Origin of the sequence: Mesorhizobium sp. M7A.F.Ca.MR.148.00.0.0, assembly GCF_003997735.1 — a bacterium.
Lineage (GTDB): Bacteria > Pseudomonadota > Alphaproteobacteria > Rhizobiales > Rhizobiaceae > Mesorhizobium.
Genome location: NZ_RZTB01000033.1, coordinates 1 through 52,954 on the forward strand (window position 1 = coordinate 1; position 52,954 = coordinate 52,954).

Annotated in this window: 52 protein-coding genes and 2 pseudogenes; 34 read left to right on the plus strand and 20 right to left on the minus strand. The window is 63.6% G+C overall.

What is annotated here, in order from left to right; genetic code table 11:
- The 8 genes from EOB49_RS15130 to EOB49_RS15165 all read right to left on the minus strand — a co-directional run.
- Positions 1–1,141, minus strand: a 1,141-nt coding sequence (locus EOB49_RS15130; RefSeq protein ID WP_127381427.1) for a substrate-binding protein, incomplete at its 3' end; no start/stop codon positions are given.
- 82 nt (positions 1,142–1,223) lie between these two features.
- Positions 1,224–1,925, minus strand: a complete 702-nt coding sequence (locus tag EOB49_RS15135; protein WP_127381428.1) for an ABC transporter ATP-binding protein — start codon at positions 1,923–1,925, stop codon at positions 1,224–1,226.
- Between the two features lie 2 nt (positions 1,926–1,927).
- On the minus strand, positions 1,928–2,632 hold the full coding sequence (locus tag EOB49_RS15140) for an ATP-binding cassette domain-containing protein (RefSeq protein WP_127320914.1): 705 nt from the start codon (positions 2,630–2,632) through the stop codon (positions 1,928–1,930).
- Positions 2,629–3,615: a branched-chain amino acid ABC transporter permease gene (locus EOB49_RS15145; protein WP_127381429.1), complete on the minus strand. Its 987-nt coding sequence runs from the start codon at positions 3,613–3,615 to the stop codon at positions 2,629–2,631. Before EOB49_RS15145 ends, EOB49_RS15140 begins: the two co-directional genes overlap by 4 nt.
- A complete protein-coding gene (locus EOB49_RS15150) occupies positions 3,612–4,469 on the minus strand; it encodes a branched-chain amino acid ABC transporter permease (RefSeq protein WP_127381430.1) in 858 nt (285 codons plus the stop codon). The genes EOB49_RS15145 and EOB49_RS15150 overlap by 4 nt, the downstream gene beginning before the upstream one ends.
- A 4-nt stretch (positions 4,470–4,473) precedes the next feature.
- Positions 4,474–5,595, minus strand: coding sequence for a class II histone deacetylase (locus EOB49_RS15155; protein WP_127381431.1), 1,122 nt, complete (start codon positions 5,593–5,595; stop codon positions 4,474–4,476).
- Positions 5,596–5,679: 84 nt separating this feature from the next.
- On the minus strand, positions 5,680–8,406 hold the full coding sequence (locus EOB49_RS15160; protein WP_127381432.1) for a LuxR C-terminal-related transcriptional regulator: 2,727 nt from the start codon (positions 8,404–8,406) through the stop codon (positions 5,680–5,682).
- Positions 8,407–9,105 (minus strand): GNAT family N-acetyltransferase, encoded by a 699-nt coding sequence (locus EOB49_RS15165; protein ID WP_127381433.1) that lies wholly within the window; start codon positions 9,103–9,105, stop codon positions 8,407–8,409.
- A 169-nt stretch (positions 9,106–9,274) separates the two neighbouring features.
- On the opposite strand from EOB49_RS15165, the gene EOB49_RS15170 reads away from it, so the two are divergent.
- Genes EOB49_RS15170 through EOB49_RS15185 form a run of 4 tightly spaced genes read left to right on the plus strand, consistent with a single transcriptional unit; the run spans position 9,275 to position 13,609 of the window.
- On the plus strand, positions 9,275–10,570 hold the full coding sequence (locus EOB49_RS15170) for an ArgE/DapE family deacylase (protein ID WP_164762537.1): 1,296 nt from the start codon (positions 9,275–9,277) through the stop codon (positions 10,568–10,570).
- A complete protein-coding gene (locus tag EOB49_RS15175) occupies positions 10,567–11,625 on the plus strand; it encodes a phosphotransferase (protein WP_127381434.1) in 1,059 nt (352 codons plus the stop codon). The genes EOB49_RS15170 and EOB49_RS15175 overlap by 4 nt, the downstream gene beginning before the upstream one ends.
- The gene (locus tag EOB49_RS15180; RefSeq protein ID WP_164781685.1) at positions 11,626–12,936 is read left to right on the plus strand and encodes an aspartate aminotransferase family protein; all 1,311 of its coding nucleotides are present in this window, start codon (positions 11,626–11,628) and stop codon (positions 12,934–12,936) included.
- A gap of 16 nt (positions 12,937–12,952) precedes the next feature.
- Positions 12,953–13,609 carry a GntR family transcriptional regulator gene (locus EOB49_RS15185; RefSeq protein WP_127381436.1) on the plus strand — a complete coding sequence of 219 codons (657 nt, stop codon included), beginning with the start codon at positions 12,953–12,955 and terminating at the stop codon, positions 13,607–13,609.
- An 8-nt stretch (positions 13,610–13,617) separates the two neighbouring features.
- Here the strand turns inward: EOB49_RS15185 and EOB49_RS15190 are convergent, their stop codons facing one another.
- Genes EOB49_RS15190 through EOB49_RS15210 form a run of 5 tightly spaced genes read right to left on the minus strand, consistent with a single transcriptional unit; the run spans position 13,618 to position 18,347 of the window.
- Positions 13,618–14,922 (minus strand): FAD-dependent oxidoreductase, encoded by a 1,305-nt coding sequence (locus tag EOB49_RS15190; RefSeq protein ID WP_127381437.1) that lies wholly within the window; start codon positions 14,920–14,922, stop codon positions 13,618–13,620.
- Positions 14,919–15,899, minus strand: a complete 981-nt coding sequence (locus EOB49_RS15195) for a branched-chain amino acid ABC transporter permease (RefSeq protein WP_127381438.1) — start codon at positions 15,897–15,899, stop codon at positions 14,919–14,921. Before EOB49_RS15195 ends, EOB49_RS15190 begins: the two co-directional genes overlap by 4 nt.
- A complete protein-coding gene (locus EOB49_RS15200; RefSeq protein WP_127381439.1) occupies positions 15,899–16,807 on the minus strand; it encodes a branched-chain amino acid ABC transporter permease in 909 nt (302 codons plus the stop codon). Before EOB49_RS15200 ends, EOB49_RS15195 begins: the two co-directional genes overlap by 1 nt.
- Entirely contained in the window at positions 16,804–17,553 is a 750-nt protein-coding gene (locus tag EOB49_RS15205; protein WP_127381440.1) for an ABC transporter ATP-binding protein, read from the minus strand. The genes EOB49_RS15200 and EOB49_RS15205 overlap by 4 nt, the downstream gene beginning before the upstream one ends.
- Positions 17,550–18,347: an ABC transporter ATP-binding protein gene (locus tag EOB49_RS15210; RefSeq protein WP_127381441.1), complete on the minus strand. Its 798-nt coding sequence runs from the start codon at positions 18,345–18,347 to the stop codon at positions 17,550–17,552. The genes EOB49_RS15205 and EOB49_RS15210 overlap by 4 nt, the downstream gene beginning before the upstream one ends.
- A gap of 126 nt (positions 18,348–18,473) precedes the next feature.
- On the opposite strand from EOB49_RS15210, the gene EOB49_RS15215 reads away from it, so the two are divergent.
- The 7 genes and pseudogenes from EOB49_RS15215 to EOB49_RS15245 form a co-directional block, all read left to right on the plus strand.
- Positions 18,474–19,208 carry a GntR family transcriptional regulator gene (locus EOB49_RS15215; protein ID WP_127270675.1) on the plus strand — a complete coding sequence of 245 codons (735 nt, stop codon included), beginning with the start codon at positions 18,474–18,476 and terminating at the stop codon, positions 19,206–19,208.
- Positions 19,205–19,687, plus strand: coding sequence for a DUF3830 family protein (locus tag EOB49_RS15220; RefSeq protein ID WP_127381442.1), 483 nt, complete (start codon positions 19,205–19,207; stop codon positions 19,685–19,687). Before EOB49_RS15215 ends, EOB49_RS15220 begins: the two co-directional genes overlap by 4 nt.
- The gene (locus tag EOB49_RS15225; RefSeq protein ID WP_127270671.1) at positions 19,688–20,041 is read left to right on the plus strand and encodes a TIGR04076 family protein; all 354 of its coding nucleotides are present in this window, start codon (positions 19,688–19,690) and stop codon (positions 20,039–20,041) included.
- The gene (locus tag EOB49_RS15230) at positions 20,038–21,093 is read left to right on the plus strand and encodes an aldo/keto reductase (protein WP_127381443.1); all 1,056 of its coding nucleotides are present in this window, start codon (positions 20,038–20,040) and stop codon (positions 21,091–21,093) included. The genes EOB49_RS15225 and EOB49_RS15230 overlap by 4 nt, the downstream gene beginning before the upstream one ends.
- Entirely contained in the window at positions 21,090–21,518 is a 429-nt protein-coding gene (locus EOB49_RS15235; RefSeq protein ID WP_127381444.1) for a DUF4440 domain-containing protein, read from the plus strand. The genes EOB49_RS15230 and EOB49_RS15235 overlap by 4 nt, the downstream gene beginning before the upstream one ends.
- A gap of 48 nt (positions 21,519–21,566) precedes the next feature.
- Entirely contained in the window at positions 21,567–22,826 is a 1,260-nt protein-coding gene (locus EOB49_RS15240) for an ABC transporter substrate-binding protein (protein WP_127327037.1), read from the plus strand.
- A 117-nt stretch (positions 22,827–22,943) separates the two neighbouring features.
- Positions 22,944–23,117, plus strand: a pseudogene (locus EOB49_RS15245) (FAD-linked oxidase C-terminal domain-containing protein); the annotation flags it as partial.
- A gap of 22 nt (positions 23,118–23,139) precedes the next feature.
- Here the strand turns inward: EOB49_RS15245 and pcaQ are convergent.
- Positions 23,140–24,057 (minus strand): pca operon transcription factor PcaQ, encoded by a 918-nt coding sequence (gene pcaQ / locus EOB49_RS15250; RefSeq protein WP_127266585.1) that lies wholly within the window; start codon positions 24,055–24,057, stop codon positions 23,140–23,142.
- A 92-nt stretch (positions 24,058–24,149) separates the two neighbouring features.
- Here pcaQ and pcaD point away from each other — a divergent pair, with 92 nt between their 5' ends.
- Genes pcaD through pobA form a run of 6 tightly spaced genes read left to right on the plus strand, consistent with a single transcriptional unit; the run spans position 24,150 to position 28,962 of the window.
- Positions 24,150–24,959, plus strand: a complete 810-nt coding sequence (pcaD, locus tag EOB49_RS15255) for a 3-oxoadipate enol-lactonase (RefSeq protein ID WP_127381445.1) — start codon at positions 24,150–24,152, stop codon at positions 24,957–24,959.
- Positions 24,952–25,359 (plus strand): 4-carboxymuconolactone decarboxylase, encoded by a 408-nt coding sequence (pcaC, locus tag EOB49_RS15260; RefSeq protein ID WP_127318459.1) that lies wholly within the window; start codon positions 24,952–24,954, stop codon positions 25,357–25,359. Before pcaD ends, pcaC begins: the two co-directional genes overlap by 8 nt.
- Complete coding sequence (gene pcaH / locus EOB49_RS15265; RefSeq protein WP_127318461.1) at positions 25,349–26,104, plus strand: protocatechuate 3,4-dioxygenase subunit beta; 756 nt, start codon at positions 25,349–25,351, stop codon at positions 26,102–26,104. Before pcaC ends, pcaH begins: the two co-directional genes overlap by 11 nt.
- Positions 26,104–26,718 (plus strand): protocatechuate 3,4-dioxygenase subunit alpha, encoded by a 615-nt coding sequence (gene pcaG, locus EOB49_RS15270; protein ID WP_127381446.1) that lies wholly within the window; start codon positions 26,104–26,106, stop codon positions 26,716–26,718. Before pcaH ends, pcaG begins: the two co-directional genes overlap by 1 nt.
- A gap of 19 nt (positions 26,719–26,737) precedes the next feature.
- Positions 26,738–27,790, plus strand: coding sequence for a 3-carboxy-cis,cis-muconate cycloisomerase (locus tag EOB49_RS15275; RefSeq protein ID WP_127381447.1), 1,053 nt, complete (start codon positions 26,738–26,740; stop codon positions 27,788–27,790).
- Positions 27,790–28,962, plus strand: coding sequence for a 4-hydroxybenzoate 3-monooxygenase (pobA, locus tag EOB49_RS15280; RefSeq protein WP_127381448.1), 1,173 nt, complete (start codon positions 27,790–27,792; stop codon positions 28,960–28,962). The genes EOB49_RS15275 and pobA overlap by 1 nt, the downstream gene beginning before the upstream one ends.
- 10 nt (positions 28,963–28,972) lie before the next feature.
- Here pobA and EOB49_RS15285 read toward each other — a convergent pair whose 3' ends face one another.
- Positions 28,973–29,443: an NUDIX domain-containing protein gene (locus EOB49_RS15285; protein WP_127381449.1), complete on the minus strand. Its 471-nt coding sequence runs from the start codon at positions 29,441–29,443 to the stop codon at positions 28,973–28,975.
- A 173-nt stretch (positions 29,444–29,616) separates the two neighbouring features.
- Between EOB49_RS15285 and EOB49_RS15290 the strand changes: the two genes are divergently transcribed.
- A complete protein-coding gene (locus EOB49_RS15290; protein WP_127381450.1) occupies positions 29,617–30,150 on the plus strand; it encodes a sterol desaturase family protein in 534 nt (177 codons plus the stop codon).
- A gap of 26 nt (positions 30,151–30,176) precedes the next feature.
- On the opposite strand, the gene rsgA is transcribed toward EOB49_RS15290, so the two are convergent.
- Positions 30,177–31,187 carry a ribosome small subunit-dependent GTPase A gene (rsgA, locus tag EOB49_RS15295; protein ID WP_164781686.1) on the minus strand — a complete coding sequence of 337 codons (1,011 nt, stop codon included), beginning with the start codon at positions 31,185–31,187 and terminating at the stop codon, positions 30,177–30,179.
- A gap of 415 nt (positions 31,188–31,602) precedes the next feature.
- Between rsgA and EOB49_RS15300 the strand changes: the two genes are divergently transcribed.
- Positions 31,603–32,637 carry a LacI family DNA-binding transcriptional regulator gene (locus EOB49_RS15300; protein WP_127381451.1) on the plus strand — a complete coding sequence of 345 codons (1,035 nt, stop codon included), beginning with the start codon at positions 31,603–31,605 and terminating at the stop codon, positions 32,635–32,637.
- 10 nt (positions 32,638–32,647) lie between these two features.
- On the opposite strand, the gene EOB49_RS15305 is transcribed toward EOB49_RS15300, so the two are convergent.
- The 3 genes from EOB49_RS15305 to EOB49_RS15315 all read right to left on the minus strand — a co-directional run bounded on the left by EOB49_RS15305 (position 32,648) and on the right by EOB49_RS15315 (position 35,780).
- Positions 32,648–33,592 carry an alpha/beta hydrolase gene (locus tag EOB49_RS15305; protein ID WP_127381452.1) on the minus strand — a complete coding sequence of 315 codons (945 nt, stop codon included), beginning with the start codon at positions 33,590–33,592 and terminating at the stop codon, positions 32,648–32,650.
- A 10-nt stretch (positions 33,593–33,602) separates the two neighbouring features.
- Entirely contained in the window at positions 33,603–34,751 is a 1,149-nt protein-coding gene (locus tag EOB49_RS15310; RefSeq protein WP_127381453.1) for a Gfo/Idh/MocA family oxidoreductase, read from the minus strand.
- Positions 34,752–35,018: 267 nt separating this feature from the next.
- Positions 35,019–35,780 carry a DeoR/GlpR family DNA-binding transcription regulator gene (locus tag EOB49_RS15315; protein WP_127291316.1) on the minus strand — a complete coding sequence of 254 codons (762 nt, stop codon included), beginning with the start codon at positions 35,778–35,780 and terminating at the stop codon, positions 35,019–35,021.
- A gap of 161 nt (positions 35,781–35,941) precedes the next feature.
- On the opposite strand from EOB49_RS15315, the gene EOB49_RS15320 reads away from it, so the two are divergent.
- The 12 genes from EOB49_RS15320 to EOB49_RS15375 all read left to right on the plus strand — a co-directional run bounded on the left by EOB49_RS15320 (position 35,942) and on the right by EOB49_RS15375 (position 47,536).
- Positions 35,942–36,742, plus strand: coding sequence for a class I fructose-bisphosphate aldolase (locus EOB49_RS15320; RefSeq protein ID WP_127381454.1), 801 nt, complete (start codon positions 35,942–35,944; stop codon positions 36,740–36,742).
- Between the two features lie 3 nt (positions 36,743–36,745).
- Complete coding sequence (locus EOB49_RS15325) at positions 36,746–37,696, plus strand: PfkB family carbohydrate kinase (RefSeq protein WP_127381455.1); 951 nt, start codon at positions 36,746–36,748, stop codon at positions 37,694–37,696.
- 88 nt (positions 37,697–37,784) lie between these two features.
- Positions 37,785–38,930, plus strand: coding sequence for an ABC transporter ATP-binding protein (locus EOB49_RS15330; protein ID WP_127319222.1), 1,146 nt, complete (start codon positions 37,785–37,787; stop codon positions 38,928–38,930).
- A gap of 108 nt (positions 38,931–39,038) precedes the next feature.
- The gene (locus tag EOB49_RS15335) at positions 39,039–40,286 is read left to right on the plus strand and encodes a sugar ABC transporter substrate-binding protein (RefSeq protein ID WP_127381456.1); all 1,248 of its coding nucleotides are present in this window, start codon (positions 39,039–39,041) and stop codon (positions 40,284–40,286) included.
- 137 nt (positions 40,287–40,423) lie between these two features.
- Positions 40,424–41,320 carry a sugar ABC transporter permease gene (locus EOB49_RS15340; RefSeq protein WP_023808791.1) on the plus strand — a complete coding sequence of 299 codons (897 nt, stop codon included), beginning with the start codon at positions 40,424–40,426 and terminating at the stop codon, positions 41,318–41,320.
- Positions 41,321–41,325: 5 nt separating this feature from the next.
- Complete coding sequence (locus EOB49_RS15345) at positions 41,326–42,168, plus strand: carbohydrate ABC transporter permease (protein WP_127266567.1); 843 nt, start codon at positions 41,326–41,328, stop codon at positions 42,166–42,168.
- Between the two features lie 63 nt (positions 42,169–42,231).
- A complete protein-coding gene (locus EOB49_RS15350) occupies positions 42,232–43,053 on the plus strand; it encodes a sugar phosphate isomerase/epimerase (RefSeq protein ID WP_127327052.1) in 822 nt (273 codons plus the stop codon).
- A gap of 11 nt (positions 43,054–43,064) precedes the next feature.
- Entirely contained in the window at positions 43,065–44,141 is a 1,077-nt protein-coding gene (locus EOB49_RS15355; RefSeq protein ID WP_127381457.1) for a Gfo/Idh/MocA family oxidoreductase, read from the plus strand.
- Entirely contained in the window at positions 44,141–44,959 is an 819-nt protein-coding gene (locus EOB49_RS15360; protein WP_127381458.1) for a sugar phosphate isomerase/epimerase, read from the plus strand. The genes EOB49_RS15355 and EOB49_RS15360 overlap by 1 nt, the downstream gene beginning before the upstream one ends.
- A complete protein-coding gene (locus tag EOB49_RS15365; RefSeq protein ID WP_127381459.1) occupies positions 44,959–45,792 on the plus strand; it encodes an alpha/beta hydrolase in 834 nt (277 codons plus the stop codon). The genes EOB49_RS15360 and EOB49_RS15365 overlap by 1 nt, the downstream gene beginning before the upstream one ends.
- Complete coding sequence (locus tag EOB49_RS15370) at positions 45,789–46,511, plus strand: ribulose-phosphate 3-epimerase (protein ID WP_127381460.1); 723 nt, start codon at positions 45,789–45,791, stop codon at positions 46,509–46,511. The genes EOB49_RS15365 and EOB49_RS15370 overlap by 4 nt, the downstream gene beginning before the upstream one ends.
- Complete coding sequence (locus EOB49_RS15375; protein WP_127381461.1) at positions 46,508–47,536, plus strand: ROK family protein; 1,029 nt, start codon at positions 46,508–46,510, stop codon at positions 47,534–47,536. The genes EOB49_RS15370 and EOB49_RS15375 overlap by 4 nt, the downstream gene beginning before the upstream one ends.
- Before the next feature lie 69 nt (positions 47,537–47,605).
- On the opposite strand, the gene EOB49_RS15380 is transcribed toward EOB49_RS15375, so the two are convergent.
- Positions 47,606–48,934 carry a dicarboxylate/amino acid:cation symporter gene (locus EOB49_RS15380; RefSeq protein ID WP_127327056.1) on the minus strand — a complete coding sequence of 443 codons (1,329 nt, stop codon included), beginning with the start codon at positions 48,932–48,934 and terminating at the stop codon, positions 47,606–47,608.
- Positions 48,935–49,255: 321 nt separating this feature from the next.
- Between EOB49_RS15380 and EOB49_RS15385 the strand changes: the two genes are divergently transcribed.
- The 3 genes and pseudogenes from EOB49_RS15385 to EOB49_RS37675 form a co-directional block, all read left to right on the plus strand.
- Positions 49,256–51,076: a sensor histidine kinase gene (locus EOB49_RS15385; protein ID WP_127381462.1), complete on the plus strand. Its 1,821-nt coding sequence runs from the start codon at positions 49,256–49,258 to the stop codon at positions 51,074–51,076.
- The gene (locus EOB49_RS15390; protein WP_127381463.1) at positions 51,073–52,443 is read left to right on the plus strand and encodes a sigma-54 dependent transcriptional regulator; all 1,371 of its coding nucleotides are present in this window, start codon (positions 51,073–51,075) and stop codon (positions 52,441–52,443) included. Before EOB49_RS15385 ends, EOB49_RS15390 begins: the two co-directional genes overlap by 4 nt.
- Before the next feature lie 357 nt (positions 52,444–52,800).
- Positions 52,801–52,954: pseudogene (locus tag EOB49_RS37675) on the plus strand (GNAT family N-acetyltransferase); the annotation flags it as partial.

Below are 52,954 nucleotides of genomic sequence, written 5' to 3' on the forward strand. Positions count from 1 at the left end.
CGATGGTGCCGAAGTCCTTAGCGATCTCGTAGCCGATGCCGTCGGCCGCCGCCTTGCCTACATAGGAATGGCACAGCGTGTGGTTGTTGGTGGCGTCGACACGGATCTTGCCTTGCGGTGCGTCGAACTCGATCGACGGCAGCGCGGCCAGCACATCATCGTCCTTCAACGATCCAGCCTTCTCGGCGGCCAGCGCATAGAGATGCAGGCCGTTGTAGCCGGCCTCGCCGATGCCGTTGACCATCTTCTCCTGACCGAATTTCTCGCGGAAGCTCGAGATGAACTTCTTGTTGACCGGGTTGTCCAGCGCCATCCAGTAGGGTTGCGGTGCATAGGTGCCGGCCGCCACGCCGGGCGGCAGCGCGTCCTTGTTGAAGACCTCGTCGAGCGGGGCGATCAGCGGCTGCTTGATGTCGAAGCTGCGATACTGCTTGAGCTGGGTGACGGCGTCGTTGCCGACCACCATCGACCAGACGACATCGGGCTTCAGTGACTTGATCTTCTGGAAGGCCGGGCCGAAATCGGTGGTGCCGAACGGATAGTAGTCGGCGCCGATGATCTTGCCGCCGGCCTTCTCATAGGCCGCCGTGATCGCCTCGGTCATCTTCTGCGGCCAGGCATAGTCCGAAGCCATGACATAGATCGTCTTGCCGAGGTTCTCGGCCACCCACGGCATCATCGGGTCGACCTGCTGCATCGGGATCGGGCCGGTGGCGACGAAGTAGCGGTTGCATTCGCCGCCTTCGAAATTGGTCGGGTAGAAGAACAGCTTCTTGGCCTTCGAGGTGACCGACAGCGTGGCGCTGCGCTCGGGCGAAATGATCGTGCCCATGATCACGTCGACCTTGTCTTCGTTGATGAGCTTGCGCGCCTTGTCGATGGAGCCCTTGGTCGTGGTCTGGTTGTCCTCGATGATGAGCTCGACCTGGCGTCCGCCAATGCCGTTGGCGGCGTTGAGCTCGGCAGCGGCGAGCTTGTAGCAATTGAGCAGCGTCTCGCCGAGGATCGCCTGCAGCCCGGTGATCGGGATCGACAGGCCGACCTTGACGGTGTCGGCGGCGCGCAGGATCGACGGCGCGCCGACGATGGCGAAGGCGGCCGCGGCGCCGCCGGATTTCAAGACAGTTCTTCTGCTTATCATTGTTGTGTTCCCTTCCAGTCCCAGGCGCGCCCCATGCACGCCTTACAAGTCAACAAGCTCCCAGGCGCGCTTCAGGCGCGCTCTATAGGGCCAACAGATCCTTCAGCAGGGTCTCGTCGGCGAAGGTCTCAGGCGCACCTTCGTGGACGATCCTGCCCTTCTCCATCACCAGGCAGCGGTCCGATGCCTTGAGAACGAGATCTAGATTCTGCTCGACAAGAATGATCGCGATGCCGCGCTCGCGGGCGATGCGCGGCACCAGTTCGGCGATCGACTGCACGATGTTCGGCTGGATGCCTTCCGAGGGTTCGTCGAGCAGCAGCACCGACGGCAGGCCGCATAGCGCGCGACCGATCGCCAGCATTTGCTGCTGGCCGCCCGAAAGCGTGCCGGCAACCTGCGCTTCGCGCTCCCGCAGGATCGGAAAATAGCCGAAGATGTCGTCCGGAATGCCGCCATCGCCACGCTCCTTGGCGGCGCGGGTGCCGACCTCCAGGTTTTGCCGCACCGTCAGCTGGTTGAAGATCCCGCGCCCCTGCGGCACATGCGCGATGCCTGCGCGCGCGCGGCGGAAAGCCGGAGCGTTGGTGAGATCCTTGTCTCCGAGAACCACCGCCCCGCCGCTTGCCCGCAAGCCGCCGGAGATGACGCGCAGCAGCGTCGTCTTGCCTGCGCCGTTACGGCCGAGCAAGCCCACGACTTCGCCCGGCGCGACGCTGAGGTCGATGCCGTTCAGCACGGGGAGCAGACCGTAGCCGGCCGACACCGCCATTGTTCGCAGCATGATCAGCGCCTCCCCAGATAAACATCGCGGACCATCTCGTCGGACTCGATGTCATGGAAAGGACCGCTGCGCAGCCGGCGTCCCTGATGCAGCACCAACGTCTCGCAGTTCAGCGCCCGCACGAAGCGGATGTCGTGCTCGACGGCAACGATCGAGAACTCGCCCTTGAGGCGCAGCAGCATCTGCGCCGTCGCCAGCGTCTCCTGCGGCGTCATGCCGGCAGTGGGTTCATCGAGCAACAGCAGGCGCGGCTCTATGGCCAACGCCATCCCGATCTCCAGCCATTGCTTCTGGCCATGCGCGAGCTCGCCGGCCAGCGTGGCGGCACGGTTACCGAGCGCGACCAGTTCCAAGAGTTCACCAACCGGGCGCACTGGCGAAGGCGCGCCCCAGCGCGCGACCTTCAGATTGTCCTCCACCGAGAGGTTCGGGAAGACCGAGGGAATCTGGAATTTGCGGGCGATGCCGAGCCGGGCGATGCGATGCAGCGGCAATCCGGCGATGTCATGGCCGAGGAAGCGCACGCTGCCGCTGGTCGGACGCAGCGTGCCGGTCAGCACGTTGAGGAAAGTGCTCTTGCCAGCGCCGTTCGGCCCGATGATGCAGCAAAGCTCCTTGTCTCGTACGGTGAGGTTCAGAGCCTCCAGCGCCTGCAGTCCGCCAAAGCGGATACCGACATTTTCAGCCTGCAGCAGGATGTCGCTCATTGCGCGCGCCTCCTGCCCTTGAACAGGCCTTTCAGCCGCGCGTAGATCGACAGGATGCCATCCGGCAGGACGAAGACGATGATGACGAAGACACAGCCGAGCAGAAGGGGCCACAGGCTCGGGTTGAAGCTGCTGATCGTCTGCTGCGCGCGCTGAATGAAGATGGCGCCCAGTACTGGCCCAAGCAGCGTGCCGCGTCCGCCGACCGCCACCCAGACGATGACTTCCGTCGACAGAAGCAGCCCGGACAGATCGGGTGCCACCAGCCCGGCCATACAGACATAGAGGGCGCCGGCAAGGCCGGCGATCGCCGCCGACAGGACGAAAGTGACAAGCAGCCGCAATGGCGCATTGTGGCCGAGCGCGGCCGCCCGGATTTCATTGTCTTGAATGGCGGTCAGCACCGTGCCCCAGCGGCCACGGCTGATCGACCAGAGCGCCAGCACCGTCATGGCGACGATGGCCGAGACGAAGATGTAGCTGGGCAGATCCTGGCTGAGATCGACGTGCAGCCCGCCAAGATCGAACTCGATCGGCGGGATGCCGATCAGGCCGCTGTCGCCGCCGGTAACCGAGCTCCAGGAGACCGCGGCCTGCTGGCAGATGACGCCCATGGCCAGCGTGACGATGGTGAAATAGCTGCCACGGATGCCGCCGAAGAACAGGAAGTAGCCGATGATGGCGGCGACGAAGGCCGCACCCGCCACCGCACCCATGATGCCGAGTAAGCTTCCAAAGGGGATGGCATCATTGAGTGTGACCAGCGCCATGATGTAGCCGCCGATGCCGAAAAAGGCGGCGTGGCCGAAACACAGGATTCCGGTGCGGCCCCAGAAGAAGTCGAGGCTCGCCGCGAAAAGGCCGAAGATGAGCGCGTCGCGGATCACCGTCAGCTGATAGCCGCCGGCAAAGAACGGATAGATGATCGCGAGCGCCACGCAGGCGGCGAAGATCAGCAGCCAGTTGCGATCACGGGCGATCATCGCGACGCTCCGTTCAACAGACCGTTGGGCCGCAGACGGACAGCGACGATGGCAGCCAGCAGCACGATCGCCTGCGCCAGCGACGGCGAGATCTGATAATTGAGGATGCTGGTCAGCCCGCCGACGAAGACGCTGCCGGCGACAAGGCCGCCAATCGAGCCGACGCCACCGACGATGACGACGAAGAAGGCGTTGGCGAGATAGTTCACCCCCATCTGCGGCAGCACGATCGCCAGTGGCGCGACCAGTCCGCCGGCAAGCCCGGCGATGGCCGCGCCGAAGGTGAAGGCAATGGCGTAGGTACGCCGCGTGTTGATGCCGACGCCCTCGGCCATCTCGCGGTTCTGGATGACGGTTCGGATATCGAGGCCGAAGGGCGTCCGGCTGATCAGCAGGATGACGCCGAGCAAGGTCAGCATGGCGATGCCGATCAGGATCAGCCGGTAGGCCGGATAGACGGTGAAGACGAGATCGAGCGTGCCCTCGATCGGCGGCGTCACCGGCTTGGCGCCGAGGCCGAAGGTCAGTTCCAGCCCTTGCTGCAGGATCAGGCTGACGCCCCAGGTGGCGAGCACGGTCGAGACAGGCCTGGAATAGAGATGGCGGATGATGGCGAATTCGAGGATACAGCCGACCACCGCGCCGGCGATGGGCGCGGCGGCCAGGCCCAGCCAGAACGAGCCGCCCATGCTCTGGACGAAATAGACCGCGAAAGCACCGACGGTGACGAACTCGCCATGCGCCAAATTGGTCACGTTCATCAGCCCGAAGCTGATCGCCAGCCCGAGCCCGACCAGCATCAGGATGCTGATCAGCGTCAGCGCGTTGAGCAGCGTGGTGATGAGAAAATCCATCGCGTCAGGCCGCGCTTGCGAGACGTTGGCGCAGGCCGGCGAGCAGCCCCTCTGCGGCATCGAGCGCAGCAGCCTGGTGTGGCTGCAGATCCTGCCCAGCCCACTCGTCGATATGGTCCGACAGCGGATCGACCACTTCGGTACGGTGATTGGCCAGCGTCTCGATGACGGCATGGCCGCAGAACGGCACATAACCTTCGGAGTAGCCGCCCTCATGGGTCATGATCAGACGCCCTTGCGAGGTCTCGGCGGCCAGCGCCACCATGCGCGCGGCGAGCCGCCTGAAGCATTCGCTGTTGAGCATCATGCGGCCGAGCGGATCAAAGCCTGACGCATCGAAGCCGGAAGCGACGATGACGAGGTCCGGTCTGTAGGCGCGCAGCGCAGGTGCGATGACGCGGTCGAAAGCCGCTTCATAGGCGCCGGTGCCGCTGCCCCCCGGCAGAGGTATGTTCATGTTGTAGCCTTTGCCGGCATCTTTCCCGTTGTCGGCCAGCGCACCGCGCCCGGTCGGGTAGAGATTGTCCTGATGCACGGAAATGGTCAGCACCGACGGGTCGGAATAGAACACCGTCTCGGTGCCGTTGCCGTGATGCACATCCCAGTCGACTATCGCCGCGCGCCCGAGCAGACCTTCATGCTGCAGCCGGCGCACGGAGACGCCGATGTTGGAGAACAGGCAGTTGCCCATCGCCTGGTCGGGTTCGGCATGGTGCCCCGGCGGCCGCGCCAACGCGTAGGCATTGTCGACGCGGCCGGTCAGCACCGCGCGCATGGCGGCATAGGTGGTGCCGGCAGACAGCAGCGCGATGTCGAAACTGTTGAGGCCGATCGGCGCCTGCGGCCCGGCGAAGCCGGATCCGCGCTCGCTCAGCATGCGGATATCGTCGACATGGCGTTGCGTGTGCACGCGCAGCAGGTCCTCGATCGAGACTGGCTCTGGGATGATCGGCACCAGATGACGCGACAGGCCACTGACCTGGATGAGGTTGTTCAGCCGACGCTTCGAGCCGGGCGATTCCAGATGGCGGCCGGGTTCCACGAAACGGCCGGGCGGCATCATGTCGGCGCTGGGGCCGGTGTCGTGCCACATCAGCTGTTCGTGAAAAACGTAGCCTGTCGCCATCCGCAGCGTCCTCCGAAAACCAGGTGACGCTAGCAGGCTGACGATCATGTGGCCCGACCCGAAAGAGGGGTTGTGCCCGTTATTCTATACCCCTCCTTTCGGAGGGGGATGGGCGCCTGCTGACCCTTGCGCGGCGCGCACCGCCTGCACCCGGTTGGATACCGCAAGCTTGCCGAAAATGTTCTTCAGGTGCCATTTCACCGTGGTTTCGCTCACCGACAGCGCCAAGGCGATATCTCGATTGGACATGCCCTCAGTGAGATAGCGCAGCAGTTCGGCCTCGCGCTGGGTGAGCTGTTCCTTCTCAGCGGCTGGTGCGGCCAGCTTGCGAGTCGCGACAGGCATTGTCTGCGCGGCGTCGATGATGCGCGTGGCATAGGCTGACAGTGCTGGATCGGTCTTTGCCTGGGCCGCACGCAGCCGCATCAACCCGTCGATAACAGGCCTTCCCTCGTCGACGAAGGAACGGATGAAGCCTGACGGCTGGGCAAGACGAAGTGCTTCGAGAAGATAACGGTCCGCCACGCGTTGGTCATGGGTGGCGCTGACTGCCTTGGCGCGCAGGATCAGCGCGAGGATATGGCGGCGCATGCGCCCGCTGCTTTTCGTTCGCACCAACAATTCGTCGAAAATTCGGGCGGCCGCGGCATAGGATTTCTCGGCCGTCAGCAGGCGGCCTTCGGCGAAGAACTCGAACTCGTTGGCTGTGGTGATGGCCATCGAAGCCTCGGTCCCTTCGCCGCGATGCTCGGTCAGCAGCGCGCGCGCCTCGACATTGCGGTTCTGGTCGAGCAGCACACGTATGCGGTCATGCACGATCATCGATGCCAGGCGGCGATAGACGGTGCCGCGCACACGTTGATAGATGCGCTCAAGCATATCCAGTGCCGCTTCGGTGCGGCCGGTCAGCTGCAGCACGCGGGCATAGGTCGGCACGCTGGCCAAGGGATAGACGATCACCGCAGCGCCTTCGATCTGCGGTCCGAGATTCTCGACCAGCGTCAACGCCTCGCCCGACGCATTGGTCTCGTAGGCGAGTTCGGCAAGCAGCGTTCCGGCTAGGGCTTCGGCATAGGAGTTTGCACCGATCCGCGCCCTGGCCTCGATGATGGCGTTGCGCAGCAGCCGCTCTGCGGCGGGCAGGCGGCCCGCCGAACGCTCGATCACGGCCATGTAGCAATTGGCGATGGTGACGCCGAGCAGGCTGCCGCTTCGCGCGTGCGCCCGTCGTGCCGCGTCGATGGCGGCGCGGGCACCTTCGAGGTCGCCCAGCGCATAGAGGTTGTAGCCTATGACGTTGGCGGTCGCGCCCTCCATGAACCAGGCATCGGGCGCGATGACGCGCAGGGCCGCAAGGGCTGTGTCGCGCGCCTGATCGAACTGCTCCAGCGTGCTGTGCACGGCAGCGGCGAGGACCACGAGCTCGGCCTTTATCGTCGTGCCGGTCATGGTGCCCGGGTCACTGCCGTCGGCCGGTCCGGCCTCGACCAGCTTGCGCGCGTTGCTAAGCGTCTGCTGCGCAATCTCGGGTTGGCTGCTGTGCACCGACAGCCACAGCACGACGAGTTGCAGCCGGATGCGCTGGTCAATCAGCGTCCTCGGCAGCAGCGCAAGCAACTGACGCACATAGAGGAGCTGGCACTGGGCGATGAGGTCGAGCGCATTGTTCTCGACGAACACCGCCGCGCGGGCCTGGTCGCCGGCGGCCAACGCGTGCCCGATCGCCTCTGTCAGCATCTTGCGCTCGCCGAACCATTCGGCGGCCGCCAGATGCAGCGGCGCGATCATCTCCGGTTCGCGCCGCTCCATTTCGCGGCTGAGGAAATCGCGGAACAGATGATGGTAGCGGAACCAGCGCCGTTCTTCGTCGAGCGGCACCAGGAACAGGTTGCGCGTCTCGATCTCGGTAATCGCCGCCTCGGCATCGGCCGCCCGCATCACCGCTCGGCAGGCCTCGGCTCCGAAGCGTTCGAAGATCGAACTGTAGAGCAGGAATTTTGCGATTGCCGGCGGCAGTTCCAGGAACACTTCGCCCATCAGGAAGTCGGCGACGTTTCGGTTGGCGCCGGTGAAGTTGCCGATGACGGTTTCGGGTGCATGTGCGGCACTCAGCGACAGCGAGGCCAGTTGCAGGCCGGCGGCCCATCCTTCGGTGCGCGAGCACAGGGTTTCCACCGTGCCGCTGCTGACGCTCAGGCCCAGCTTCTCATTGAAGAAGGCTTCCGCTTCTGACGAGGCGAAGCGCAGATCGTCCGGGCCGATTTCGAAGACGTCGCCAAGCACCCGGAGCTTGCCGAGCTGCAGGTCGGGCAGGCTGCGCGAGCCGATGACGAAGGCGACGTTTGCCGGCGCCTGCCGGGTCAGGCGCTCCATGAACCGCTTCACCGCCGGCGCCTCGACGGCGTGGTAATCGTCGAAGAACAGGGTGATGTCGGCCTGGCGCGCCGCCAGACCCGCCACAAGTGCCGAGAGCACGACATCGAGCTGGGGGATCGGGCTCGACTGGAAGGCAAGATCGAGTTCCGCCGGACTCTGGACCAGTTGGCGCAGCGCGCCCACCAGATGCGACAGGAAGGCGCCCTCGTCATTGTCGGTTGCCTCGCAGGACAGCCAAGCGGTCAGCCGACCGTGGCGCGCGACTTCCGCGGCCCATTGCGCCATCGTCGTCGATTTACCAAAGCCGGCGGGCGCGGCGAACAGCACGATGCGCGTGTCGATATGGCGCTCCAGCGTCGACAGGATGGTCTCGCGGCGAACCCATCGGCGATGGTGCGGCGACGCTTGGCTGACGGATTGCGGGGCTGTTCTCATCTAGGTCCGCGCAACTTGTCGCTTTTCCGGGGAAAGCGCGGCTCCCTTGCCATTGCTCCACTCCGTTTCGATCAGCGGAATCTGCGGTGCGGCATCGCGCGGCAAGGTTCCCTTGATCCGGGGATCGTCGACGATCTCAAATCCGGTCGCGAACGGCACGAACCCGCAGGCACTGTAGAACCCGATGACACTGTGATGATCGAAGCTGCTTGTATGCAGCCAGATGCGGCTCGGGTTGAGACACCATGCGAGGTCCAGTGCCCCGGCCATCAGCCGTTTGCCGAAACCCCTGCCGGTCAGGGACGGGAACAGGCCAAAATAGATGATCTCGATCTCGCTGCTGTCAGCGACGAAGAATTCGACCATACCGAGATGGGCGCCGGTCTCGTCATGGCCGTAGTAGAGATGCTGGCGCGGGTCGGCGAAATGCTCGGTGATTTCGGCATCGGACATTTCGGAAACACGGTCCCAAAGCCAGGGCGTGCCGATCTCGAGGAAGATCGCCCGATAGGAAGCGCAGTCGGGCGTCGTGATCCGTGTCATGGCCAAGGGGTGCGCGAGATCGGGCTGCGGCGAGCGCGCCTCCATCCACGTCACCGCATTGGCAAGCTTGCCCGCCGGCAGGCGATGGTAGCCAACGGCGAGATCGGTGATTTCGGCCGGCATCGTGTCTTCGGTGATCAACGCATTCCCCGTCATGTCTTCCAGAGATAGCAGTATCGGCTTGCTGCATCCGATGCCAACTCCCCAAGACCATGGCAGCATCGAACGGCAAACCCTGGACTGAAAGTTTGGCGCGTATGCCTCTTGCATTTCACAGGAATGGCATATGAGATATGATACACCATTCAGAAGAAAGTGAAATATGATGCCTGAGCGGATTGCGGACGAGGCCATTCTGAGCGCGGTCGATGACGGCTTCGCGCGGCAGCTAGCGTTTCTGCAAGAGCTCGTGCGTTTTCCTTCACAGCGTGGCGAGGAACATGCCGCACAATCGTTCATGGCGGCTGCCTTTGAGGCCGACGGCTATGCCGTCGACATGTGGCGCGTCGATGTCGATGCGATTCGCGACCTGCCGGGTTTTTCACCCGTGGCAGTTTCTTATGACGACGCCTTCAATGTCGTTGCCACGCATACGCCGCGAAACGCGACCGGCCGCTCGCTGATCCTCAACGGCCATATCGATGTCGTTCCGACCGGACCGCTCGACCGCTGGGTGCGCGATCCCTACGACCCGGTGATCGAGGACGGCTGGATGCATGGCCGCGGCGCCGGCGACATGAAGGCCGGCCTGTCCGCCTGTCTCTATGCGCTGACCGCCTTGCGCAGCCTTGGCTATCAGCCGGCCGCGAACGTTTACCTGCAGTCGGTGGTCGAGGAAGAGTGCACCGGCAATGGTGCGCTTGCCTGCCTGCAGCGCGGCTACCGCGCCGACGCCGCCTTCATTCCCGAACCGCTGGAGCCGAAGCTGATGCGGGCACAGGTCGGGCCGATCTGGTTCCGGGTCGAGGTCGACGGCGATCCGCAGCACGCGTCGGGTGCATTCTCGGCCGGCGCCAATGCCATCGAAAAGGCCTTCGTCATCATCCAGGCGCTGAAGCAGCTCGAAATCGTGTGGAATGCGCGCAAGGTCGACGACAAGCATTTCCATGATCACCCGCACCCGATCCGCTTCAATCTCGGCAAGATCGAAGGGGGCGAATGGACATCGAGCGTTCCGGCGCGATGTGTCTTCGAGATGCGCGTCGCCACCTATCCCGGCCAGAGGCTCGAAGACGCGAGAGCCGAGCTCGAGGCCTGTATCGCCGAAGCGGCGCGTGCCGATCCGTTCCTGGCCAATCGTCCGCCGAGCCTCACCTACAACGGCTTCATGGCCGAAGGCTATGTGCTGGAGGGTGCCGACGAGATGGAATCCGTGCTGCGCCGCAGCCATACCGCCGTCTGGGGCGAGCCGCTGACGGAACACGTCACCTCGGCGACGACGGATGCACGCTTCTTCGGCCTCTATGCCGACACGCCGGCGATCGTCTATGGCCCGATCTGCCGCATGCCGCATGGCTATGACGAGGCCGTCGATCTCGACTCGGTGCGCAAGGTCACCCAGACCATCGCGCTGTTCATCGCCGACTGGTGCGGGCTCGAACCTATCGAGGCTAAGCCATGAATTCGGCTGTCCCCGATGCATTCGGCGAAACACTCGCCGAGGACGCGCCTGACGTGTCGACGGTCGACGCGCTCGCCATCCTGCGCCGGCACTATGGGCTGACCGGCACCGCGCGTCCGCTGCCTGGCGAACGCGACCACAATTTCCATATCCAGGCCGACGGCGAGCGTGAGTTCGTTCTAAAGATCTCCCATCCGGCGGAAGAGGCCGGCTTCACCGATTTCCAGAACAAGGCGCTCGACCACATCCTTGCAGTCGACCCCACCTTGCCGGTTCCCTCGGTGCGCAAAAGCCTTGAAGGCGAGCCGCAATTTGCGGCCAGTGTTGGTGGATCGGCGCCGCGCATCATCCGGCTGGTGACTTATCTGCCCGGTCAGCTGCTGTCGCGCTCGCCGACTTCCGATGCGCAGGATCGCAATCTCGGCGTCTTCCTGGCCCGCCTTGGCCGGGCGCTGCGCGGTTTCTTCCACCCGGCCGCCGGCAGCGACCTGCTCTGGGATATCCGTAAGGTCGCCAAGACGCGGCCGATGATGGCGCATATCAGTGACGTTGGCCGGCGGGCGATGGTCGAGCGCGCGATCGACTCCTTCGAGCAGCATGCGGCGCCGGTCATCCCGACCCTGCGCGCGCAGATCGTCCACAACGACATGAACTCCTACAATGTGGTGATGGACGCGTCGCGGCCGGAGATCGTCAGCGGCATCCTCGATTTCGGCGACATGATCCATTCGCCGCTGATCTGCGACCTCGCCATCGGCGCCGTCTATCGCTGGCCGGCGGAAGGCCATCCGCTGGCGCCGGCCGCGCGCTTCGTCGCCGGCTATCAGTCCGTGCAGCCGCTCGAGGAGGAAGAGATCAGCATTCTCTTCAATCTGATCCGTGCCCGCCTTGCGCTCATCGTCAATATCGCCAGTTGGCAGGCCGAGCGCTTCCCGGCCAAGCGCGACTATGTGCTGCGCCTCGCCACCGAGGTCTGGGCCTCGCTTGAAAAGCTGGATGGTCTGTCATCCACCGATGCCCGCCGCTATTTTCTCGACAATTCCAATCCGGAGTAAATGCTCGTGTCCCAGTCCTCGCCATATCCTTCAAATGCCGACGCGGCAGCATCGGAGCGCGCGCTGCTCGAGCGCCGCGCCAGGCTGCTCGGGCCGACTTATCGCGCCTTCTACCGCAACCCGATCCATCTGGTGCGTGGCAGCGGTGTGTGGCTCTACGATGCCCAGGGTCGCAGATTCCTCGACGCCTACAACAACGTCGCCTCGGTCGGACACTGCCATCCGCGTGTCGTCGAGGCGCTGTCGGCGCAGGCCGCCACGCTCAACACCCACACACGCTATCTCAGCGAGATCATCCTCGACTACGCGGAGAAACTTCTCGGCACCGTGCCGGCCCACCTCGGCCATGCCATGTTCACCTGCACCGGCAGCGAGGCCAACGACCTCGCCATCCGCATCGCCCAGCATTCCAGCGGCGGCACCGGGGTGATCATCACCGACTTTGCCTATCACGGCGCCACCATCGCGACGGCGCAGCTGTCGCCGGCGGCGGTCGGGGCAAAGGGCGTGCCCGCGCAGCACCGCACCGTGACAGCGCCGGACACGTTCCGCGACCATGGCCGGGCCGCACATGATTTCGCCAGAAATGTCGCTGCCGCCATCGAAGATATGCGCGCAAAGAATATCCGGCCGGCCGCATTGCTTCTCGACTCGGCCTTTTCCAGCGATGGCATCTTCTTTCCGGATGCGGCGGTGATGCGCGAGGCGGCCGACCATGTAAAAAAGGCCGGCGGCATCGTCATTGCCGATGAGGTCCAGTCTGGCTTCGGCCGGCTCGGCCAGGGCATGTGGGGCTTCGCGAATTACGGCGTCGAGCCCGACATCGTCACGATGGGCAAGCCGATCGGCGACGGGCATCCGATGGGCGCCGTGCTTGTGCGGCCGCAGCTTGTCGCCTCCTTCGGCTCGAACACCGGTTATTTCAATACTTTCGGCGGCAATCCGGTCGCTGCCGCCGTCGGCCTCGCCGTTCTGGAGGTGATCGAAGGCGAAGGACTGATCGAGAATGCGCGCAATGTCGGCGCCTATACGGCTGAGCTGCTGCGCGCCCTGCAGAGCCGGCATAGCGCGGTCGCCGATATCAGGCACAACGGCCTTTATTTCGGTGTCGAGCTGACGGCGGACGGTGACGAGGCGCTGGCCGCCACCAAGACATCGGCGGTCGTCGAAGCCATGCGCGAGGACGGCGTGCTGATCTCGTCCTGCGGTCCGCACGGCAATGTGCTGAAGATCAGGCCGCCACTGCCGTTTGCCAGGGACAACGCCGAGCAACTGGCTGAGACGCTCGATCGCGCTTTGTCGAACTGGTGATCGGAGCGCGCCGCGCATGCTGAAGCTCGAACATCAAACCCTGAATGACCGCGCCTATGGCGCGCTCAAGCAGGAGTTGATTTCAGGCGGCTTCAGCCCGGGGCAGACGCTGGTTATCCGCAAGCTCGCCGAGACGTTCGGCATCTCGACCACGCCAATCCGCGAGGCGCTGCAGCGGCTTGTCGCCGAGCGACTGCTCGAGATGCAGAACAACCGCTCGGTCATCGTGCCGTTGCTGTCCGCGCCTGCCTTCGAGGAACTGACGCGCATCCGTATCGCCGTCGAGGGACTGGCGGGCGAGATGGCGGCGACCAGGATGAGCGAAAGCGGGCTGGCTGACATACAGGCGACGCTCGCCGGCATGCAGCGTGCCATCGAGGCCGGCGACGCCAGGGCCTATCTCTCGTTGAACGAGGCGTTCCACTTCGCCATCTACCAGCATGCCGGCGCGCCGATCCTTTTGAACATGATCCGCGACCTCTGGGGGCGGGTTGGGCCTTATCTCAAGCTGCTGATGCAGGCCGATCGCTACATCCCGCACTCCAACGACGCGCATCGCAAGATCGTCGCCGCACTGGAGCAGCGCAGTGGTCCCACCGTGCGGATTTTCATAGAAGAGGACATCGCCGTGGCGGCCGCCGTGCTGTCGGCAAACCTTGACGCTGCCAGGTAGCCGTCGGGCTAGCTCGTCCCGTCCAGCCGGTCGCGCAGCATGCTCCAGCCGAGCAACATGTTGGGCGCGTGCCGCAGCAAGGCATGGAACGGGATCGGCGCCGGCGGCGCAAAGGGCAGCGGCAGGTCGCGGGCCTCGGTTCCAGAGGCCCAGTCCGCCAGCACCTTGCCCATCGCCGTGGTCATGGCGATGCCGCGGCCGTTGCAGGCGCGTCCGGCGATCAGGCCTGGGCCGAGGTCGATCAGGTGCGGCAGGAAATCCGGTTCGACCGCGGCCATTCCCGACCAGCTATAGGCGAGTCGCGGCAGGTCGGGCAGGTCGAGATGTCGCCCAAGCCTTCGCCAGATCGTCTGTGGTACGCGCGTATCAGCACCAGCGCCAAGGATGTTCATGCCGCCGCTGATCAGCCGGTTTTCGGCGTCGAAGCGGAAGGTGAACAGATTGCGTCTGGTGTCACCGACACCTTGCCCGCCGGGAAGCAACCGGCTGCGTACTTCACGAGGCAATGGCGCTGTCGCGATCTGGAAGACCGCCAGCGGGAAATAGGTTCGCTGCAATGACGGATTGAGGGACCAGCCATAGGCGTTGGTGGCGATCAGCACCTTGCCGGCGCGTACTGAGCCAGATGGGGTTTTCAGCATCCAGCCATCGGGTATGCGATCAACCGAGGTGACGCGCGTCTGCTCGAAGATCTTCGCGCCGGATTTCTCCGCAGCGTCGGCAAGCCCGCGCGCATAGGCGACCGGATTGAGCACGCCGCCGGAACGATCCATCCAGCCGCCGACATAGCCTGGTACGCCCGTCAGGGTCTCGATTTCCTGCCGGTCCAATGTGACTGCCGGCCGGCCAAGCTGTGCCCATTGCCCGGCACGTGACTTGACCTTCTCGAAGGCGGTAGGCGAATGCGCAGGCTGGATCCATCCGTTCTGCACGGCGTCGCAGTCGATGCCGTGCTGCCGGATCAGGCGGAAGACCAGGTCGGCGCTGCCGGCGGCGAAATCGATCAGCCTTTCGCCGCGCGACGGTCCGAGATGGGCCAGTATGTCGACTGGATCCATTTTGGCGAAGTTCGGCACGACAAAGCCCGCATTCCTGCCGGTCGCACCCCAGGCGATGAATTCGGCTTCGAGAACGGCGACGGAAAGGCCTTTCCCCGCCGCGTGCAGCGCGGTGGAAAGACCGGAAAAGCCACCGCCGACGATGGCCAGGTCGACAGCGAGCCCGCTCTGCAGTGCCGGCCGCTCGCGGCGGTTGCGGCTGACGGCATGCCACAGCGAAGCGCCATGCGTTTCCCGCCGAACCGTGGCATTCATGACGGCGAAATGCTCTTGGCCGTCGCCACCTTCGCCCGCTTACCTAACCAGGACCGCCGCGGCCTGTCGCCGAGTAGTCCGTTCGGCCGGATCAACAGGATGACGCAGAGCATGACGCCGATGGCGGCGATCTGCAGCGCGGCGGCGCGAGCCTGCTGTTCCGGCGGGAAGAGGATGCTGGTCAGCATGCCCGATCCGGCCCATATCGCCCACACCAGGATGCTGCCGATGACGGCGCCGAGATTGCTGCCGGAACCGCCGACGATCAGCATCACCCAGACCTGGAAGGTCAGGATCGGCAGATAATTGTCCGGCGCGATGAAGCCGGTGAAATGCGCCTGCAGCGCGCCGGCCAGCGCCATGATGGCGCCGCCGACGGCAAAGGCCTGGACGCGGTAGAAACGCGCGCTCTTGCCAAGCGAGATCGCCGCCCGCTCATCCTCGCGCAACGCCTTCAAGACCCGCCCCCACGGGCTGCGCGACAAATGTTCCAAGGCGAGATAGGCGATCAGCGTGACGACCGAGACCACGCCAAGGTTGGACAGGTTGAACAGCAGCGGCGTCTCGGCAAGGCTGCCGAAGGGGCGCGGAATAAAACCGATGCCGAACGGGCCGCCGGTCAGTTTCTGCGCGTTGAGCGCGACCAGTTGCACGACGACGGCGACGCCGAAGGTGGTGATCGCCAGATAGTCGGATTTCAGCCGCAGCGTTGCCATGCCGGTAAGCGCTGCAGCGATGCCGCCGACGACCATGGCGCCCGCCCAGCCGACAAGGATCGGCAGGCCGAAGCCGCCCAGCCGCGCGGCATCGTCCGGTGTGGTCAGCAGCGCCGATGTGTAGGCGCCGATGGCGACGAAGCCGGCGAGGCCGACATTGAACAGCCCGGTCAGGCCCCACTGCAAATTGAGCCCTAGCGTGACCAGCGAGAAGATCAGCGCTGTGGTCAGGAAGAAGGCGCCGTAGCCGAGCAGGTCCATCAGCGTTCCCTCACACCAAACAGGCCGATCGGCCGCACGAACAGCACCGCCATCAGGATGATGAAGGAAACGGCGGCGCGCCACTCGGCGCCGATCAACTGCACCGCACCAGCCTCGGCGAGCCCGATGATCAGGCCGCCGAGCACCGCACCGGGAATGCTGCCGATGCCGCCGAGAATGGCGGCGGCGAACATCGGCAGCAGCATGTCGAAGCCCATGAACGGGCGGATCTGCACCAGAATGCCGATCATCACGCCGGCCACGCAGGCGAGAGCGCCGCCGATGACCCAGGTGACGCGCACCACGCTGGCGACATCGATGCCGACGATGCGGGCCAGTGCCGCGTTCTGGCTCAAGGCCTGCATCGAGCGGCCGGTCTGCGTGCGCGTTATCAACAGATGCACGCCGAGCACCAGCACCGCGGTCAGCAGCAAAAGCGCGATCTGGTCGGGTGTGATGCGGATGCCGAAGCCGACCGGCATGGCGATCTGGATCGCGCGGCTGAAATAGGTCGGCCGCGAGGTGAAGGTGAATTCGAGCAGGCTTCTCAGCGCCATCGAGGCGCCGAAGCTCGCCATCACCACGATGATCGCCTGGCCTTGCGAGCGAAGCCGCGAAAACAGCACCTTGTCGAGCAGCAGCGCCAAGAGCGCGGTGAAGGCCATGCCGATAACGAGCGCAACAATGAGCGGCCAGCCGAAGGACAGCGGTGCGATCGGCGCCACCTTGCCTACTGTCGCAGCGATGGCGCTGACGACGGCCAGCGTCGCATAGGTGCCCCATGCCATGAAGTCGCCATGGGCGAAGTTCGAGAAGCGCAGGATCGAATAGGTAAGCGTCACGCCGATGGCGCCGAGGCCGATCATCGAACCCGTCAGCAATCCGTCGACGACAAATTGCAGGCTCATGCCTCACCTCCTTTCCCTGCCTTAGATGGGCGCTGGCCGAGATAGAGTTCGGCGACCACCGGATCGTTCCACAATTCGGAGGCGATGCCCTCGTGCCGGTCCTTGCCTTCGACCAGGACATAGGCGCGGTCGCCGATGGCGAGCGCCGCCTTGGCATTCTGCTCGACCAAAAGGATGGTGACGCCGGACTTGCGGATGCCGGCCAGCATCTCGAACACCATCGAGACGAATTTCGGCGACAGGCCGGCCGACGGCTCGTCCAGCACCAGCACTCTGGGGTGGACGATCAGCGCCCGTGCGACAGCGAGCATCTGCCGCTGTCCGCCCGACAAATTGCCGGCGGCGGTGCGGCGCTGGCGGACGAGGTCTGGGAAGGCGGCATACATCTCCTCGATGCGGGCAGGGATTTCGCGCCGCTCGAGGACGCCGCAGGCGACCCTGAGATTGTCCTCGACCGACATCAGCGGGAAGATGTTTTCGGTCTGCGGCACGAAGGCCAGTCCAAGCCGCACCATGGTGTGGGCAGGCGCAGCGGTAATGTCCTTGCCGTCCAGAAACACCGTGCCACCGGTGATCGGGACGAGGCCGGCGATGGCCTTGATGAAGCTCGACTTGCCGGCGCCGTTGGGGCCCAGCACGACGACGATCTCGCCTTTTTTGACAGTGATCGAGGCGCCGCGCACGATAGGCACGCCGGGCTCGTAACCGGCTTCGAGGTCGCGGACATCGAGGACGATCTCGCTCATGCCGCGCCTCCGAGATAGGCCTCGATGACACGTGGGTCGCGAGCGACTTCTTCGGCCGTGCCTTCGCTGAGCAGCTGGCCGCTCGCCATGACGAGGACGCGATGGCAAAGCCGCGTCACCATATCGATATTGTGCTCGATCAGCAGGAAGGTGATGCCACGCGCGTTGATGTCCCGGATGCGGTCGATGATGACCTCCAGCAGCGTCGCGTTGACGCCGGCCGCCGGTTCGTCGAGCAGTATGATCGCCGGGTCGGCCATCATGACGCGGGCGAGTTCGAGCAGCTTGCGCTGGCCGCCGGAAAGCACCCGCGCCGGCTCATGCGCGAGATGGGTGAGGGTGACCAGTTCCAGCAGTTCGAGCGCCTTTGTCCTGGCGGCTCTTTCCTGCGCGGCGACGCGCCATGGCGTGATGAAATTGGCGAGCAGCTTTTCGCCGGCCTGGCCCTGTGCGGCCAGCATAATGTTTTCGATCAGCGTCAGATTGGGCAGCGGGCGCGGGATCTGAAAAGTTCGGCCAAGGCCATGACCGATGCGCAGATGCGCGGCTTCGCCCGAGACAGGCGTGCCGTCGAGTAGGATCTCGCCGCTGGTCGGCAGGATGCTGCCGGCGAGCAGGTCGAACATCGTCGTCTTGCCGGCACCATTGGGGCCGATCAAGCCGAGGATTTCTCCCGCTTTGACGTCAAACGAGACATCGTTGACCGCGACAAGGCCGCCGAACCGCCTGACGACATTCCTTGCCGTCAGAACCGGCGCGCGGGTTTCCCCTTGCCGTTTGGTTGCCTCGCTCATCAAACCCTCTGGCCGAAGACGATCGTTGCCGTCTCCTGATTTTGATTTGTGATCACACTTGCTTTGATCACGCTATTCGGCTTTAATTTCATCCGCAAGCCGAAAACCGGCCAAGAACGGAATTCCATGCAAAAGGCTGCCATCGAAAAGAACAACGAGGCGATCGCGGCCCAGCTTGCGCCAGTCGGCCGCGAAACTGTGCAGGACCGCGTCTACTCGGAATTGCGCCGCGCCCTGATCGGCGGCCTGTTCGAGCCGAGTCAGGTGCTGACCATCCGTGGCCTAGCTGACGCCTTGGTCACCTCGACCATGCCGGTGCGCGAGGCGCTCGGCAGGCTGATCACGGAAAAAGCGCTGGAGGCGCTGCCCAACCGTTCGGTGCGTGTGCCGCCGATCACATTGGAACGGCTGGATGATCTCTTGCGTGCCCGCATCCTGATCGAGGGCGAAGCGATCGCGCTGGCCGCCGCCCGCATGGGTCCGCGCCAGATCGCCACCATCGAAACCATTCTCGGCGAATGGGACGAGATGCGGGCGCTGAAACACAAGAAGGACGTCGATCGCGAAGTGACGCTCAATCAGAGCTTTCATTTCGAGATCTACCGCTCCTGCGGCTCGGCCGTGCTGATCCCGATGATCGAGAGCCTGTGGCTGCAATCGGGGCCCTGCATCCGCGTCGCTATCTATGCCTTCTCGGAGGCCGGCGAAGTCGACACCGCCCAGTATCACCGCCGCATCGTCATGGCGCTGTCCACGCAGGATGCGCAGGCGGCGCGCGAATCGCTTGTCGCCGACATCAGCCGCCCCTTCACCTTCCTGCGCAGCAAGCTGCAGGCCGCCGCCGCGAAAGACCAGACATGACCGCCATCAGGATCACCGAGCCGCGCTCGCAGCTTTCCGTCACGGCGCTGCTGCTGCCCGAGAAGGCACCGGAAAACGCTGCCTTCCTCTCGGCCTATCTCGGCACGCCACGTGTCGTCCCTGGCATCCATGCGATGTGGACGGGGCCGGAAATCTCCTGTCCGGTTCCCGCGGCAGATCTCGAGGGCCAGGCCTATGCGAAACCGTTGCCGGCCGAGAACGCGACGCTGACGCCGCAGCCGGGCGACATCGTGCTTTCCTACGTGCCGCCACGCATGTGGGGCGGCAATCCCAATGCGATCTTCGACATCGGCCTCTACTACGGGCAGGGCGCGCGGCTCTTGTTCCCGATCGGCTGGTTGGCCGGCAGCGTGGTGGCGCAAGTGCGCGTCGAAGAGCGTGACCGGTTCGCCGCCGCTTGCGGTGTCATCCGCAGCAACGGCGCCTGCGATGTTACCTTCAGCCTGATGGAGGCCTGAATGGCCGACGACAGTTTCGAGCTGTTCGATCTTCGCGTCGAGGCGGTCATCCCGGAGGGCAAGCCGATCTATTGCGGCGCCAAGGAAGGCGACTATTTCGAACTTAAGGGCGAGATGCTGTCGATGCCGGCAGGGCAGGGTTTTTCGATCTATTCGCTCGCCGCCGTCTTGCCTCTGCTGGCGGCCAAGCAGCGCCCAACCCACCCGAACGACTGGATGACCTCGGACGCGGAGATCGCTTGTCCCGATCCCAATTGCGCCAGCCGGCTGAGGATCGTCAGGATGGCCAAGCGGCGGTTCAGCCACGCCGAGACCACGGCGGTGCCGCTGCCGAAGGAGGATGACCTGAGATGAGTGCCAAGACCTTCGAACTCGGCCCCGGCTACACCATCTCGCGCGTCATTCGCGGCGGCTGGCAGCTGGCCGGCGGCCACGGCGCCATCGACCGCAGCCAGGCGGTGGCCGATCTGATCGTCACGTTCGATGCCGGCATCTGGACCTATGACTGCGCCGACATCTACACCGGCGTCGAGGAGCTGATCGGTGCCGCGCGCCTGCGGCTGGCCAGCGAGCGCGGCCTCGACGTTGCCGCCCGGATGAAGGTGCACACCAAGCTGGTGCCCGACCTCGAACGGCTGGCCAGCATCAGCCGCGACTACATCAGGAGCATCGTCGACCAGTCATTGCGGCGGCTGAAGACCGAGCGGCTCGATCTCGTGCAGTTCCACTGGTGGGATTATGACCAGCCTCGCTATGTGGATGCGATGGGCTGGCTCGACGAGCTTCGGCTTGAAGGCAAGGTGCGCAATCTCGGCACCACCAATTTCGACACGCCGCGCCTGGCTGAAATCCTTGCCGCCGGCATACCGCTGGTCAGTCAACAGCTGCAATATTCGGTGCTCGACCAGCGGCCTGGCAACAGCTTGGCGAACCTCGCCGCCAAACACGGCGTCAGCTTCCTCTGCTATGGCTCGGTGGCCGGCGGCTTTCTCAGCGACAAATGGCTCGGCGTGGCCGAACCGGCCACGCCGCTCGAAAACCGCTCGCTGGTGAAATACAAGCTGATCATCGACGATTTCGGCGGCTGGGGCCTTTTCCAGCACCTGCTTCAGGCGCTGAAGGCCGTTGGCGATCGCCACGGCGTTGACATCGCCACCATCGCCAGCGCCTGGGTGCTGGAGCAGCCGCAAGTGGCGGCCGTCATCGTCGGCGCCCGCAACCAGGCGCATGCGCTGGCCAATGCAAAGATCATGGACGTTGCGCTCGACGCCGAGGACCGGGTGCGGATTGCCGCCGTCATCGCACAAGGCACCGGCCTTGAGGGCGACGTCTATACGCTGGAGCGCGACCGCCATGGCCGCCACGGCTCGATCATGCACTACAACCTCAATGCGGGGAAGAAATGAGCGGCGAGCCCTCCCTGTTTTCACGCGCCAGCGCTGAGGTCATTGACCTGCATCGCTTCTTCGTCGACTGGTTCGTCGCCGCGCGCGCAAACACGGTGGACTTCGGCCGCTTCGAACGCGCCATGGGCGAAGACCTCAGCATGGTGGCGCCGGACGGGCAGATTCTCGATCGCGAAGCGGTCGTCGATCATGTCCGCTCAAGCCGCGCCTCTTGCGATGAAGGTTTTGCCATTTCGATCGAGGACATCCGGCCCGGCTGGCAGGACGCCGATACCATCGTCGTCCTCTATGTCGAAGCGCAGCTGCGCGCAGGCAAGCACAGCCGTCGCCAGTCCAGTGCCGTCTTCACCACCAGTTCATCGGCGCCCAACGGCGTTGAATGGCGACATCTGCATGAGACCTGGCTGCAGGTGCCGGAACGCTGAACAGGCTCCAGAATTCAAATACAGTCGAGTAACGAAAGGGGAACAACAATGACAAAGACGATACTCCAACTCACCACCGCGCTCGCCCTCGTCACGATGGCGGGTGCTGCGCAAGCCGCCGATTGCAAGATCACCGTCGGCCTCGTCATGGAGCTGACCGGCCCGGCCGGCGAATACGGCCAGGCCGGCGCCAAGTCGGTCGAGATGGCCTTCCGCGACATCAACGGAGCCGGCGGTGTGCGCGGCTGCGATCTCGTCACCGACACGCGCGACAGCCAGAGCCAGGGCAACATAGCGGTCGACGCAGCCACCCAGCTGGTCCAGGTCAAGAAGGTGCCGGTCATCATCGGCGGCATCATCTCCTCGGTGTCGATCCCGATCCTGACTTCGGTCACCGCACCAGCCAAGATCGTCCAGGTCTCGCCGGCTTCGTCCTCGCCGACGCTGACCGCGCTCGGCCGCGACGGCAAGACCAACGGCATCTTCTTCCGCACCATCACCTCGGATGCGCTGCAGGGCGTCGCCGCCGCCAAATACGCCGTCGACAAGGGTTTCAAGAAGCTGTCGATCATCCATGTCAACAACGATTTCGGCGTCAACATGGTGGCCGAATTCTCACGTGCCTACAAAGCGCTCGGCGGCACCATCGTCTCCGACACGCCCTACAATGAGAAGCAGTCGAGCTATGCCTCGGAAGTCACGGCGGCAATGGCCGGCGAACCGGACGGTCTTTACCTCGTCAGCACGCCGGTCGACGGCGCTACGGTCGCCCGTACCTGGATCTCGCAGGGCGGCGTGCAGAAATTCCTGCTCAATGACGGCATGAACAGCCCTGATTTCATCGAGTCCGTCGGCGCCGACTATCTGAAGGAAGCCTACGGCACGTCCTCCGGCACCAGCCCGACGGCCTCGACGGAGTATTTCACCAAGAACTACAAGGAATTCTCCGGCATCGAACCGACCAATCCGGCGGCCGACCGCTCCTATGACGCCGGCGCGATTGTTGGTCTGGCCATCGCCATTGCCGGTTCTGAGGACCCGGCCAAGATCAAGGATGCGATGTACAAGGCCGTCGATCCGGCCGGCACGCCGATCTTTGCCGGCAAGGAAGAGTTCGCCAAGGCGCTCGGCCTGATCAAGGACGGCAAGCCGATCCGCTATGAAGGTGTCATCGGCCCTGTCGCCTTCGACAAATATGGCGACATCACCGGCCCGTTCCGCCTGTGGAAGATCGTCGACGGCAAGGTGGCAACGGACGGTGAAATGACCACCGACGATGTCAACGCGCTGCAAGCCAAGCTTCAGTAAGACAACTCTCCGGTATCGATCACGATCCATCGTGATCGATACAGGACGATTGTCCTGTTTTACATTGCCGACGGACACGGACGACGTCGCTTTGCGTGGACGAGCGTTTGCCCGGCAGGCGGCGTTTCGGCCGAACATGGCATCGGCCTCGACAAGAAGAAGTGGCTGCATCTGGTCCGCAGCGACGCCGAGATCGCCACGATGCGGCGGCTGAACGCAGCGCTTGACCCGAGAAACATCCTCAATCCGGGACGGGTCTTCGACCTCGACCCGACTGCCTTCTGCCGATGACGATCCCGCACAGCCTGACGCATCAGCCGCTTTGCCTTGCCGCTTCGCGGATGGTCTGCAGCAGGATGGAAAAGGCCGGCGAGGGCGCGGTGTCGGTCCGCATGGTCAGGCCGACCGGTCCCTTGGTTTCCTCGGTGTTGACCGGCAAGGCGACGAAGGCGCCACTGCCGAGTTCGTTGGCAACGACGCCAGCCGAAATGATCCAGACGGCATTGCTCTGCCGCAGGAAGGCGCGGCCGAAGGAGTCTGAAACGGTTTCGATCTCGGTTGCCGGCGCCGTCATGCCGTTGGTGATGAACAGGCGGTCGACGAAGGGGCGGATGACCGATTCCCGCGTCGGCATCAGCATCGGGAATTCGTCGAGCCGTGCGAACACATCCTGTCCCGGATCAAGCAGCGGATGTCCGGCTCGCACCACGAACAGCACCGGTTCAGAATAGAGGTGCTCGAAGAAGAAGCCGGTCATGTTTTCCGGCGCCGCCAGCCTTCCGACGACGAGATCGAGCGCTCCGGTGCGCAACTGTTCGAGCAGCACGGCGTTCTCGCCGGTGACGATCTTGATCGCCGCACCTGTGTCCTCCTCGAGGAACAGGCCCATGGCGAGCGGTATCACCCGCGCCGACACTGTCGGCAGCGCACCGATGCGGATCGGGTGCCGGCTGACCGCTCCGTCCTGGCGGACGGAATCGACGCCTTGCTTGAGTGCCGTGATCGCCGTTCCGGCATGGCGAAGAAAGATCTCGCCAATGCGCGTCAGTCGGATGCCACGGCCGTCGCGCTCGACCACCGCAACCCCCAGCGCCCCTTCCAGCTCGCGCAATGTCTTGGTCACTGCCGGCGGGCTGACATGCAGCAAGTCAGCCGCTCGTGCCACGCTTCCCTGCCGCGCGACCTCCAGGAATGCCTGCAAATGGCGGAACCGGATCCGGCTCTCGGACATGAATTAATAACCCATGAGTTAATGAAACGACGCAAAATATCATTTTACCGAACCAAACGCCTTGTGCAATGTGGGGGCGGAGGACCGAAACCGTGCCATTCCTCACCATCGGCGGCATCACGCTGCACCATCGCCACATCAAGGCGAGCGGCAATGCGCGCCCTATCACATTCATCAATTCACTGGGCACCGACTTCCGGATCTGGGACGAAATTGTCTCGGCGCTTGATGGTGAAATGCCGCTGCTGGTCTATGACAAGCGCGGTCACGGGCTGTCCGACATCGGCGACATCAGGTCGATCGACGATCATGTCGATGATCTCTCGGGCCTCATCGATCATTTCGAATTGAGCAAAGTCGTGCTGTGCGGCCTGTCGGTCGGCGGCATGATCGCGCAGGGGCTCTATGCCAGGCGACCTGAAATCGTCGAAGGCCTGATCCTTTGCGACACGGCGCACAAGATCGGCACGATGGACAGCTGGAACACACGCATCGCAACGGTCGAAAGCAAGGGCCTCCAGGCGATTGCCGATGGCGTGCTCAAAATGTGGTTCACCCCCGCCTTCCACGCGGCGCGTCCAGCCGAGCTCGACGGCTATAGGAACATGATGACCAGGCAAGCGCTCGCCGGTTACATCGGGACCTGCGTTGCCGTTCGCGATGCCGATTTCACCGATGCCGCACGCCGCATCGCGGTGCCGACACTCTGTGTCGCGGGCGACCAGGATGGCTCGACGCCGCCCGATCTCGTCCGCTCGCTGGCCGAGCTGATCCCCGCCGCGCGCTTCGAGATCATCCGCGACGCCGGACACATTCCTTGCGTCGAACAACCCGAAGCGCTGGTCGCCCTGATCCGCAGTTTTATCGCGTCGCTTGCCCCTGGAGCAGAAACTCATGGATGAAGTCCCCGGCGACGCAGCCAGATATCGCAAGGGGCTCGCGGTGCGGCGCTCGGTACTCGGCGACCGGCATGTCGACCGGGCCGAAATTGCCGCCACCGATTTCGACCAGCCTTTCCAGGAGCTGATCACCGAGGCTGCCTGGGGAACCGTGTGGGCGCGGCCGGGCTTCACCAAGCGTGAGCGTTCGATCGTCACGCTGGCGCTGCTGGCCGCACTCGGCCATGATGAGGAGATCGCCATGCATGTGCGCGCCACCGCCAACACCGGTGCGTCGCGCGACGACATCTGCGAGGCGTTCCTGCATGTCGCCATCTATGCCGGCGTGCCGGCCGCCAACCGTGCCTTCAAGATCGCCAAGGAGGTGTTTTCGGAAATGGACGGGAGCCAGAATGCCCGCTGAGTCCGGCTCGACCCGGAGGCCCGAGACCGGCGCCTTCTTCCAGCGCGACCGGACATGGCATCCGCCGGCTCTGACGCCGAACTATAAAACCTCGGTGCTGCGCTCACCGCAAAAGGCGCCGCTGTCGTTCGACAACACGCTATCGGAGATTGCAGGCCCGGTCTTCGGTCACGCCATGCTCGGCGAACTCGACGCCGACCTGATCCACAATTTCGCCAGACCCGGCGAGAGCGCGCTCGGTGAGCGCATCCTCGTCTATGGGCGGGTGCTCGACGAACGCGGCGTTGGCGTACCCGGCGCGCTGCTTGAGTTCTGGCAGGCCAATGCCGGTGGCCGCTATCGCCATAAGAGGGATGGCTATCTGGCGCCACTCGATCCGAATTTTGGCGGTTGTGGCCGAACTATTACAGGCGAGGATGGCTTCTATGCGTTTCGTACCGTCAAGCCCGGTCCCTATCCCTGGCCGAACGGGCCGAACGACTGGCGGCCTTCGCACATCCATTTCTCTGTCTTTGGTCACGGCTTTGCGCAGCGGCTGATCACGCAGATGTATTTCGAGGGCGATCCGCTGATCTGGCACTGCCCGATCGTGCGCGGCATCCCCGACAAGGCGGCCATTGAGACGCTGATCGCAACGCTCGACATGCAAGCGACGATCCCCTTCGACGCGCGCGCCTACAAGTTCGACATCGTTCTGCGCGGGCGCCGCGCGTCGCGGTTCGAAAACAGGCTGGAGGGCAATTGATGGCCCAGTCGCTCGACCGGCTCAGGGAGAGCCCCTCGCAGACCGCCGGACCGTACGTTCATATCGGGCTGACGCCCAATTTCGGTGGCATCGGCGGCGTCTACCGGACCGACCTCGGCGCGACCATGGTCAACGACAAGACCAGGGGCGAGCGCATCGGCCTGCGCATCCGGGTGCTCGACGGCACCGGCACGCCGCTCAAGGATGCGCTGATCGAGATCTGGCAGGCGGATGCCGACGGGCTCTACAATTCGCCGGCAGAACCGCGCGGCACGGCCGATCCCAACTTTTTCGGCTGGGGCCGTTGCCCGACCGACATGGACACCGGCCTGTGTGCGTTCGAGACGATCAAGCCTGGCCGCGTCCCGTTCAACGATGGTCGCCTGATGGCGCCGCATATCACGCTCTGGATCGTCGCCCGCGGCATCAATCTCGGCCTGCACACAAGACTGTATTTTTCCGATGAGGAAAAGGCCAATGCTGAAGATCCGATCCTTGCGCGGGTCGAGCACCGCCTTCGCGTGCCGACGCTGATCGCCGAGCGCCAAGGCGATATGTATGTCTTCGACGTCCATCTCCAGGGGGAGAAGGAAACGGTCTTCTTCGATAGCTGATGCTCAGGAGGCCTGTGACATGACTGTATCGCCTTTCGACCATCCGCTGCTCTCCGCTCTTCTCGGCGACGAAGAAGCGGCGAGGCTTTTTTCCGTCGAGGCGGAAATCGAGGCCATGCTGGCCTTTGAACAGGCGTTGTCGCAAGCGGAGGCCGATAACGGGATAATCTCCAAAGATGCCGAGGCAGCTATCGTGGCAGCGCTGGCCACGTTCCGGCCCGACACCGCCTTGCTGCGGGCCGCTGTCGCCAAAGACGGCGTCATGGTGCCGGAACTGGTGCGCCAGATCAGGGCGGCGGTTGGCGAACCGCATGGCCAGAAAGTGCATTTCGGTGCGACCAGCCAGGATGTCATCGACACCGGCCTGATGCTTCGGCTCAAATCCGTCGTCGAGCATCTTGATCTGTTGTTGACCGAAACAGTCATGCGGCTCGTCTCGCTCCAAGAGCGCTTTGGGAGCAGGGCGCTGACCGGCATGACGCGTATGCAGAAGGCGATTCAGATCAAAGTGCAGGATCGTGTGGCAGCGTGGCAGGGGCCGCTGCAACGGCATCAGGAAAAGCTGCCGGAACAGTCGAGATGCCTGCTGGTGGTGCAGTTCGGCGGTGCCGCCGGCACACTGGAAAAACTAGGCGACAAAGGGAAAGCGGTGCGCGCAGCCCTGGCCGTCAGGCTTGGTCTTGGCGACGCACCGCAATGGCAGAACCAGCGCGACGCGCTCGCTGATTTTGCCGGTTGGTTATCGCTGCTGACCGGCAGCCTCGGCAAATTCGGCCAGGACATCGCTCTGATGGCGCAAGATGGAACCGAGATCAAACTTTCCGGCGGTGGCGGCTCGTCTACCATGCCTCACAAGCAGAACCCGGTGAAGGCCGAAGCGCTGGTGGCGCTTGCCCGTTTCAACGCCACGCAGCTTGCCGGCCTGCATCACGCGCTCGTGCACGAGCAGGAGCGGTCGGGTGCTGCCTGGACGCTGGAGTGGCTATTGCTGCCGCAAATAGTCGTCGCAACGGCGGCGTCGCTGCGCCTTGCCGCCGAACTGGCCGCACAGGTCGAAAGTCTTGGCCACTGATGCGCACGCAAATAGTCATTGTCGGGTCCGGACCGTCCGGCCTGCTGCTTGGGCAACTGCTGGCCGGCATCGGCGTCGAGACGGTCATTCTGGAACGCGCAAGCCGCGAGCACGTGCTTGGCCGCGTGCGGGCAGGGGTGCTCGAACAGGGCACCGTCGAATTGCTGGAACAGGCCGGCGCGGCGGCAAGGCTGCATGCCGAAGGGCTGCCGCATTCCGGCATCTCGCTCGCCTTCGACGGACGCTTGCATCGCATCGACCTCAAGGCGCTGACCGACGGCAGGCATGTCACCGTCTATGGCCAGACCGAGGTGACGCATGATTTGATGGACAAGCGCGACGCGGCAGGGCTGACCACGATCTACGAGGCGGCAAATGTCGCTCTGCACGATTTCGACGGCACCGCGCCTTTCGCCACCTATGACAAGGATGGCGTCACGCATCGCATCGACTGCGACTTCGTTGCCGGCTGCGACGGCTATCATGGCGTCAGCCGCAAATCGGTGCCCGAGCGTACGCTAAAAATCTTCGAGCGGCAGTATCCGTTCGGCTGGCTCGGCGTGCTGGCAGAAGTACCACCGGCCGATCACGAACTGGTCTACGCCAATCACGAGCGGGGTTTTGCGCTGTGCTCGATGCGCTCGACGCATCGCAGCCGCTACTATGTGCAGTGCCCGGAGGGCGACCATGTCGAGGCGTGGTCGGACGACCGCTTCTGGGACGAGTTGCGCCGCCGCTTGCCGGAGCAGACGGCGGCAAATGTCGTCACCGGCCCATCCTTCGAGAAATCGATCGCGCCGCTGCGCTCCTTCGTTGCCGAGCCAATGCGCTTCGGCAGGATGTTCCTGGTTGGCGACGCCGCCCATATCGTACCACCGACCGGGGCGAAAGGGCTCAACCTCGCCGCCAGCGACGTGCGCTATCTCTTCGCAGGTTTGCGCGACTTCTACGTCGAGAAGTCACATGATGGCATCGATGCCTATTCCGGCAAGGCGCTGGCACGGGTCTGGAAGGCGGTGCGCTTTTCCTGGTGGATGACGACGATGCTGCACCGTTTTCCCGACACCGGCGATTTCGGCCAACGCATCCAGGAGGCCGAACTCGACTACCTCATGCACTCGCGCGCCGCATCGACCGCGCTCGCCGAGAACTATGTCGGCCTGCCTTATTGAGGGCTGCGGATCATCCCGCGCCTTGCTGCCTGGCAAGATCCAAAAGCATCGGGCGCTGCCCCTTGAGGATTTTCACCTCGGCCTCGGGCAAGGTGAACCAGACCGCTCTGTCGACCTCCGGGAACTCCTTCAGGGATCCCGACCTTGGCGGCCATTCCATGGTGAAGCTGTTGCTCTTGATGGAGGTCACATCGATGTCGATGGTCGCCTCGACGGACCAGGCCGAGACGATCTTGCCTCCCGGTTGCCTGTAGTCGCCGAGACGAGTGAAGTATCCATCGACCTTGACGCCAAGCTCTTCCTCGGTCTCGCGTTGCGCTGCCGTCAACTCATCCTCGTCCTCGCCGACGAGGCCCTTCGGTATCGACCAGGCACCATCGTCCTTCTTCGCCCAGAAGGGTCCGCCCGGGTGAACCAGCAACACCCTGAGATCGTCGTCGCTGCGGCGATAGATCAGCAATCCCGCACTGCGTTTTGCCATTTTTGTATGTCCGTTTGCGAAGCTGGCAGCCTGCCGATGGTCCTTGAATCGTTGACGCGAACCTTGCACCAGGGGATTGCGACGCTATGTCAGGCGCGGCTGCATTGCACCTCACCCGCGAGTCCGGCAATCTGATACCATCGCCTATTTGGCGGCTCGAAGGCTAGGTGACGATGCAACTCGGTCTTATTGGCTACTACAGCGACTTCGTCGTGTATCCGCTGGTAATCGCCGTGCTGGCAGTGGCTGGGCTGCTCGAGGCCGGCGAAGAGGGTGCGCCGGGCTGGATAGGCACGGTCCTCGCCTGTCTCGGCCTCTGGACGCTGATCGAGTATGTGCTGCACAGGTTCGTTCTTCACCACATTCCCTACATCAAGGACCTGCACGACCGTCACCATGTCGAGGAGCGCAGTTCGGTGGGCACACCGACCTGGCTCAGCCTCGGGGTGCATGCGCTGGTCGCGTTCCTGCCGCTATGGATGATCTCGGATTTCGCCACCGCTAGCGCGGTAAGCTGCGGGCTGATGCTGGGGTACCTCTGGTACATCAGCATCCACCACATGATCCATCACTGGCACCCCGCGCATCCGAGCTATCTCTACACGCTCAAGCGTCGCCACGCGGTGCATCACCACATCGACGAAGCGGCCAATTTCGGTGTGACGTCGGCGTTCTGGGATCGGGTTTTCGGGACGGCGCGGCTCTAGTCCGAGGCCAGATCAACCCCAACCGTTCAACGCCTCTTCCCGCGACCGCCGGGAGACTTGGCTCCGCGGGGTCCGCTCTGAACCGGCGTGTTGTTCTGGTTCTCGTCGGACAGTTTTCGCCAGCGGGCAAGGCGCTCCGGATCGAGCGTCCCGGCCTTCAAGGCAGCCTGCACAGCGCAGCCCGGCTCATGCACATGCGTGCAGTCGCGGAACTTGCACAGCGGCGCGAGCTCGGTGATTTCGGCAAACAGCGTGTCGATACCGGAGGCGACGTCGCTGACCTGCAGCGTCCGCATTCCCGGCGTGTCGATCACCCAGCCGCCGCCGGCAATGGCGTGCAGCGATCGCGACGTGGTGGTGTGGCGTCCCTTGGCATCGTGCTCGCGAATGCCTCCGGTCTGCTGCGGCGATTGCTGCCCCGATCCGGCCAGCGTGTTGACCAGCGTCGATTTGCCGACGCCGGAGGAGCCGATCAGCGCCACCGTCTGGCCGACACCGCACCAGGCAGCCAGGACGGTTGCCGCATCCGATGTCCGGGGGTTCAGCGTCACGACCGGCAATCCACGCTGCAACGCGGCAGCCTGCCTTGCATATGTCTCGGCGTCTTCAGCGGTATCGGCTTTGGTCAGCAGGATCACTGGCGTCGTTCCGGCCTCATTGGCGAGTGCCAGATAACGCTCGAGCCGGGCGGGATTGAAGTCGGCATTGCACGAGGTGACGATGAACAGCGTGTCGACATTGGCCGCGGCAAGCTGCGGCACCCTGCCGCCCTGGGTGCGGCGCTCCAGCACCGTCTTGCGGACCAGGCGGCGCTGCACAAGGTGTTCATGCCCATCGACCAGTACCCAGTCGCCGACCGCATAGTCGCCGGTGTTCGCCTGCGCCGGCAGCGTCAGATCGACCGGCCCGGCCTGGGACAAGCCGGTAAGGCGATCGCGGTGGACGGTGGCGATCCGTGTCGGGACAAGATCGGCGTCGCCGGGTTCGAGCTGGTCGCCAAAAAAATCCGTCCAGCCCAGGCCGGCAAGCGATGGCATGGAGTGGTCCGTCACGGCTTTGACCACGGCGTCGCGGACATTGGAGAGTATCCCTGGCAGGTGAGGCGCGGACGGGGTGGGCAATTGCCCAGCTGTATGGGCGGCATGGCGGCATTTGGCAAGCAGGCCCGGAGCCGAGAGCGAGCGGCAAGCTTCTGCAGCCTATCCCTCGATCGTCGAACTGACGATCAAGTCGACGAAACAGCGCTATCCGAAAGCGTTTGGCGGGAAAAAACGGCGGCGAGCCGCCTCAGTTTTGAAACGTTAACGAATAATTTGACGCATGCAATATTTCTGGGTTCTATTGGTAACTGTGAAAATTGACTGAATAAGTTCCATCCAGGATTGTCGCATCCGGTCAACGGCCGCATGACTGGGGGCCGGCCGATCATGGCAGGGGATCAGGAATATATCGATGGCGGAGAAGACGCACCGCACGATGGATGACTTCGCCCAGGCATGCGGCGTGTCCCGGCCGACGCTGTCCAAATATTTCGACGATCCGGCGAGCGTGAAGCCGGCGACGCGGGCGCGCATCGAAGCCGCCCTGCGCTCCTCGGACTATCAGCCCAACCTTTTCGCCCGAAATCTCAACCGCAAGCGCACCCGCAACATCGGCATCGTCGTGCCGACGATCACCGATCCGTTCTACGCCGAGATGGTCAGCCGCATCGAATTTCGCTGCCGCGACGAAGGCTACTGGCCGATCGTCATCTCCTCACATGGTTCGCCGAAACTGGAGGCGGAGTCGGTCAGGACGCTGCTGTCCCTGAAGGTCGCCGGCGCGATCATCGCCCCACTGGGTCTGGCTTCCGACCGCGGCGTCTTCGACAAGCTCGGGCAGGATATTCCGATTGTCTATTTCGACACCTATATCGAGGGCGATACGCCGTTCGTCGGCAACGACAACCGGCAGAGCGTCTCGACCATCGTCGACTATCTCTGCCGTTCGGGTGAGCCGCCGGTCTATCTCGGCATCCCACACGTCAACCACAACTCCGGCGAACGCCAGGAAAGCTACAACGTCGCGATGGAGACCGCCGGGTTCAAGCCGGTCGTCATCGAAGGCACCCGCGATTACACCTGGGACTTCGAACGCATCGGCTACGAGCAGACGGAAAAAATGCTGCAGGCCGGCGCCTTGCCCGGCCGCACCATCCTGTGCGCCAATGATCGTCTCGCCTTTGGCGTGATGGCGGCTGCGTACTCGCGCGGCCTGAAGGTCGGCCGCAGGCCCGATTGCGATCTGCGGGTTGCAGCACACGACGATCATCCGCTGAGCCGCTACACCTGCCCGGCGCTGACCACCATGGCGCAGGATTTCGCCGCCATGGCCGGCCGCAGTGTCGAGATCCTGCTGGCCTTGCTGGACGAGGCCGATCCGCCGAAGCAGGACATGGCGCGCACCGTCAAGCTCGGCGCCACCCTGGTGATGCGTCAGTCAGCCTGAGCGACCGGCGTCAGCTTTTCTCGAACTGGCGCCAGGCAGCCACCGCCTCGGCCACCGCTTGCCGGGCAGCGGGAATATGGCGTCCCATTGAGACGAAGCCGTGGATCTGGCCCGGCCATTGCCGCAGGATGAGCGGAGCGCCCGCGGCTTGCAGGCGCGCCGCATAGGCTGCCCCTTCGTCGGCGAGGATGTCGCAGCCGGCAAGCGCTACAAAGGTCGGCGCAACGCGGGCGAGGTCAGGCGCCAGCAAGGGCGAGACGCGCCAGTCCATGATGTCCTCGGGCGTTCGCACATAGTGGTCGCGGAACCATGCCATGGTGGTTGCGGTGAGCCCGAAGCCGTCGCCGAAACGCTGGTAGCTATTCGATGCCTGCCGCGCGTCGGTGTTGGGATAGATCAGGAGTTGCGCCGCAAGCGGAGGCGCAAGCCCATCGCGGGCAAGCAGCGTCAGCACCGTGGCGAGATTGCCGCCGGCGCTGTCGCCGGCAACGCCGATGCGTCTGATGTCGATGCCGAGACCGGCGGCATTCTCCGCTATGAAGCGCAGTGTCGCCAGGCAATCCTCGAGCCCGGCGGGAAATTTGTGCTCTGGCGCCAGGCGATAATCGGGACAGACAATGACGGCGCCGCCGAGATTGGCCATCAGGCGGCAGATCTCGTCATGCGAATCGAGGTTGCCGATGACCCAGCCGCCGCCGCCATGCAGGTAGAGCAGCGCCGGTGCCCCGCTTTGCGGTGCGCCGATGCCGCGATGGATGCGGAGCGCTATAGGCCCATTCGTCCCGTCGATCTGCCGTTCCTGGGTCGCAGCGACCGGCTCGTGCTCACCCTGTAACGTCGGGAACGAGGCGTTGTAGGCAGTTCGCGCCGCCGCCACGCTGCCGGTCTCGAATGGCTCGCCGCCGGCTGCACGACCAATTTCGAGGACGCGCAGCGCATCCGGATCGAGCGTCATGGTCATGTCCTCAGGCCAGCAGGCTGCTCGCCTCTTCCTCGGTCAGCAGGGCCGGCTGCACGACATCGCCCGCGATGGCGACTGATCCCTGTGTTTCACCGGAGCGCAGGATAGCCTCCATGATCTCCAGTACATGCAGCGCGAGGCTGCCGGAGGCCCGTGGGGTGTTGCCGGTTTGAAGCGAGCGCACCAGATCGGCGACGCCGAGCATACGGTAGTTGGCGCGATCGGGTGCCGCGTAAGGCCAGTTGCGGGCGCCGTAGAGTTCGCCCTCGCTGGCGAAATCCTGCCAGTCGGTGCCGCGCTCCGACAGCGACACTGTGCCGCCGAACGTGTCGGGATCGGGCAGGCGCAGCGAGCCCTCCGTGCCGTGCAGTTCGACCGGATGGTTGGAGTGGCGAAAGACATCCCACGAGGCGCCGAAGGTGACGGTCGCGCCGGAGCGGAATTCAAGCAGCGACAAAACGTTGGTTGGCGTGCCGACCTTGAATGTGGTGTTCTTGAATGGCCCATCGGCTGATATCAGCCTTTCTTCCTGGCCGCGTGTCGCCATTGCCATGACGCGCTCGACCGGGCCGAGCAGATTGACCAGCATGGTCAGATAGTACGGACCCATGTCGAACACGGGGCCACCGCCTGGCTGGTAGTAGAATTGCGGGTTGGGGTGCCAGTGCTCCATGCCGCGGCCCATCATGAAGGCGGTGCCGGGGACCGGACGGCCGATGGCGCCGTTATCCATCAACCGGCGCGCACGGCGCCCGGCAGCACCGAGGAACGTGTCGGGCGCCGAGCCGAGCAGCAGGCCGCGCGACCGCGCCTCGTTGACCAGGCGTTGTCCGTCGGCGGCCGAGGTGGCGAGCGGCTTTTCGGTGAAGACGTGCTTGCCGGCCGAAAGCGCGGCAAACGAAATATCGAAATGCGCCGCCGGAATGGTCAAGTTGAGGACAAGATCGATCTCCGGGTCGGCCAGCAACGCGTCGACGCCGAGTGCCTGGATACCATATTCCTTCGCTCGCACTGCTGCCATGTCGGCCGAAATATCGGCACAGGCGCGCAATTCGATCCCGCCAAAAAGCCCGGCATTGCGCAGATAGGTCATCGAGATATTGCCGCATCCGATGACGCCAATTCCGAGTTTGGTCGTTGATATCCCGTGCATTTTCGATCGTACCTCCCAACGCAGTCATCGTCTGCCGGATCCGCCCAGAGGTAACGGATCGCCTTCGCAAAGGGCAATACAGCATTTTAAATATTGACGCGCGTAAAATTTTTATACAACATGCGAAAATGCTGGCGCGATATCGGGAGGCTGCCGGTCCTGGGAGGAGAAAATGACCGACATGAAAAAACGGCCGACCGCCGATGCGGATCCCGTGGGTCATGTGCGCATCGGATATTTCCGCCGCGGCCAGGGACCGCGACGGGGTCAGGCATAGATCACCTTGGCCCCGGTCCTATCAAGCTGGCTGCGTATCGGACCCGACAGGCCATCGTCGGTGATCACGACATCGACGCTCGACAGCGAAAAGGCCTTGGAGGTCCCGCTGACGCCCCATTTGCTCGAATCCGCAAGGAGGACAACGCGCCGGGCCATGCGCACGAGGTTTCGCTTCGTTCGCGCCATGTCTTCGTTCACGTCGACCACATCCAGTGACGAGTCAATCGCATGCGCTCCAACAAAGACCTGATGCGCTACCAAGCCGCCGAGAGCCGTGTCGGCATCGGTGATCAGTGTGCTCACCGTGTCTGGATAGACCCGGCCGCCGATCATGTGAACGTCGAGCCCGGGCCGATGCATCAGATGCTGCACGATATTCATCGCCGTGGCCGCGACCACGACATTGCTGAGCGGCGGTAACAGCATGGCAACCTGCATCAATGTCGAGCCGCCGTCGAAGATGACCGATTGGTTGTCCTCGAACAATTCTACCGCTGCCCGGGCAATGCGTTTCTTTGCATCGAGGTTCGTTTGCATCCGCCGGGCGAACGCGGCCGTGGTCGAATCCGTGGTCCGGGTCACCGCGCCTCCGCGGGTCTTGGTCAGCAGTCCCTTACGGTCCAGTATCTCGAGGTCGGAGCGCACCGTGACTTCCGACACGCCAAAATCGTCTGACAGGTCCTTGATGCGAACCTGTCCGCTGCGTTGCACTTCACCCAGGATCGATTGGCGTCTCTGCTCTGACAACATTGCACTGTCCTTGCCTCCATCCGCCAAGCAATCACCTGGCCTCGGTTCACTCTACCAAAAATATGCAAATTCGAAAGCTTTCGAAAGATTGCATTTGTCTTTTCTTTCGCAAACACTGGGTGCAGGATTTTGAAATCAATCGATTGGAGAATTTTGGACTCATGAGCCTCGGAACCAAGGTGCGCTTGGCGCGCCTCTTCTCACATCCATCGGGGAATCTTTTTGGCGGCGCGGTCGACCACTTTGTCGGCTATGGCGACGTGCGCAAAGGAGGTCTTGCCGATCTGCCGGGCGCCCTTGCACGCGTCATGGTAGGCAAACCCGACTACGTCAGCATCCAGCCCGGCACCGCGCGTCATCTGTGGCCGCAATACGCGGGCAAGGCTTGCCTGGTGATCCAGGCCGGCTGCTTCACCCCGGACGATCGCATCAGTGAACTGATTGCAACGCCCGAGGATGCGGTGCGCGCTGGCGCCGATGCGTTGGCCGTGGCCATTCCGGTGCGCGGCGCGACCGAGGGCAAATACATACGCTGGCTGACCGATTCGGTGAACGCGGCGGCCCGTTACGGCATGCCGGTGGTGGCGCATATCTACCCTCGCGATTTCACCAACGGGGCAAAAATCGTCTTCACCCCCGACGAGATCGCCTATGCGGCACGCATCGGCTACGAGTCCGGCGTCGATGTGATCAAGATCGGTTACACGGGCGATTTCGAGTCGTTCCGAGAGACCGTTCGGACCTGCCCGGTGCCGGTTGTGATCGCTGGTGGTCCGAAGACCGACACGCTGCTCGGCGCCCTTCAGCAGACGGCGGACGCCATCCGTGCCGGCGCGCGCGGTGCCGTGGTGGGCCGCAATCTCTGGGGGCACGGCGATCCGGAAAAGGCAGCGATCGCCTTTCGGGGCGTCATCCATGACGGCCTTTCGGCGCAAGACGCCCTGGCGAAGGCGGGTGCCTGAACCATGCCCGCCGTCCCTTCAATCCTCGGCTTCGGAGCTATTGCGATCGACGACATCGTCTATGTCGATCAGCCGTTGTCGGCGGGCAAGGGGAAGGTTCTGCAAAGTGCCCGAGCTTTCGGGGGAAATGTCGCGACGGCACTTGCCGCCGTCGCGCGTCTCGGCGGAACCGCCGGGTTCGTCGGATGGCTGGGCAGTGCCGCCGACGACGCCGTATTGTGCGATCTCGTTGCGAGCGGCGTTGAAACTTCGTTCGCGCCGCGCCACCCGCACGCGCGCCCGGTGCGCTCGCGGATCACCGTCGGTTCGGATGGGGAGCGATTCATCGCGTATGACGACGAAGCGATGCTGGGCACCGCGCCGGACTTTCCGGACGAGGTTCTCAGCCGCGCGACAGTCCTGATCGTCGACAGTTACGGGATCGGGTCGCTGGATGTCGTGGCTCGGGCTCGCGATCTCGGCCTTGCGATCCTCGGCGATGTCGAATGGAGCCACGGCCCGGCCACCGAGAGACTGATCGGGCTCTGCGACCATCTCATTCTTCCGCTCGGCTTCGCGCGGACCGCCACCGGCCGCCAGTCGCCGGCCGAGATACTCGATGCATTGTGGTTGCCGTCGCGGTCCGCCGTGGTTCTGACGGATGGCGGCAGGGGCGTCTTCTATCGCGGACGCGACGAGACAGGGCTCTGGCACCTGCCTCCGCACCGGGTTGCCGTCGTCGACTCGACCGGCGCCGGTGACTGCTTTCATGGCGCCTATGCCCTTGCATTGACGCGCGGGATCGACACCGCAGGCCGGGTCGCATTCGCGGCCGCGGCGGCGGCCCTTTCGATAACGGGGCGGGGCGGGCGCGAGGCGCTTCCGACCGACGACCAGGTCAAGCAACTCCTGGCATCGACAAACGCGCCGTCGGCAGTCGAACTGAAATATGCGCGGCTCGATACCGGAACATAGCCTAGCTATCCGAGGAAAAATTTCGCAGGTGAACGTAAGCCGAGGACAATCATAAAAATCAGTGGCTTAGACTTGTGGAGGGAGGAATATGGCAGAAGTCGTTCTTGAGAATATCTGCAAGACATACGGGAACAATTTTCACGCAATCGACCAATTGAACCTGTCGGTTAAGGACGGTGAGTTCTTGATTCTCGTCGGGCCGTCCGGCTGTGGCAAATCCACCGCGTTGCGGATGATCGCGGGATTGGAGGACGTCACCAGCGGCAGCCTTCGGATCGGCGGTGTCGACGTCGTCGACATGCCGCCCAAGGACCGCGACATCGCGATGGTCTTCCAGAGCTACGCCCTCTACCCGCATATGACGGTGTTCGAAAACATCGGCTTTTCGATGCGGCTGGCAGGCAAGCCGAAGGCCGAGCGCAAAAAGCGCGTGGACGAGATCGCCAAAACCCTTCAACTGACGTCTCTGCTGGACAGCAAACCCGCGAACCTTTCAGGCGGGCAGCGTCAAAGGGTTGCCATGGGCCGCGCCATGGTGCGCGAGCCGGCAGCCTTTCTCATGGACGAACCGCTTTCCAATCTGGATGCGAAACTGCGTGTTCAAATGCGCGCCGAAATCACCAGTCTGCAAAAGCAGCTCGGCGTAACGACCATATATGTGACCCACGACCAAACCGAAGCCATGACGATGGGCGACAGGGTCGCGGTGTTGAAAGGCGGCGTGCTGCAGCAGGTCGACACACCCAAGAGACTCTATGAATCGCCGGTGAACGCCTTCGTTGCCGGCTTCATCGGGTCTCCTTCGATGAACCTTTTCGAGGCGACCCTGACGGGCGACGAACTGATGTCCGGCGCCCTGGCCATCCGGCTGCAGGATGCAGCCTTCGTGCGCAGGCCGGGCTTGAAGTCGTATGCGGGGCGCAAGGTCGTGTTCGGCATACGACCGGAGGATCTCTATGACAGCAGCCTCGAATCCGGCCGCAAGTATCAGACGATACCGGCAAAGGTGACCTCGATCGAAGAACTTGGATCCGAACAAATCGTCCATCTCGACATCGACGCGGTCCGGGTGGACTCCGGCGACCCTGACGCGGTGCAGGATTTCGGCCTGGCGTCGAATGCGGTGGCGAAATTCGAACCGACCAGCAAAGTCCGTTCCGGCTCTGAAATCAGGTTGGCCCTGGATGATACCAAGCTCCATTACTTCGACCCGGAGACGCATCTGGCAATCTGAGTATCAGCGAAGACCCGCGGGTGAGGGTGAGGCGCCTGCGTAAGAAGACTTCTGAATAACCAGACGATCGGCCGCATTGTGCGGGCGAATATAAAGAAGGAGGAGAGAATGACGTTTCGTATTAAACTCGCGATGCTGAAAATAGCCGCGGCCGCATGGTTGCTCGGCGCAACCGGCGCCATGGCGGATACGACGCTGGAATTCACCCAATGGTGGGAGCCCGAATTGCCGGCCGGCTCGCTCAGGGCAATCATGGATGACTTCGAGGCCGCAAATCCCGGAATCAAAGTGACGCTGGTCAGCGGCCCCTACGCGACCACGCGAGACCAGATCTCGGTTGGTGCTGCAACCGGAACGCTCAGCGACGTCGTCGGTCTCGACGGTGCCTGGGTGAACAATCTGAATGCGCAGAGCGCACTCGCCGACATGAATCCGATGATGGATGCGAGCGGTTTCGACAAGAGCCAGGTCGCGGACATCGTCAAGGTGGACGGCAAGGCGGTGATGTTTCCCGTGGCTTCTTTCGTCTATCCGGTCTTCGTGAATTTGGACCTCGCCGCCCAGGCAGGCGTGACCAAGCTGCCGTCGACCCGTGCGGAGTTTCTCGAAGCCGCCAAGAAGATGACGATCGCCGACAAGAACCAGTATGGCTGGGTACTGCCCCTGTCGCTGCAAACGCCATCCGGCGTCCAGAACGACATGATGTCGTGGGTTTGGGCTTCGGGTCAGTCGATGATGGCGAACGGCAAGCCGGACCTTGAGGGCAAACCGGTGGTGGATATGCTCACCTTCGTCAAATCTCTCAACGACGCCGGAACCATCTCGCCCGGCATCGCCACCAAGACCGAGCAGGAAAAGGTCGAGGAGTTCGTCAACAACCGCGTCGGGATGATGATCGACTCGCTCGCGCATGTGAACCTCATCCGCAAGCGCAATCCCAAGCTGAACTTCGACCTCATCCCGGTCCCGGTCGTGGAAAACTATACCGGCAAGCGCGGCCTTCCCTATGCCTCCTGGGGCATCGGCATCTCTGCTGCCTCGAAACATCAGGAAGAGGCCTGGAAACTCGTCCAATATGTGATGAGTGAAAAGGTGAACGCCAAGCTCGTGTCGCTTGCAAACGCCTTCCCAGGCAACGTCAACGCCAAGCCCGATTTCGTGACCTCGGACAAGGCTTTCGGCAAGGCTTTTGAAATCTTCAAGACCGGTTATCTCGCCAATGAGTTCACGGGCCTGCCGGTGGCAGAAGACCTGATGACCCAGTTCGACGTGCAAGCCCAAAAGATGCTCGCCGGCGAGCAGTCTCCGGAACAAGCAGCCGCCGCCGCTCAGAAGGGCTGGATGGCGAAATTCTGATCGGCCTGTTCCCGTTTGCTATCTTCGACCGGGTGGCCTGACTTCGGGCAGGCCACCCGGCAACAACGGATCGGCAATTTGAGTGGACCTGTTTTTGAAGCTTACCTTCTCTTGAAGGCGTATCCCAAGGTTGGCACATGACCCGGCAAAAGCGTTCCCACCATAAGCTCAAACGAGCGGTCGCACCCTACCTCTATCTGTCGCCCTCGTTGCTCATAATCGGGCTTCTGATGCTGCTGCCGATGGTGACGGTGATTGGCTACTCGTTCCAGAACAGCGCGGTGCTGCGTCGTGACCCATCCTTTGCCGGACTGAAACACTACCAGGCGATCTTCGACGACCCCGTGTTCTGGGCTTCGCTGTGGCACACGCTCTACTTCACATGCATGAGTGTCATTTTCCACATGACCATCGGCATGGCCTTCGCGCTCATGCTGAACAGCGACCGCATCAATCCGACGCTGCGCAATATTCTGCGCGTGCTCTACATACTGCCTTGGCTGTTCACCGCGGTGATTATCGCCGTGATCTGGCGCCTGCTGCTTGAGCCGAACGGTGTCGTGAATAGCATTCTCATGCAAATCGGCATCATCGGTTCCAAGGTCGAATGGTTTTCCTCGCCTGAGACCGCGCTGCACGCCGTCACCTTTGCCAACATCTGGGCGGGCTATCCGCTCTTCATGGTCAGCCTGCTCGCGGGTTTGCAGGGCATTCCCAAGGATTTCTACGAGGCTGCCGATATCGACGGGGCGAAAGCCTACCAGAAGCTGATCTTCATCACCATTCCGCAGCTGATGCCGATCATCATCAGCATCTCGCTGCTTGACTTCATCTGGACCATGCAGGTCTTCCCGTTGATCTGGATAACGACGGGCGGTGGCCCGATCTACTCGACCGAGGTCCTCAGCACCTACACCTACAAGCTGGCGTTTTCGAGCTACAACCTGTCGCAGGCTTCGGCGAGCGCTGTGGTCATCTTGTTGATCTCTCTCGGCCTGACGCTGTTCTATATTCGCTATCAAAAGGCTCGGTAGTCACCATGAGGAAAAGGCATACGCCGAAAGACAGGCTGATCACCGTCGCGCTCCATGTAGCGCTTGCAGCGGGGCTCTTTTTCGCGGCATTCCCGATCTACTGGATGCTGAGCAGCTCGTTCAAATCGAATACCGAAATCTTTGCCCTGCCACCAACCATCCTGCCAAAGGCGTTTACGCTGGAAGCGTATGCAGCCATCCTTGGCGACCCGGTAAAGCTGCGCTTCTTCTTCAACAGCTATTTCGTGGCGGGAGCGGTGACTGTGCTGACGGTGCTGATCGCCCTGCTGGCGGCCTACGGGTTCAGCCGCTTCAACTTCCGCGGCAAGGGCATCCTGAACACAATCATCATCAGCACGCAGACGATTCCGCCGATCACACTTTTGATCCCCTTCTTCGGGCTCGTCGTCTCATACGGCATCTTCGACACCTACGTCGCACTGATCCTGACTTATCTGGTGTTTACGCTGCCCTACGCGATCCTGCTGATGACGGGATATCTGAACACCTTGCCCCGCGATCTCGATGAAGCCGTAGCCGTCGATGGCGGCACCAGTTGGACAGCGCTTTGGCGGGTGATCGTCCCGATTTCACTGCCTGGTATCGTGGCGACGTCGGTCTACACCTTCCTGTTGTGCTGGAACGAATTTCTCTTTGCGCTGACACTGACGAAGTCGACGTCCATGCGCACCGTCCCGATCGGCATCCAGCTGTTGATGGGGCAGCACGCCTTCGAATGGAACCAGATGATGGCAATGAGTGTGCTCGGCTCGCTACCGCTCTTGCTCATCTACCTCGTTGCCCAGAGGTACTTCCTCGCCGGCATGACCGCGGGCTCGGTCAAGTAGGATGTCCATCCCACGGCGACTCAGGGTGGCATCAAGCAATAGGCGATATCAAGGAATGAAAGGATGAACGTGAAAGACCTCAAAGTCGGCTGCCAGACCTTCACCTGGGAAATGCTGGGAGACCGGTTCACCGGCGGCCCTGACGATCTGCTGAAGGCGATCGCCGATGGTGGCTATGCCGGCATCGAGATCACCGACACCATGATCGGACATTATGGCGACAAGCCGGAGGAGTTCGCCGCCGCGCTGAAGGCGTCGGGGCTGACGCTGGTTTCCTTCGCCTTTGGCTCGAACAGTGGTTTTACGCTGAAGGAGGAGATCGGCGCCGACCTCGAAACCGCCAAGCGCTGGATCGATTTCGCCGCCGCCTTCCCGAATGCGCTGGTATCGATGGGCTCGGCCACGGTGGTGTCCGACGGCCCGCGCGAGGATAAGTTCGCCATCGCCGCCGAGGTTTACAACAAGGCCGGCGAGATCGGACGCAAGGCCGGCGTCCAGGTTGCCCTGCATCCTAGCTCCCACCACAACACGCTGCTGTTCGACCGCGCCGATTACGACACGATCTTTGCCTTGCTCGACCCCGACCTGGTCGGCTGGGTGCCGGATACCGGCCATATCCTGCGCGGCCACAAGGACATGTCCGATACGCTGCGCACCTACCGTGATCGCATCCGCTACATCCACCTCAAGGACGTCGATGCCAACGGTACCTGGGCCATGCTCGGCAAGGGCATCTGCGACACCCCGGCGGTCATCGAGATCGCCAACACCGCACCGCGCTTCAACGGCTGGCTGGTGCTGGAGGAAGAATCCGAAACGGCCGCCGCCGATCCTGCCGGCGCGGTCAAGACCAACCGCCAGACTATGCGCAGCTACGGCGCCTGAAGAACGAGACGATGATCAAGAAACAGGACAGACGCCTCAGGGTCGGCGTGCTCGGCTGCGGCCCCATCGCGCAGTTCGCGCATCTGGAATCCTGCGTCAAGGCCGGCAATGCCGACCTTTACGCCATCTGCGATGCGGCACCCGATCTGCTTGCGCGCATGGGCGCGACCTACGAGCCGCAGAAGATGTATTCCGACTATGAGGCAATGCTCGCCGACCCTGAGCTGGAAGCGGTGATCGTCGCCACATCGGACGCCTATCACGTGCCGATGTCGATCAGGGCGCTCAACGCCGGCAAGCATGTTCTCTGTGAAAAGCCGATCGGCACCTCGGTCGAGGAGGGCGAGGCGCTGGCCGAAGCGGTCAGGCGCTCGGGCAAGATCCTGCAGGTCGGCCACATGAAGCGCTTCGATCCGGCACTGGAGACCGCGCGCGACTTCGTTCGCGACGAGATCGGCGAAGTGCTGGCGCTGAAGGCCTGGTACTGCGATTCCACCCATCGCTACACCAACACCGATGCGGTGCAGCCGCTGCCCGTCACCAGCAAGCTCGCGAGGAAGCCAGCGGGAAATCCCAAGGCCGATCTCAGGCAATACTTCATGCTGGCGCATGGCTCGCATCTCGTCGACACGGCGCGTTTCCTGTGCGGCGATATCGTCGCCGTGCGCGCCCGCCTCAATGAGAAATTCGGCGCCTATTGCTGGTTCGTCGAAACCGAGTTCGCCAGCGGCGCGCTCGGCCATCTCGACCTGACGGTTGCCGTGCGCATGGACTGGCACGAAGGTTTTCAGCTCTATGGCGAGAACGGCTCCGTTATCGCCAGGACATTCAACCCTTGGTACTTCCGCGCCAGCGAGGTGGAGATATTTCACGAGAAAACCGCCACCGCCCACAAGCCGCTCGGCGCCGATGGCCATTTCTTCCGCCGCCAGCTGGAAGGCCTTGCCGACACGGTGCTGAACGGCACGCCGATGCGTGGCGCCAATGTCGAGGACGGCATCGCCTCGATCCGCGCCATGGTCGCTATCGCGCGTTCGGTGGTATCAGGCGAGCGTGTCGAACTCGCCTCGGTGTCGGGGGCGGTGTGATGCGTCTCGGCATTTTCGCCAAGACCTTTGCCGGCACCGATCCGGCCGCCGTGCTGGCTGCGGTGCGGCAAGCTGGCTATGAGACGACGCAGTTCAATCTGGCCTGTGCCGGCCTGCCGTCGATGCCGGATGCTTTGCCGGCGGACGCCATCGCCTCCGTCTGTGCCGCCGCGCAGTCGAACGGCGTTTCACTCGCAGCACTGTCGGGCACCTACAACATGGCGCATCCCGACAAAGCCGTGCGCGACGACGGCCTCAGGCGCCTCGCCGTTGTCATCGAGGCTGCTGCTGCCCTCGGCATCCCGCTGGTCACGCTCTGCACCGGCTCGCGCAACGCCGCCGATCAGTGGGCCTATCATCCCGACAATGCCGATCCGGCCGCCTGGTCCGACATGGCCGCCGAGATGGCGAAGGCGCTGGCGCTGGCCGAAGGTGCCGGTGTCGATCTCGGCATCGAGCCTGAGCAGGCCAACATCGTCACCTCGGCCAGGGATGCGACCCGGCTGATCGCCGAGATGGGATCGAAGCATCTGAAGATCGTGCTCGATCCGGCAAACCTGTTCGAACACGCCACGCCCGGCGAGGCGCGCGCTATCGTTGCCGCCGCGATCGACGAGGCCGCCGGCCACATCGCCATGGCGCATGCCAAGGACCGTCATGGTGACGGTCGCTTTGCCACATCAGGACAAGGCATTGTCGATTTTCCGGATTTTGTTGCACGGCTAAAGGCAGCGGGCTTCGACGGACCGCTTGTCACCCACGGCCTGTCCGCCGACGAAGCCCCCGATGTCGCCGCCTTTCTGCGAAGGCTCCTCTGATGGGCGCCGCCCCGACGATCCTGCTTCGCGACGATGCAGCGCTTCGTGTCTTCGACACGGGGCAGGGCAGGCTTCCCGTCGTCTTCCAGCATGGCCTCGGCGGTGACGCAGCGCAGGTCGCGCAGAACTTTCCCGATGGTCCTTCATACCGTCGGCTGACCGTCGAATGCCGAGCGCAGGGCGGTTCCGGCGCCGGTAGCAAGCGCCCGTTTTCGATCGCGATGTTCGCCGATGATGTGCTGGCCGCCGCGGATGCGGCCGGCCTCGACCGTTTCGTCGCCGGCGGCATCTCGATGGGTGCGGCCATTGCCTTGCAGCTTGCCGCCCGGCACCCGGACCGGGTCGCCGGTCTCGTGCTTGTGCGCCCTGCCTGGGCTTTCGATGCGGCGCCGCAAAACATGCGCCCTTACGTGGAAGTGGCGGAGCTCATCCTCAGCCGTCCTTTATCGGAGGCGCGAGATATCTTCGCGGCGTCCGCGACGGCCGCCCGCTTTCGCACCGAAGCGCCGGACAATCTTGCTTCCCTGCTCGGCTTCTTCGCGCGCGAAAACGCGCCCGTCTTCGCCGAGGTGATGCAGGCGATCGCAGAGGATGGACCTGGCGTGACGCGGGCAGCCGCCGCTGGCCTTGCGTTCCCTACGCTCGTCATCGGCAGCGGCATCGATCTCGTCCATCCGCTGGCCGCCGCCCGCAGCCTCGCCGACGCCATCCCCAATGCGACCTTTGCCGAGGTGATGCCGAAGGCCACCGACAAGGAGTGCCATTTCGCCGAAATTCGCGCCGCCATCGCGGACTTTCTCGACATGAATTTCAACAACCAGGACCAGTCATGATCTCGAAACCTCTCTCAGGCCCGGCCGCCATCGCCGCATTGCCGCGCGACCGGATGATCGCCGAACTCTCGCTCTGGTCGGCCAATCTCGCCAATTTCGAAAACGACTTGAAGCGCATCGAGCCCTATGTCGATCTTCATCATATCGATGTGGCGGACGGTCATTTCGCACCATCCTTCCTGTTCTTCCCCGATCTCGTCGCCCGCATTGCGGGGCTGACGGCGAAACCCATCCATGTCCACCTGATGGTCGATGAAGCAATCGTCGAGGCGCAGACGCGCCAGTTCATCGAAGCCGGCGCCGACATGATCAGCGTCCATGCCGAGAATGGCGAAGCCGGATTGCGCGCCGTGCGGCTGGCGCGGGAGCTCGGCGCCGAGGCCGGCGTCGTACTCAGGCTGGAGACGCCTGTGGAAGCAGTGACGGCCTTCGTCCCGGAAGTCGCCTTCGTGACGCTTCTTGGAACCGCAATCGGCGTCAAGGGACAGAGCCTGTCGGACAAGGCCTGCGACAGGCTGGGCGCTGCCCGCGCCATCCTGAGAGAGGCCGGCCGCGGGGCGCAAGTGGTTCTGGCGGCCGATGGCGGCATCCGCCACGAGACCGTGCCGTTGCTGCGTGCCGCCGGGGCCGAAACCGTGGTTCTCGGTTCGCTCGCCTTCGGTGACAAGGACCTCGCCGGCCGCATCGGCTGGCTGCACGGCTTGAAGGTCGCGGCATGACATCAGAAGCCGCCCTTGCGATCGATCTTGGCGGGACGGAGCTTCGCGCCGCCTTGGTCGACCGCGACGGCAAGATCCTGGCATTCGCGGCGGTGCCGACGCAGGCGCAGGCCGGTCCCGATGTGGTGATCGGCCAGATCGAGGCGTTGGCGGCGACAGTCCATGCCGAGGCCCCGGCACTTTCGATCGTCGGCGTCGGCGTCGGTGCACCGGGGCCGCTCGATCCGCTGGCCGGCATCGCCGTCGGCCCGCCGACGCTCGCCGGCTGGCTGGACGTGCCGCTTGCCGACATCCTGGAACGGCGGCTCGGCCTGCCGGTGCGGCTGGAGAACGACGCCAATGCCGCGGCGCTCGGCGAATGGCGCTTCGGCGCCGGCCATGGCGCTCGCTCGCTGGTCTTTGTCACGGTTTCGACCGGCATCGGCGGCGGTGTCGTCGTCGACGGGCGCATCCTGCATGGCCGCCGTGGCCTTGCAGCCGAGATCGGTCACATGACCATCACCAATGAAGGCGAGCGCTGCGTATGCGGTGTCGTTGGCTGCTTCGAGGCCATCGCCTCGGGAACGGCACTTGGCCGCCGCGCCAGCGCCGCCACGGCAGCCGGAGACGGCTCTACCTTGCGACGCTTGTCAGCGGACGCGGAGGTGACCGGCCGCCATGTCGTCGAGGCGGCACGGCTGCAGGACGCTCTTGCCTCGGCCTTGCTGGAGGAGGAAGCGCGCTGGCTGGGCGTTGGCTTCACCAATCTCCTGCATCTCTATTCGCCCGATGTGCTGGTCGTCGGCGGCGGCATCGCCAATGGGCTCGATCTGATGCTGCCGACCATCGAGGCGACCATCAGGCAACGGGCCATGCGCGCCTATCGCGACGTGCCGGTCGTTCAGGCCCAGCTTGGCCGCCATGCCGGGCTCGTCGGCGCCGCCAGCCTTGTGCTGTTCGACGACGGGGGCACTTTGGCAGCCCGCATGCCTGTCGGCCCAAGCACGTTTCCGGACACGCCGCTGAGCAAGATCGGCACGGTCTGACGTTGCTATCTGCATGACAAAGGCCAGAGGCAGCACGCCTCCGGCCTTTTACGCATTGACCGCGCGTCATTACTCGGCGGGAACAACGTCCGCCGGCAGGCTATCGTCGGCCGTGCCCGCCAGCGCTCTGGCCAGCTTGGCCTCGTCGAGTTCGCCTTCCCAGCGCGCCACCACCAGCGTGGCGACAGCATTGCCGACGAAGTTGGTCAACGCCCGGCACTCCGACATGAAGCGGTCGACGCCGAGGATCAGCGCCATGCCAGCGACCGGCACCGCCGGAACCACCGAAAGCGTCGCCGCAAGGGTGATGAAGCCTGCCCCGGTGATGCCGGCGGCACCCTTGGAGGAAAGCATGGCCACCAGCAGCAGCAGGATCTGGTCACCCATCGACAGGTGGATGTTGGTCGCCTGTGCGATGAACAGCGCCGCCAAGGTCATGTAGATGTTGGTGCCGTCGAGGTTGAAGGAATAGCCGGTCGGGATGACCAGGCCGACGACCGAGCGCTTAGCGCCGGCCTTCTCCATCTTTTCCATCAGCGAGGGCAGGGCGGCTTCCGATGAGGAGGTGCCCAGCACCAAAAGCAGCTCTTCCTTGATATAGCGGATCAGCGACAGGATGGAGAACCCGTTGTAGCGGCAGACCGCGCCAAGCACGACGAACACGAACAGGAACGACGTCACGTAGAAGGTGCCGACCAGCATAGCGAGATTGATCACCGCGCCGATGCCGTATTTGCCGATGGTGAAGGCCATCGCGCCGAAGGCACCAATGGGGGCCGCCTTCATCAGCACGCTGACCAGCTTGAAGATCGGTGTCGTCAGCGCCTGCAGGAAATTGAGCACGGGCGTGCCCTTGTCGCCGACCAACGCCAGCGCGATGCCGAACAGCACCGAGAAGAACAGCACCTGCAGGATGTCGCCGTCGGCGAAGGCGCCGACGATGGTCGACGGGATGATGTTCATCAGGAAGCCGGTGACCGACTGGTCGTGCGCCTTGGCGGCGTAATTGCTGATGGTCGAGGCGTCGAGCGTCGCCGGGTCGATGTTGAAGCCGGCGCCCGGCTGCACGACATTGGCGACCACAAGGCCGATGATCAGCGCCAGCGTCGAGAACGTGAGGAAGTAGAGCATCGCCTTGCCGGCGACACGCCCGACCTTCTGCAGGTCGCTCATGCCGGCAATGCCCGTCGTCACGGTCAGGAAAATGACCGGGGCGATGATCATCTTGACCAGCTTGATAAAGGCGTCGCCGAGCGGCTTCATGCTCTCGCCGACCGACGGATAGAAATGGCCGAGCAGGATGCCGACGGTGATCGCGACGAGCACCTGCACGTAGAGTTGGGCATAGAAAGGCTTGCGCTGCGCGGCAAGCGCGCCTGATTGGTCTGCGATGTGCATCGAACTCTCCCTGGCCGGATGGGGCGAGCGCCCTGCGTGACTTCTCCCATCGCGGCGCTCCGGTCGCACGCCGCTGCCAGGGAGTTTTGCAAGCGCTGTGCCAGTTCGCGGAAAGGCCGGAACCACGGGATTTCCGCCTTTGTCTGACGTCATGCGGCCAAAGCCTGTGCGGATTTCCGCACAGGCAGTGTTTGCCTGGGCGGATTTTCGCATTACACTGGCCGAAAAGCCGCGAGCAAAGGGGAGCCGCGAGCAAAGGGGAGAGGGCAGACGCCGCAAGCAGGCACCGATAGCGGATTCCCTGGATTTGCCGGCCGTGAATTGCTGCGCGAGGCCGTGGCGCGGCTGCGCGATGGCCGATGGGTTGCCGTGGTCGTCGCTCTTGCCTTTCTGGCCGGCGTGATCGCCATTGCCGGGCGCATCGCCTCCGGCCAGGCGGCCGACAATCTGCGCGAGACGGCACTCGCCGCACTGCCGCTGGCGGCGGGAACCCTGACCGGCGAAATCGAAAAGCAGCGCCTGGTTCCACTGGTGTTGGCCCGAGACGACGCGGTGCGCGGCGCTCTGCGCCGGGCCGGAAAAATGAAAGAAAAGGCCCTCAACGACAAGCTCAAGTCGATTGCCGGCGATGCCTCGGCATCCGCCATCTACATCATCGATACGGCAGGCATCGCCATATCAGCCAGCAATGCTGACGAACCGGCGAGCTTTGTCGGCATCGACTACAATTTTCGGCACTATTTCCAGGAAGCGATGAGCAAGGGTGCTGCCAGCCAATATGGCCTCGGCACAATCAGCGGCAGACCGGGGCTGTACCTTGCCAGCCGCGTCGACGATGGCGGCAAGCCGCTTGGCGTTGCGGTGCTGAAGGTCGAACTCGACGGCGTCGAAGCCAATTGGCGTTCCAGCGGTTTCCTTGTGTTCATCACTGATGAACGCGGCGTGGTGCTGGCTACCAGCCAGCCCGACTGGCGGTTCCGTGCGCTGGCGCCACTGTCGGCCGAGGACACCGCCGCAGCCCACGAGCAGCTCCAATTGGCCGATGCAGGCTTCGAGCCGCTGCCGATCCGGCGCGGCGCTGGTGACGGCCTGGCGACGATCGACAACGCGGGAAAACCGCGCCAGTTCGTCGAGGTGGTGCAGGATTTGCCCGCTGCTGTTCCTGGCTGGCGTCTCTGGCTGCTCACTCCCGCCGACGCTGCTCTTTCATCGGCCGCCAACACGGCGCGCCTGACCACGCTGCTTGGGCTTCTGCTGATGGGCTTGCTTGCCTTCGTGCTTACCCGCCGCCAGCGCGCACGACGGCTGAGGCAGGAGGCGCTGGCGCGGATGAATGCCGAACTGGAGAGCCGAGTCAGCACGCGAACGGCCGAGTTGACCCGCTCCAACACCGCACTTGCCGGTGAAATCGCCGAGCGCGAGAATGCTGAAGCCAAGGTGCGCCGGCTGCGCGACGACCTCGCCCAGGCCAACCGGCTTTCCATCCTCGGCCAAATCGCCGCCGGCGTGGCGCACGAGATCAACCAGCCGGTCGCCGCTATCCGCACCTATGCCGAGAATGCGGGCCGCTTTCTCGGAACCGGCAAAACCGAACCGGCCAGCGGCAATCTGACGTCGATCGTGTCGATGACCGAGCGCATCGGCGCGATCACCGGCACCTTGCGTACTTTCGCCCGTCGACCCGGGGTTGCCGCTTCGCCGCTGCCGGTGCGCGAGGCAATTGATGGCGCGCTGTCGCTGCTGTCGGGCCGCATCCGTGATTCCGGCGTGACCATCGTCAAGCCGCGCGGCAATGCCTCGCCGGTGGTCATGGCCAGCCGCATCCGGCTGGAACAGATCCTGGTCAATCTGTTGCAGAATGCGCTGGATGCCATGAAGGACCAGCCCGATCCCCGCATAGAGATCCAACTTGCCGAGCACGACGACAGGGTGCTGATTTCGGTGCGCGACAACGGCCCAGGTCTCGGCCCGGAAGCAGCCGGCAATCTGTTCATGCCGTTCCAGACCACCAAGGAGAAGGGGCTTGGCCTCGGGCTGGTGATCTCGCAGGAGATCGCCCAGGAATTGGGCGGCACGCTGCGGCTCGATCCCGGCAATGGCATCGGCGCATCCTTCACCATCGATTTGAGGCGAATTGAATGATTGAGGGATCAGGGCTGGTGGCGCTCGTCGACGACGATGCGGACCTGCTGCACGCCACAACGCAATTGCTCGAGCTTGCCGGCTTCGCTGTGGTCGCGCGCAACGCCGCCGAGGCAGCGCTTGCCGTTGTCGACAGGACCTTTGAAGGCGTGGTGGTCAGCGACATCCGCATGCCGGGCATGAACGGGCTGCAGCTGTTCGATCGCATCAAGGCGATCGACCCGGACATACCCGTGATCCTGGTCACCGGCCATGGCGACGTCGATCTCGCAGTGGCCGCGCTCAAGGACGGTGTCTACGATTTCATCTCGAAACCCTATGCCGGCGACCGCCTTGTCGAGGCGCTGAAACGGGCGAGTGAGAAGCGACGGCTGGTGATGGAGAACCGGCGGCTGCGCGAAGCCGCGGCCCTCGCCACTGACGGCCTGCCGCTGATCGGCGAGGCTCCTGCCATCAAGCGACTGCGCGAGACGTTGCGCCAGATTGCCGACATGAACGTCGATGTGCTGGTCGAGGGAGAAACGGGAACCGGCAAGGAAGTGGTGGCGGACCTCCTGCACAGATGGGGGCGACGGCGCGCAAAACCCTTCGTGGCACTGAATTGCGGTGCGCTGCCGGAGACGGTCATCGAGAGCGAGTTGTTTGGCCATGAGGCGGGCGCGTTCACCGGCGCGCAGCGGCGGCGGATCGGCAGCATCGAGCATTCCAGCGGCGGCACGCTGTTTCTCGACGAGATCGAATCCATGCCGCCGGCGCTCCAGGTCAAGCTGCTGCGCGTGCTCGAAACACGCAGCCTCACTCCACTTGGCTCGAACGATATCAGGCGCATCGATCTCAGGGTCGTCGCCGCGACCAAGGTCGATCTCGGGCGGTCGGACCAACGCGGTGATTTTCGCGAGGATCTGTATTTTCGCCTTAACGTGGTGACGCTGCGCATCCCGCCGCTGCGCGAGCGTCGCGGCGATATCCCGATGCTGTTTGGGCATTTCCTGGGCAAGGCGGCAGAACGGTTCGGCCGGCCTGTCGCGAAGATGAACGCTGCGGTCAGCGATCATCTCCAGTCGCATGACTGGCCAGGCAATGTGCGCGAGCTTGCCCATTTTGCCGATCGCGTCGCGCTCGGCCTCGGTCCGGAGGATGAGGTGAGGGCGGTCTCCGCGCACGTGCCGGAGCCAGAGGCAACACTGCCCGAGCGGGTCGGCCAATACGAGGCACAACTCATCCGCGACGCATTGCGCGATCATGGCGGCGACGTGCGCGGCGCCATTGATGCTCTGGGCGTGCCGCGCAAGACCTTTTATGACAAGCTCAAGCGCTACGGCATTGCCGCATCAGAGTTTCGCAATGGCGGTGATCCGGATACGTAGCCCATCCCGGAAAGGGTAATGTCTCAGTTTGAATTCAGAAGATCGTCGGTCGCGTTTGAGGCGCAGGCGAAACCGCCTATACCTCGTGGAAAGGAAGGGAGGAGCGTGTCCTGAAGGTTAAAGTTCTCATTCTTGGATGGCTCGGCCTATTATTCGCGGGGTTGCTTATCCTCCAAGTTTTCCTGGGAGAACGCCACGGAGGGGGCTTCCTGTGGGCGGCGATCATCGGCTTTACTTGGGCGATTGCTTATTGGCCGGTTACATTGATTGTGCTCGGCTTAGGATTTTGGGCGTCAGACTGGTGGTTGAGGCAGGGGTAAACGCCCAAATCAAACTGGGACACTACCCGGAAAAGCGATGAACACGACACTGGAAACGACGGCAAATCCCTTGCCGGAAGACCTTACCTTTCTCGCCGAAAGGCTGGCGGCGTTCAACGACGGTGATGTCGGCGCTTCCGAAAGGAAGGCGCTTGCCGTGTTTGTGCGCGACGAGGATGGCGCGGTCGTCG

Bases quoted from the DNA above. Each gene is read 5' to 3' on its own strand.
- EOB49_RS15185 (WP_127381436.1), top strand. From the start codon at position 12,953: ATGCTGAAGCTCGAACATCAAACCCTGAATGACCGCGCCTATGGCGCG.
- EOB49_RS15190 (WP_127381437.1), bottom strand. From the start codon at position 14,922: ATGAATGCCACGGTTCGGCGGGAAACGCATGGCGCTTCGCTGTGGCAT.
- EOB49_RS15150 (WP_127381430.1), bottom strand. From the start codon at position 4,469: ATGGATTTTCTCATCACCACGCTGCTCAACGCGCTGACGCTGATCAGC.
- EOB49_RS15200 (WP_127381439.1), bottom strand. From the start codon at position 16,807: ATGAGCCTGCAATTTGTCGTCGACGGATTGCTGACGGGTTCGATGATC.
- pcaC (WP_127318459.1), top strand. From the start codon at position 24,952: ATGGATGAAGTCCCCGGCGACGCAGCCAGATATCGCAAGGGGCTCGCG.
- EOB49_RS15240 (WP_127327037.1), top strand. From the start codon at position 21,567: ATGACAAAGACGATACTCCAACTCACCACCGCGCTCGCCCTCGTCACG.
- EOB49_RS15155 (WP_127381431.1), bottom strand. From the start codon at position 5,595: ATGGCGACAGGCTACGTTTTTCACGAACAGCTGATGTGGCACGACACC.
- EOB49_RS15140 (WP_127320914.1), bottom strand. From the start codon at position 2,632: ATGAGCGACATCCTGCTGCAGGCTGAAAATGTCGGTATCCGCTTTGGC.
- EOB49_RS15285 (WP_127381449.1), bottom strand. From the start codon at position 29,443: ATGGCAAAACGCAGTGCGGGATTGCTGATCTATCGCCGCAGCGACGAC.
- EOB49_RS15370 (WP_127381460.1), top strand. From the start codon at position 45,789: ATGATCTCGAAACCTCTCTCAGGCCCGGCCGCCATCGCCGCATTGCCG.
- EOB49_RS15175 (WP_127381434.1), top strand. From the start codon at position 10,567: ATGAATTCGGCTGTCCCCGATGCATTCGGCGAAACACTCGCCGAGGAC.
- pcaQ (WP_127266585.1), bottom strand. From the start codon at position 24,057: ATGTCCGAGAGCCGGATCCGGTTCCGCCATTTGCAGGCATTCCTGGAG.
- EOB49_RS15210 (WP_127381441.1), bottom strand. From the start codon at position 18,347: ATGAGCGAGGCAACCAAACGGCAAGGGGAAACCCGCGCGCCGGTTCTG.
- EOB49_RS15275 (WP_127381447.1), top strand. From the start codon at position 26,738: ATGACTGTATCGCCTTTCGACCATCCGCTGCTCTCCGCTCTTCTCGGC.
- EOB49_RS15335 (WP_127381456.1), top strand. From the start codon at position 39,039: ATGACGTTTCGTATTAAACTCGCGATGCTGAAAATAGCCGCGGCCGCA.
- EOB49_RS15350 (WP_127327052.1), top strand. From the start codon at position 42,232: ATGAACGTGAAAGACCTCAAAGTCGGCTGCCAGACCTTCACCTGGGAA.
- EOB49_RS15135 (WP_127381428.1), bottom strand. From the start codon at position 1,925: ATGCTGCGAACAATGGCGGTGTCGGCCGGCTACGGTCTGCTCCCCGTG.
- EOB49_RS15380 (WP_127327056.1), bottom strand. From the start codon at position 48,934: ATGCACATCGCAGACCAATCAGGCGCGCTTGCCGCGCAGCGCAAGCCT.
- EOB49_RS15325 (WP_127381455.1), top strand. From the start codon at position 36,746: ATGCCCGCCGTCCCTTCAATCCTCGGCTTCGGAGCTATTGCGATCGAC.
- EOB49_RS15375 (WP_127381461.1), top strand. From the start codon at position 46,508: ATGACATCAGAAGCCGCCCTTGCGATCGATCTTGGCGGGACGGAGCTT.
- EOB49_RS15230 (WP_127381443.1), top strand. From the start codon at position 20,038: ATGAGTGCCAAGACCTTCGAACTCGGCCCCGGCTACACCATCTCGCGC.
- EOB49_RS15220 (WP_127381442.1), top strand. From the start codon at position 19,205: ATGACCGCCATCAGGATCACCGAGCCGCGCTCGCAGCTTTCCGTCACG.
- EOB49_RS15330 (WP_127319222.1), top strand. From the start codon at position 37,785: ATGGCAGAAGTCGTTCTTGAGAATATCTGCAAGACATACGGGAACAAT.
- EOB49_RS15215 (WP_127270675.1), top strand. From the start codon at position 18,474: ATGCAAAAGGCTGCCATCGAAAAGAACAACGAGGCGATCGCGGCCCAG.
- rsgA (WP_164781686.1), bottom strand. From the start codon at position 31,187: ATGCCATCGCTTGCCGGCCTGGGCTGGACGGATTTTTTTGGCGACCAG.
- EOB49_RS15180 (WP_164781685.1), top strand. From the start codon at position 11,626: ATGCTCGTGTCCCAGTCCTCGCCATATCCTTCAAATGCCGACGCGGCA.
- EOB49_RS15365 (WP_127381459.1), top strand. From the start codon at position 44,959: ATGGGCGCCGCCCCGACGATCCTGCTTCGCGACGATGCAGCGCTTCGT.
- EOB49_RS15235 (WP_127381444.1), top strand. From the start codon at position 21,090: ATGAGCGGCGAGCCCTCCCTGTTTTCACGCGCCAGCGCTGAGGTCATT.
- EOB49_RS15195 (WP_127381438.1), bottom strand. From the start codon at position 15,899: ATGGACCTGCTCGGCTACGGCGCCTTCTTCCTGACCACAGCGCTGATC.
- EOB49_RS15205 (WP_127381440.1), bottom strand. From the start codon at position 17,553: ATGAGCGAGATCGTCCTCGATGTCCGCGACCTCGAAGCCGGTTACGAG.
- EOB49_RS15320 (WP_127381454.1), top strand. From the start codon at position 35,942: ATGAGCCTCGGAACCAAGGTGCGCTTGGCGCGCCTCTTCTCACATCCA.
- pcaH (WP_127318461.1), top strand. From the start codon at position 25,349: ATGCCCGCTGAGTCCGGCTCGACCCGGAGGCCCGAGACCGGCGCCTTC.
- EOB49_RS15345 (WP_127266567.1), top strand. From the start codon at position 41,326: ATGAGGAAAAGGCATACGCCGAAAGACAGGCTGATCACCGTCGCGCTC.
- EOB49_RS15225 (WP_127270671.1), top strand. From the start codon at position 19,688: ATGGCCGACGACAGTTTCGAGCTGTTCGATCTTCGCGTCGAGGCGGTC.
- pcaG (WP_127381446.1), top strand. From the start codon at position 26,104: ATGGCCCAGTCGCTCGACCGGCTCAGGGAGAGCCCCTCGCAGACCGCC.
- EOB49_RS15390 (WP_127381463.1), top strand. From the start codon at position 51,073: ATGATTGAGGGATCAGGGCTGGTGGCGCTCGTCGACGACGATGCGGAC.
- EOB49_RS15360 (WP_127381458.1), top strand. From the start codon at position 44,141: ATGCGTCTCGGCATTTTCGCCAAGACCTTTGCCGGCACCGATCCGGCC.
- EOB49_RS15165 (WP_127381433.1), bottom strand. From the start codon at position 9,105: ATGACGGGGAATGCGTTGATCACCGAAGACACGATGCCGGCCGAAATC.
- EOB49_RS15160 (WP_127381432.1), bottom strand. From the start codon at position 8,406: ATGAGAACAGCCCCGCAATCCGTCAGCCAAGCGTCGCCGCACCATCGC.
- EOB49_RS15305 (WP_127381452.1), bottom strand. From the start codon at position 33,592: ATGACGCTCGATCCGGATGCGCTGCGCGTCCTCGAAATTGGTCGTGCA.
- EOB49_RS15310 (WP_127381453.1), bottom strand. From the start codon at position 34,751: ATGCACGGGATATCAACGACCAAACTCGGAATTGGCGTCATCGGATGC.
- EOB49_RS15315 (WP_127291316.1), bottom strand. From the start codon at position 35,780: ATGTTGTCAGAGCAGAGACGCCAATCGATCCTGGGTGAAGTGCAACGC.
- EOB49_RS15145 (WP_127381429.1), bottom strand. From the start codon at position 3,615: ATGATCGCCCGTGATCGCAACTGGCTGCTGATCTTCGCCGCCTGCGTG.
- EOB49_RS15170 (WP_164762537.1), top strand. From the start codon at position 9,275: ATGCCTGAGCGGATTGCGGACGAGGCCATTCTGAGCGCGGTCGATGAC.
- pobA (WP_127381448.1), top strand. From the start codon at position 27,790: ATGCGCACGCAAATAGTCATTGTCGGGTCCGGACCGTCCGGCCTGCTG.
- EOB49_RS15290 (WP_127381450.1), top strand. From the start codon at position 29,617: ATGCAACTCGGTCTTATTGGCTACTACAGCGACTTCGTCGTGTATCCG.
- EOB49_RS15340 (WP_023808791.1), top strand. From the start codon at position 40,424: ATGACCCGGCAAAAGCGTTCCCACCATAAGCTCAAACGAGCGGTCGCA.
- EOB49_RS15355 (WP_127381457.1), top strand. From the start codon at position 43,065: ATGATCAAGAAACAGGACAGACGCCTCAGGGTCGGCGTGCTCGGCTGC.
- EOB49_RS15300 (WP_127381451.1), top strand. From the start codon at position 31,603: ATGGCGGAGAAGACGCACCGCACGATGGATGACTTCGCCCAGGCATGC.